General features: G+C 42.2%; 40 protein-coding genes (2 of these 40 only partly in view). 15 read left to right on the top strand and 25 right to left on the bottom strand.

Annotated features, from left to right (window positions below):
* Positions 1-47: the 3' portion of a lysine N(6)-hydroxylase/L-ornithine N(5)-oxygenase family protein gene (locus Vgang_RS13465; protein ID WP_105901364.1), read on the top strand. 1,273 nt of this gene lie to the left of the window's left edge; only the last 47 of its 1,320 coding nucleotides appear in the window; its start codon lies beyond the left edge, outside the window; the stop codon is at positions 45-47.
* Positions 48-116: 69 nt separating this feature from the next.
* On the opposite strand, the gene Vgang_RS13460 is transcribed toward Vgang_RS13465, so the two are convergent.
* Complete coding sequence (locus Vgang_RS13460; RefSeq protein ID WP_105901363.1) at positions 117-1,295, bottom strand: benzoate/H(+) symporter BenE family transporter; 1,179 nt, start codon at positions 1,293-1,295, stop codon at positions 117-119.
* 217 nt (positions 1,296-1,512) lie between these two features.
* Between Vgang_RS13460 and Vgang_RS13455 the strand changes: the two genes are divergently transcribed.
* Positions 1,513-1,965: a PACE efflux transporter gene (locus tag Vgang_RS13455; RefSeq protein ID WP_105901362.1), complete on the top strand. Its 453-nt coding sequence runs from the start codon at positions 1,513-1,515 to the stop codon at positions 1,963-1,965.
* Positions 1,966-1,993: 28 nt separating this feature from the next.
* Here the strand turns inward: Vgang_RS13455 and Vgang_RS13450 are convergent, their stop codons facing one another.
* Together Vgang_RS13450 and ppsR are read right to left on the bottom strand one after the other, a co-directional pair.
* Entirely contained in the window at positions 1,994-2,755 is a 762-nt protein-coding gene (locus tag Vgang_RS13450) for a sulfite exporter TauE/SafE family protein (RefSeq protein ID WP_105901361.1), read from the bottom strand.
* A 227-nt stretch (positions 2,756-2,982) separates the two neighbouring features.
* Entirely contained in the window at positions 2,983-3,816 is an 834-nt protein-coding gene (gene ppsR, locus Vgang_RS13445; protein WP_105901360.1) for a posphoenolpyruvate synthetase regulatory kinase/phosphorylase PpsR, read from the bottom strand.
* Positions 3,817-4,045: 229 nt separating this feature from the next.
* Here ppsR and ppsA point away from each other — a divergent pair, with 229 nt between their 5' ends.
* The gene (gene ppsA / locus Vgang_RS13440) at positions 4,046-6,439 is read left to right on the top strand and encodes a phosphoenolpyruvate synthase (RefSeq protein ID WP_105901359.1); all 2,394 of its coding nucleotides are present in this window, start codon (positions 4,046-4,048) and stop codon (positions 6,437-6,439) included.
* Positions 6,440-6,557: 118 nt separating this feature from the next.
* On the opposite strand, the gene Vgang_RS13435 is transcribed toward ppsA, so the two are convergent.
* The 7 genes from Vgang_RS13435 to Vgang_RS13405 form a co-directional block, all read right to left on the bottom strand.
* Positions 6,558-7,955, bottom strand: a complete 1,398-nt coding sequence (locus Vgang_RS13435) for a class II fumarate hydratase (protein WP_105901358.1) — start codon at positions 7,953-7,955, stop codon at positions 6,558-6,560.
* A gap of 120 nt (positions 7,956-8,075) precedes the next feature.
* The gene (locus Vgang_RS13430) at positions 8,076-8,495 is read right to left on the bottom strand and encodes a GFA family protein (protein ID WP_105901357.1); all 420 of its coding nucleotides are present in this window, start codon (positions 8,493-8,495) and stop codon (positions 8,076-8,078) included.
* 31 nt (positions 8,496-8,526) lie between these two features.
* A complete protein-coding gene (locus Vgang_RS13425) occupies positions 8,527-9,366 on the bottom strand; it encodes a sulfurtransferase (protein WP_170066817.1) in 840 nt (279 codons plus the stop codon).
* 104 nt (positions 9,367-9,470) lie between these two features.
* Entirely contained in the window at positions 9,471-10,022 is a 552-nt protein-coding gene (locus Vgang_RS13420; RefSeq protein ID WP_157945997.1) for a GNAT family N-acetyltransferase, read from the bottom strand.
* 148 nt (positions 10,023-10,170) lie between these two features.
* A complete protein-coding gene (locus Vgang_RS13415; protein WP_105901354.1) occupies positions 10,171-10,455 on the bottom strand; it encodes a DUF1294 domain-containing protein in 285 nt (94 codons plus the stop codon).
* Between the two features lie 27 nt (positions 10,456-10,482).
* The gene (locus tag Vgang_RS13410) at positions 10,483-10,893 is read right to left on the bottom strand and encodes a GNAT family N-acetyltransferase (RefSeq protein ID WP_105901353.1); all 411 of its coding nucleotides are present in this window, start codon (positions 10,891-10,893) and stop codon (positions 10,483-10,485) included.
* 123 nt (positions 10,894-11,016) lie between these two features.
* Positions 11,017-12,222 carry a multidrug effflux MFS transporter gene (locus Vgang_RS13405; RefSeq protein ID WP_105901352.1) on the bottom strand — a complete coding sequence of 402 codons (1,206 nt, stop codon included), beginning with the start codon at positions 12,220-12,222 and terminating at the stop codon, positions 11,017-11,019.
* Positions 12,223-12,340: 118 nt separating this feature from the next.
* Here Vgang_RS13405 and Vgang_RS13400 point away from each other — a divergent pair, with 118 nt between their 5' ends.
* Positions 12,341-13,318: a LysR family transcriptional regulator gene (locus tag Vgang_RS13400; protein ID WP_105901351.1), complete on the top strand. Its 978-nt coding sequence runs from the start codon at positions 12,341-12,343 to the stop codon at positions 13,316-13,318.
* 93 nt (positions 13,319-13,411) lie between these two features.
* Complete coding sequence (locus Vgang_RS13395; protein ID WP_105901350.1) at positions 13,412-13,966, top strand: YgjV family protein; 555 nt, start codon at positions 13,412-13,414, stop codon at positions 13,964-13,966.
* 115 nt (positions 13,967-14,081) lie between these two features.
* Here the strand turns inward: Vgang_RS13395 and uxuA are convergent, their stop codons facing one another.
* The 6 genes from uxuA to Vgang_RS13365 form a co-directional block, all read right to left on the bottom strand.
* Positions 14,082-15,140: a mannonate dehydratase gene (gene uxuA, locus Vgang_RS13390; protein ID WP_105901349.1), complete on the bottom strand. Its 1,059-nt coding sequence runs from the start codon at positions 15,138-15,140 to the stop codon at positions 14,082-14,084.
* A 16-nt stretch (positions 15,141-15,156) separates the two neighbouring features.
* Positions 15,157-16,674, bottom strand: a complete 1,518-nt coding sequence (locus Vgang_RS13385) for a mannitol dehydrogenase family protein (RefSeq protein ID WP_105901348.1) — start codon at positions 16,672-16,674, stop codon at positions 15,157-15,159.
* Between the two features lie 113 nt (positions 16,675-16,787).
* Complete coding sequence (locus Vgang_RS13380) at positions 16,788-17,753, bottom strand: TRAP transporter substrate-binding protein (RefSeq protein WP_105901347.1); 966 nt, start codon at positions 17,751-17,753, stop codon at positions 16,788-16,790.
* 48 nt (positions 17,754-17,801) lie between these two features.
* Positions 17,802-19,115 (bottom strand): TRAP transporter large permease, encoded by a 1,314-nt coding sequence (locus Vgang_RS13375; protein ID WP_211293991.1) that lies wholly within the window; start codon positions 19,113-19,115, stop codon positions 17,802-17,804.
* A 54-nt stretch (positions 19,116-19,169) separates the two neighbouring features.
* Entirely contained in the window at positions 19,170-19,685 is a 516-nt protein-coding gene (locus Vgang_RS13370; RefSeq protein WP_105901345.1) for a TRAP transporter small permease, read from the bottom strand.
* Between the two features lie 316 nt (positions 19,686-20,001).
* Positions 20,002-20,772 carry a GntR family transcriptional regulator gene (locus Vgang_RS13365; protein ID WP_105901344.1) on the bottom strand — a complete coding sequence of 257 codons (771 nt, stop codon included), beginning with the start codon at positions 20,770-20,772 and terminating at the stop codon, positions 20,002-20,004.
* A 237-nt stretch (positions 20,773-21,009) separates the two neighbouring features.
* On the opposite strand from Vgang_RS13365, the gene uxaC reads away from it, so the two are divergent.
* From uxaC to Vgang_RS13350, 3 genes are all read left to right on the top strand, one after another.
* Positions 21,010-22,425: a glucuronate isomerase gene (uxaC, locus tag Vgang_RS13360; RefSeq protein WP_105901343.1), complete on the top strand. Its 1,416-nt coding sequence runs from the start codon at positions 21,010-21,012 to the stop codon at positions 22,423-22,425.
* Between the two features lie 47 nt (positions 22,426-22,472).
* Complete coding sequence (locus tag Vgang_RS13355) at positions 22,473-23,966, top strand: UxaA family hydrolase (RefSeq protein ID WP_105901342.1); 1,494 nt, start codon at positions 22,473-22,475, stop codon at positions 23,964-23,966.
* A gap of 120 nt (positions 23,967-24,086) precedes the next feature.
* The gene (locus Vgang_RS13350) at positions 24,087-24,242 is read left to right on the top strand and encodes a hypothetical protein (RefSeq protein WP_157945996.1); all 156 of its coding nucleotides are present in this window, start codon (positions 24,087-24,089) and stop codon (positions 24,240-24,242) included.
* 100 nt (positions 24,243-24,342) lie between these two features.
* Here the strand turns inward: Vgang_RS13350 and Vgang_RS13345 are convergent, their stop codons facing one another.
* The 8 genes from Vgang_RS13345 to Vgang_RS13310 all read right to left on the bottom strand — a co-directional run bounded on the left by Vgang_RS13345 (position 24,343) and on the right by Vgang_RS13310 (position 45,881).
* Positions 24,343-25,866: an EAL domain-containing protein gene (locus Vgang_RS13345; RefSeq protein ID WP_105901341.1), complete on the bottom strand. Its 1,524-nt coding sequence runs from the start codon at positions 25,864-25,866 to the stop codon at positions 24,343-24,345.
* A 275-nt stretch (positions 25,867-26,141) separates the two neighbouring features.
* The gene (gene fecE / locus Vgang_RS13340; protein WP_105901340.1) at positions 26,142-26,909 is read right to left on the bottom strand and encodes a Fe(3+) dicitrate ABC transporter ATP-binding protein FecE; all 768 of its coding nucleotides are present in this window, start codon (positions 26,907-26,909) and stop codon (positions 26,142-26,144) included.
* 3 nt (positions 26,910-26,912) lie between these two features.
* Positions 26,913-27,875 (bottom strand): Fe(3+) dicitrate ABC transporter permease subunit FecD, encoded by a 963-nt coding sequence (gene fecD, locus Vgang_RS13335; protein ID WP_105901339.1) that lies wholly within the window; start codon positions 27,873-27,875, stop codon positions 26,913-26,915.
* Complete coding sequence (locus tag Vgang_RS13330) at positions 27,872-28,870, bottom strand: iron chelate uptake ABC transporter family permease subunit (RefSeq protein WP_105901338.1); 999 nt, start codon at positions 28,868-28,870, stop codon at positions 27,872-27,874. The genes fecD and Vgang_RS13330 overlap by 4 nt, the downstream gene beginning before the upstream one ends.
* Positions 28,870-29,769, bottom strand: coding sequence for a Fe(3+) dicitrate ABC transporter substrate-binding protein (locus tag Vgang_RS13325; protein ID WP_105901337.1), 900 nt, complete (start codon positions 29,767-29,769; stop codon positions 28,870-28,872). Before Vgang_RS13325 ends, Vgang_RS13330 begins: the two co-directional genes overlap by 1 nt.
* A gap of 80 nt (positions 29,770-29,849) precedes the next feature.
* Positions 29,850-31,937 (bottom strand): TonB-dependent siderophore receptor, encoded by a 2,088-nt coding sequence (locus Vgang_RS13320; RefSeq protein WP_105901336.1) that lies wholly within the window; start codon positions 31,935-31,937, stop codon positions 29,850-29,852.
* A gap of 228 nt (positions 31,938-32,165) precedes the next feature.
* Positions 32,166-33,080, bottom strand: coding sequence for an aldo/keto reductase (locus Vgang_RS13315; protein WP_105901335.1), 915 nt, complete (start codon positions 33,078-33,080; stop codon positions 32,166-32,168).
* 297 nt (positions 33,081-33,377) lie between these two features.
* The gene (locus Vgang_RS13310; protein WP_264923631.1) at positions 33,378-45,881 is read right to left on the bottom strand and encodes a retention module-containing protein; all 12,504 of its coding nucleotides are present in this window, start codon (positions 45,879-45,881) and stop codon (positions 33,378-33,380) included.
* 507 nt (positions 45,882-46,388) lie between these two features.
* Here Vgang_RS13310 and Vgang_RS13305 point away from each other — a divergent pair.
* The 7 genes from Vgang_RS13305 (at position 46,389) to Vgang_RS13275 (ending at position 56,926) form a co-directional block, all read left to right on the top strand.
* Positions 46,389-47,786 (top strand): HlyD family type I secretion periplasmic adaptor subunit, encoded by a 1,398-nt coding sequence (locus Vgang_RS13305; protein ID WP_105901333.1) that lies wholly within the window; start codon positions 46,389-46,391, stop codon positions 47,784-47,786.
* Positions 47,787-47,894: 108 nt separating this feature from the next.
* Positions 47,895-49,835, top strand: coding sequence for a bifunctional diguanylate cyclase/phosphodiesterase (locus Vgang_RS13300; protein ID WP_105901332.1), 1,941 nt, complete (start codon positions 47,895-47,897; stop codon positions 49,833-49,835).
* 8 nt (positions 49,836-49,843) lie between these two features.
* On the top strand, positions 49,844-52,180 hold the full coding sequence (locus Vgang_RS13295) for a type I secretion system permease/ATPase (RefSeq protein ID WP_105901794.1): 2,337 nt from the start codon (positions 49,844-49,846) through the stop codon (positions 52,178-52,180).
* 207 nt (positions 52,181-52,387) lie between these two features.
* Positions 52,388-53,701 (top strand): TolC family outer membrane protein, encoded by a 1,314-nt coding sequence (locus tag Vgang_RS13290; protein WP_105901331.1) that lies wholly within the window; start codon positions 52,388-52,390, stop codon positions 53,699-53,701.
* Between the two features lie 9 nt (positions 53,702-53,710).
* Positions 53,711-54,310, top strand: a complete 600-nt coding sequence (locus Vgang_RS13285) for an OmpA family protein (protein WP_245879873.1) — start codon at positions 53,711-53,713, stop codon at positions 54,308-54,310.
* A complete protein-coding gene (locus Vgang_RS13280) occupies positions 54,291-55,004 on the top strand; it encodes a transglutaminase-like cysteine peptidase (RefSeq protein WP_105901330.1) in 714 nt (237 codons plus the stop codon). Before Vgang_RS13285 ends, Vgang_RS13280 begins: the two co-directional genes overlap by 20 nt.
* A 5-nt stretch (positions 55,005-55,009) precedes the next feature.
* Positions 55,010-56,926, top strand: coding sequence for a bifunctional diguanylate cyclase/phosphodiesterase (locus Vgang_RS13275; protein WP_170066816.1), 1,917 nt, complete (start codon positions 55,010-55,012; stop codon positions 56,924-56,926).
* A gap of 118 nt (positions 56,927-57,044) precedes the next feature.
* On the opposite strand, the gene Vgang_RS13270 is transcribed toward Vgang_RS13275, so the two are convergent.
* Positions 57,045-57,671 carry the 3' portion of a hypothetical protein gene (locus tag Vgang_RS13270; RefSeq protein ID WP_105901328.1) on the bottom strand. 42 nt of this gene lie beyond the right edge of the window, so only the last 627 of its 669 coding nucleotides appear in the window; its start codon lies off the right edge, out of view — the gene reads right to left on this strand; its stop codon occupies positions 57,045-57,047.

Genomic DNA, 57,671 nt, shown 5'->3' with positions numbered 1-57,671 from the left:
TGGATATTGAACCCCAACATCGATTTGCAAATGTAAGCTCGATGTAATTGAAATAAATAAAGATCTAGTTTAAAGCTAGATCTTTATTTTAAATAATTCGCATCGACCCTTTTGCTTTACTTCCTCATCAGCTTTTTATGTACAAGCCCAGCAATCAAGCCCCACAGTGTTGAGCCAATCCCGAACAAGGTGATACCCGACAAAGTCACCAAAAACGTATATAAAGAGGACTCACGTAAGCTTTCGTCGGAAAAGGCACTTTGCATGCACATCAACAAAGTTCCTAGCAGTGCTAATCCTGCCAGAATATTGGAAACCTCTTTTGGTAACGCAAGGAAAATCGTTACAACCGCTGTCGCCCATAATCCCGCGATGATAAAAAACACCCCAGCCCACATTGCCGAGCGATAACGTTTTGAATGGTCGGGATCTACATCTTCATTCATGCAAATTGCCGCTGAAATCGCCGCAAGATTCAAACTAAAACCACCAAAAGGGGCAGCCAGCATGTTAATAACACCAGAGCCAATAAATACCGGTTTGGCAGACAGTTGGTAATCATAACTACGTAACATGGCAAAACCCGGTAAATTCTGCGATAGCATAGTAATTATATATAAAGGCAAACTCAGGTTGATAATGGCAGACCAGTCAAACACTGGCATAACCCATAATGGCGTGGCTACGCTCAGTGAAATTACTTGACCAGTGAACGAACCTGACACCACAGCCGCGCCAATCCCAGCAATGAGCAATAACATCATGGCGTAACGTGGTAAGTAACGCTTAGAGATAAAAAATACCGCGATCATGAGCACGAAAAGCTCAGGTTCAGTGGTCACTGGGGTGAACGCTTTAATGCAAAAAGGAATCAAAATGGCACCAAGCATTGCCGTTGCTAATTGAGTAGGAATTTTCTCTAACAAACGACTTAACGGAGAAATAAGTCCCGTTAGAAAAATCAATAAGCCAGAAATAATAAATGCGCCAATCACTTGAGGTAGATGATATTGCCCAACCGCTGCCACCAACATCGCGGCACCAGGCGTAGACCAAGACATCAAGACTGGAATTTTATAGTGCCATGAATAAACGATTGAAGTCATGCCGACCGTCAGCCCGAGTACCAATAACCAACTGGCAATATGAAGTGGACTCGCTCCTGCCGCAGTAGCTGCTTGAATGATAATGACAACGGAACTGGTGTAGCCGACTAAAACGGCAGTGAAGCCAGATGAGATATGGCTAATATTCAGCCAAGGCGATTTGGTCTCAGACAATACTTTCTCGCTCATTCCCTTGAGCTCCTTTTCCATTTGTTCATTAAAGCATCATAAAGAAACCAAACTTTAAACGCCATGACATTGTAATGAGAATGTTAAATCCAATTTAAAAACAAATGCTTATATAGCTATTTAAGTTACTTGGGTATAGCTTATTTTGCATTCCATCCGCTCTTCCCTTATCCTGCGCCTAGTTTAAAAACCCGCCATAGAGACAAATGAGGAAATCATGCGCACGACCTTTGACCGATTAAGACATACCATTTGCTTTGAGCTGATTGGTTTATTGATCTTAACCCTCGGCGTTGGAAAGCTCATTCACATGGATATGACAAAAATTACCGTTTTGGCCGTGGCTTTTTCGGTAATTGCCACAATATGGAATTACTTCTACAACATCGGATTTGATAAAGCGATGTTAAAGTACACTGGGCAGCTAAATAAAAGTTTGAAAATACGAGTTTTTCACGCCAGCTTATTTGAATTCGGATTGGTGCTGATCACTTTACCAATCATGGCGTGGTATCTGAAAATCAGCTTAAAAGAAGCGTTTCTTTTGGATATTGGAATGGTGGTGTTCTACTTAGTTTATGCCTTCATTTACAACATAATCTATGACCGAATTTTTCCGATTCCTGCCACCCAAACTGAAGGCAATATTCAATCAGAAGCTCGCGAATGAATGAATGAATGAATGAATGAATGAAACATTAGCTCGCAGTAAAGAAGCCCCAAATCAGATTCAACGAAATAAAAGTCAGCGCAATTTTCAGCACAACATGGAAGTGCTGATTAGAAACTCTATCCAGCACACGTTTACCAATAAATGTGCCGACAAAACCCACTAGAATCATCAAACCAATCACACCAAGCCATTCTTGATATGCAAAACCTAACATGGCAAAAATGACCGCTTTAATCACATGTTGAATAGACATAAAGCATGCCATCGTCGCCCCTAGCTCACGGCGATCTGGCAAGATATTTTTTACTGTCGCAATCAAAAATGGCCCAGTTGCGCCAACAAACATGGTCAAGAATGCGGTAAAGACACCAATACCCACCAGACCATTTCGTCCCCGGAAGCTAAGGTTTATTGGCACCCAACTACTGATCAAAATGAACACCGCAAGTATCAATTCGAGATATTTGGTCGGTAAGTTTAACGCTAAGTTACCGCCAATCAGTGCCCCTACGACACTACCAACAAAAAACCAACCTAAGAATTGCTTTTGCACATAACGGCGCATTAATACGGCACGCCCTGCATTTGAACCTAGTTGAACAATCGCATGAACGGAGATCACCGCAGCCGCAGGCATAATGGTGATCATAAAGGCAATTAATGTTGCGCCTCCTCCCACGCCAATGATGACATTCAGCATGGAAGTCATGCCACTTAACCCAATGAGAAAAAAGAATTGTGCGGTGGTGAGCACTTCAGGCTTTAGATGTAGGAAGAAATCAATCATGGCCACTTGTACTTTATATTGAGACTTAACATGGATACGAACAGTTGTGCAAAAGACACATTGAAAAACAGGAGGAAGTATAAACGAAATGGCTCCCCTTTAGGGAGTTGAAGTTCCCTTTCCCAAAATAAGCGGCCAATTGTTGTTTTAGATCATATTGATGACCACTTACTTTCGATCATAAATTAAGTTTTAACCATTTAGCCCATATAAAATGATCGCAAAAACTACCACATGCTGCGCTTCAAACCACTCAGTTCCAGTAGCCGAGTGGAGATTTCTTCAACCGATAATGTCGTCGTATTCAAATACGGTATTGCCTCACGACGAAATAAAGATTCCACTCGATTGAGCTCTTTTTCACACTGTACTTGGCTCGCATAATCACTGTTTGCGTATCGTTCATGACGAATCGCCATTAAGCGTTCTGTATCGATTGTGAGGCCAAATGTCTTGAAACGGTATGGTTCTATCTCCTTTGGCAATTTTAGCTTCGCCATATCATCTTCTATAAAAGGATAGTTCACAGCACGAATACCAAATTGCATAGCCAGATATAAACTGGTGGGTGTTTTGCCGCAACGAGACACGCCAAGTAAAATAATGTCAGCTTGATCTAGGTTAGCCAGCGAAACCCCATCATCATGAGCTAGAGTGTATTCCACTGCAGCAATTCGATTTTGATAGCTAGCGGCATCCTTTTCTATGCTATGCGAGCGGTGCAATCTCGGGCTAGGTTCTAACCCGAGATCCTGTTTCAACGGTTCCACCAAGCAGTTAAGTACATCGTATAAATGCGCTGAAGATTGTTCTATCACCGCCTTCACTTCTGGAACCACAATAGAAAAGAACACCAAAGGCTCAACACCAGTTGCTTCATAACGTTGATTAATCAGGCTTTTTACATATTGAGCACGGTCTACGGTTTCGACAAAAGGCAGCGTCGTTTGAGTGATTTCAATGGGAAATTGTCCGAGTACCGCATGTCCTAATGTCTCAGAAGTGATCGCTGTTCCATCAGAAACGTAAAACACATCACGAAAATTTTTTTTGCTCTGCATAAGAAGTTGAATCCTTTAATCGCTGCTGTAGCTTAAAAGCTGTAAATATTTACAACTATAATTTCACACAATATTTACAACGTTTGTGTTTAACCTGTTTAAATTGTGAATCAGGCAGACAAATATTGCTGTCAACTTGGTCACGATTGGGATCTTAACCACAGACAACATTCAAAAATATTAGGTACAACTTAATCCAGAACAAAACAAAACGTCTAGGAGACACGCCGTGGATCAAAATGTGGTTTGGTATGATGCTTTATCAATGCACGATGTCGATAAAGTCGGGGGCAAAAATGCATCTCTCGGAGAGATGGTTGCCAATCTATCTAACGCTGGAGTGAAGGTGCCGAACGGCTACGCCACAACAGCTTTTGCATTTAATCAATTTTTAGAACACAACCAACTCAATGACCGCATTTATCATCTTCTTGATGAACTGGATGTGGATGACGTCAACGCACTAAAAAAAGCAGGCGAAATCATTCGTCAGTGGGTCTTTGATGCCCCCTTCCCTGCCGATTTAGAACAAGGTATCCGTGACTACTACCAACAACTCGGTAATGGTGATGAATTCCTATCGGTCGCGGTACGTTCGTCGGCAACGGCAGAAGATTTGCCCGATGCCTCTTTTGCTGGCCAACAAGAAACCTTCCTAAACGTTCGCGGCATCGATGCGGTACTTGAAGCCACCAAACATGTTTTTGCTTCTTTATTCAATGACCGCGCTATTTCATACCGAGTGCACCAAGGTTTTGACCACAAAGGGGTGGCATTGTCGGCGGGTATTCAACGCATGGTACGTTCTGATAAAGCGGCTTCTGGTGTGATGTTCACGCTAGATACTGAATCTGGTTTTGACCAAGTCGTCTTCATCACTTCCTCTTGGGGATTAGGCGAAATGGTGGTTCAAGGCGCCGTTAACCCTGATGAATTCTACGTCCATAAACCAACGCTACAAGCGGGCAATCCTGCGGTTGTGCGCCGTACAATCGGTTCTAAATTAATCAAAATGGTGTACGGAGAAGAACAAGGTCCCGGTGCTATAGTTAAACTCGGCACTCAAGTTGAAATTATCGATACTAATGAACAAGAACGCAGTCAATATTCACTCACCGATGATGAAATTCAAGAATTGGCCAAACAAGCGCTAATCATCGAAAAACACTACGGTCGCCCAATGGATATTGAGTGGGCAAAAGATGGTATTACTGGTGAACTGCTCATTGTTCAAGCTCGCCCTGAAACTGTACGCTCACGAGACGATCAACAAGTCATGGAGCGCTTCCAACTCAACAGCCAAAGCCAGAGCTTGATTGAAGGCCGCGCCATTGGTCAGCGCATTGGAGCCGGTGTGGTTCGTGTAGTGAAAAGTCTAGATGAAATGGATCAAGTCCAAACCGGTGATGTTCTTGTCGCTGACATGACCGATCCCGATTGGGAACCGGTTATGAAGAAAGCCTCTGCTATTGTCACCAATCGTGGAGGACGTACCTGTCATGCTGCAATCATTGCTCGTGAATTGGGCATTCCTGCGGTAGTGGGTTGTGGTGACGCCACCAGCCAACTAAAAGATGGACAAACCGTGACCGTCTCTTGCGCCCAAGGTGAAACTGGCTATGTATTCGAAGGGGAACTTGATTTCGAAATCAAACGCTCTTCAGTCAATGACTTACCGGACTTGCCACTCAAAGTCATGATGAACGTTGGCAACCCAGATCGCGCTTTCGATTTTGCCTGCATACCAAACGAAGGTGTTGGCCTTGCTCGTTTAGAATTCATCATTAATAAAATGATCGGGATTCACCCAAAAGCACTGCTCAATTACGATGAGCAACCGGCGGAATTAAAAGCAGAGATTGATAAACGTATTATCGGTTATCGCAGCCCGGTTGAGTTTTATATTGAGAAATTGACAGAAGGCATTTCCACCCTTGCGGCGGCATTCTGGCCAAAACGTGTGATTGTGCGTATGTCCGATTTCAAATCCAACGAGTATCGCAACCTAGTTGGTGGATTGCACTTTGAACCCACAGAAGAAAACCCTATGCTCGGTTTCCGTGGTGCGTCACGTTACATTTCACCGCAATTCCAAGATTGTTTTGCTTTGGAATGTGAAGCAATAAAACGCGTACGCAATAAAATGGGTCTAAAAAACGTAGAAATCATGATCCCATTTGTTCGCACCACCACCGAAGCTGCTTCGGTTATCGACTTGCTCGCGAAATTTGAACTACGCCGTGGCGAAAATGGCCTCAAAGTGATCATGATGTGCGAATTACCTTCGAACGCCATCTTAGCCGATGACTTCTTGAAATACTTTGACGGTTTCTCAATTGGTTCAAACGACATGACGCAATTAACCCTTGGGCTAGACCGAGATTCTGGTGAAATCGCTCACATGTTTGATGAACGTAATGCAGCCGTAAAAGCCATGCTGTCGATGGCCATTAAAGCCGCTAATAAAGCCGGTAAGTATGTGGGAATTTGTGGTCAAGGTCCGTCCGATCATGACGACCTAGCTCAATGGTTGATGGAACAAGGCATCGATTCCGTATCACTCAACCCTGATACGGTATTAGAAACCTGGCTGCATTTGGGCTCGAAAGTGCCAAATCACTAATCTTACTTTGCGAAAATAACGCTAAAACGAGATCATCTGGATCTCGTTTTTTTTATCCTTAACAAGCTATAATCCGTGCCCTGTCTGTTCCCGAACCCTATATACCCAAGTAACCTGCTCACACTAATTTTTTCGGATCGAGCAGCGTCTCAAGCTCTTCTCTCGTGAGATCTGTATTTTCTAGCGCCACATCAATAATAGGTCGATTTTCTTGATACGCCTGCTTGGCAATTCGAGCGGCTTGGTTATAGCCAATAATGGGATTAAGTGCCGTAACTAAAATGGGGTTCCTATTCAACGCTTTTTGTACATTCTCTGCTCTAACCGTAAAACCAGCTATGGCTTTCTCAGCCAAACTGAGCGAAGCATTGGTTAATAATTCAATACTTTGTAGTAGATTGTAAGCAATGACTGGTAGCATGACATTTAATTGAAAATTACCACTTTGACCTGCAATCGTAATGGTGGCGTCATTCCCTACCACCTGCGCACTGGCCATCGCCACCGCTTCAGGGATCACCGGATTAACTTTACCAGGCATAATTGATGACCCTGGTTGCAATGCGGTAAGCTCAATATCCCCAATACCAGCGAGAGGCCCAGAGTTCATCCAACGTAAGTCATTGGAAATTTTGAGTAAAGCAGTCGCATAAACTTTCAACTCACCAGATATTGCCACACTGGTATCTTGACTACTCAAACTATAAAAGTAATTTTCACTAGGTTTAAATTGCTTACCGGTGATTTGATTTAGTGCGCTGACAAAAGCGTTGATAAATTTATCATCGGCGTTAATCCCCGTTCCTACCGCGGTGCCACCTTGAGCTAATTGAGCCAATTCTGGCAGTAATTGTGAGATTCGCATTTGCGCTTTATCGACTTGCGCTTGCCACCCTGACAGCTCCTGTTCAAAAGTGACCGGCATGGCGTCCATTAAATGCGTTCTTCCCGTTTTCACCACATCAGATAAAGAATGTGACTTCTTTTTTATCACTGAGCTTAATTGTTTCATAGCTGGCAAAAGGCGATCGGACAATTCTAAATAAGCACTGAGTTGGATCGCCGTTGGGATCACATCATTACTACTCTGACTCATATTGACATGATCATTAGGGTGGACTTTTTGCTTTTCTCCTTCTTCCAACAAAATTTGATTGGCTAATGTGGCAATCACTTCATTTGCATTCATATTGGTACTGGTGCCCGAGCCTGTTTGAAATACATCAATAGGAAAATGCTCGAGATATTCGCCATCGATGATTGTCTGACAACTGGCTTGAATGGCTTTAGATAAGGTCGGGTCTAGCTGCTGTAAATGCTCATTAGATTGCGCTGCGGCAAGCTTGATCATGGCAATTGACTGTATGAAACGATGAGGAAGTGTTAATGAGCTAATGGTGAAATTATTTATGGCTCGTTGCGTTTGCGCCTGATACAAGGCCTCTTGAGGGACCTTCACCTCTCCCATACTGTCTTGTTCGGTGCGGTAAATACTGCTAGATAAAAAAGAAGCCATAACATCATCCTTTCGTTGATAAGTATGGCTTCAGTGTTGATCTGAATCGATGAATTCGCAAGTGACAGCGAGACTCACTTATTCCAGCAATTACAGTTATTCCAAATAACCAGCTTAGCCTTAGCGTTGCTTTTCAAACTGCTGAACACCATCAGGGATCACCACCCATGATTGTTTCTCACTAGTCCAAACATGAGTGGTGGGTACTAACATCGAAGTATCGTCTAAGCAGCCGCCCGCTTTAAACTTAATCATTTCAGGCGCAGCAGGGTTAACTTGGTAAATACGGTTGCCACAATTGGGGCAAAACTTACCAAGATTCACATTACCGCTATCGGCGACACGACGGGTTTCTTTCAATTCACCTTGAATTTCAATGTTTTCTGTCGGCACGATACAAGTAATACTAAAAGCGCTGGTTGAGAGTTTTTGACACTTTTTACAATGGCAAGCGATGACCATTTTCGGTACCGCTTTTAAGACAAAGGAAACACTGCCACATTGGCATTGGCCTTTCACAGGATAAGATGTTGTGCTCATATATTTTTCCTTAAAGTCTGAGGCCTTAATGTTATGCAATCGGTAAGTTCGAGTTCGCGCCCCATTCACTCCAAGAGCCGTCATAAACCGAAATATCTGTGTAGCCACAAGCATAGGCTGCCAAAATCACAATACAAGCGGTCATGCCTGAACCGCAGGAAAAGATCCATTTTTTGCTCGGGTCCATACCTACTTGATCAAACAAAGTACGGATTTCTTCCACTGATTTATATCGATGCCCTAATAATATTTGACCAAATGGCAGGTTCAAAGAAGTGGGAATATGCCCAGCACGCATCCCTTCTCTTGGTTCAGTAACTTGCCCTAAGAATCGCTCTGTTGAACGCACATCAATGATTTGAATTTCAGGCTTATCCATCGCGGCTAACACATCATCTGCAGAACACACTTTACTCGCATCAAAGTACGCGGTGATATTTCCACTCGGACGCTCAATAGGTGAATATTGATCCACCAGCGGGTAACCCATAGATTGCCAAGTAGCGACGCCACCATCTAATACATAAACATGTTCAAAGCCCATGGTTTTAAATACCCACCAAGCTCGAGGGGCGGAATACAAACCACGCGCATCATAAAGCACCACCACACTCTCATCATTGATACCCAGTTGTCGCGCTTGAGCGGTAAAATGCTCCACCGTTGGCATCGTGTTCGGTAATGGATTGGATTTATCTAAGAACACATTTTCAAGATCGAACGCTTGAGAGTTCGGTAAATATTGACGTGGTAATTGCAATGCCTCACCGGCTGCCGCATGCGCTGTCGTTGCATCGAGAACAACTAAATTGTCATCATCAAAATGATCAAATAACCAGGTAGGAGAAACGAGTGGATAACTGGAATTCATAGCATCTGTCCTTGTATAAAGCCTAATGGGTTTGAAAGGCTTACTCATCGATTACAGAGAATCGGTTTCGATGCTATGAAATGAGAATACTGAAGAGGTAGCGTCTAGAGTTGGTTCACCATAAATTGTGCATCGTCACCGTAACTGTCAGTACTGTTTGACTTCATTGATTTAAAACCATATTTCGACCAAAATCCAGCCATACCTTGTACTGCAACTAAAGAAACCGTATCAATATTGAATGCTTGTGCTTGATCTAGCAAATTTTCAATTAACGCCTGTGCCACGCCAACACCACGAGCTTTAGGGCTAATGGCTAAATCATGAATATATAAGGTCGAGGCGTCTTCTGGGCTCACCACTTCTTCGCTATCAGAAATATCTTGATTAATGCAGGGTGGCTGATCACTTTCCCAAGGGTGAGCCAAAACATAACCTAAAACTTGCTGCTCTTCATCCATACAAACAAAGCACGTTTCAGGAGAAACATCGGCTTTAATTTTCAAAATATCAATATCTTCCGCTAACCCATCACGGTAAGCGACGTCTTGAATTTGTTCGATTTGAGGCCAAGCCTGCTCGGGAATTTCGACAATTTGAGCGTCTTCAACAAGCTCAATAGCAGGATTATGATTTTGAGAGGGTTTGATCGACATGAATACACCTAGGTTGTAGTCCGTCATCCTTAACTGTAGTTAATTAATATGATTGAAATTGAAAGCCGAGTGAATGACTCGATGAATTGTGTGGATGATATCAAACTTATTCACAAAAGTATAAATAATAGCCAGCAAGTAAAGAAAACTACATATAAAAGTCCGGATTCTGAATAAGCACGGTTCCAATGCAGTTGAGAATAACCAGTAACCAAAACACAAATTGAAATTTGAACTTACTGATTTTATGACGAAAAACACGTTGGGCAATGAGTGCACCTGGCCACCCACCTAAAAATGCCAATAAATGCAGTGTTTTTTCAGGTGTTCTCCAACTTCCTTTGATCGATGCACGTTTGTCTTTCCAATACACAAAGAAAGTAATCATGCTGATGAGCAAGCAATAAATTAGGCCTGTTTGTAAGGTGATCATGTCACTAATTTTCCAAGTTAAAATGAGTTATTGAAGCTGACTAAGATCCGATAAAATCCATGCGCTATGGTGAGGTTCAAAACCGATATGGGGATAATACTCGACAGCCAAAGGCGCGGCTAATAGATTTAGCTTACAACCGGGTTTTAACTGCTTAAATGTTTCAATAATGAGCTGTTTTCCTACTCCTTTGGCTTGTATTTGCTCTGAAACCGCTAAATCAGATAAATAGCAGCAATAATGAAAATCCGTCACAGAACGCGCTACCCCCACCAATGTGTTTCCTTGCCACGCCGTTACCAGTAAATCGCAATGTTCCAGCATGCCTTCAATAGTCACTTCATCATGGATTGGACGACGTTCACCTAAGCTGGTTTGTTTTAATAAATCAATAAACTGCTGAGTTGAAATCGATTGATTAACTTTGTATTCGATCATGGGCAATCCTTGCTAATAGTCCGATGAAATAACAGCATAAATCCGCATAATAAAAAAGCCAGCAAAACGCTGACTTTCATTAATAATTTATATGAGTAATTTATAAAGAGAAGGCGTGGCACATCAATCGTGAGCCATTCGTTCAACATGCCACGCATTCATTCTTTTCATCTTCATCACTGCAAGTAATACGGTTGCTCCACCTGCCATTACGACCATTGCGGCATAAGGTGCACTTAGTGGTGTTTGTTGAATTAACGCGGCCAACAATGAAGCACCACTCATTTGGATAAATCCAAGCATCGCAGCAGCCGTACCCGCTCGCTCACCAAAGCCAGATAATGCCATGCTGGTTGCAGGGCCCAGTAAAAAGGCAAAACCAATACACAACAAAGCCATAGGCAGCATAAAGCCAATACCTGCTAATAGAGGTGAACTGATTGCCGCCATTTGCACGGCCAACTGTAATAGCGCCGACAAGATAAACAATGATAATGCCCAAATGACCGTGGTTCGGTTACCGAGCTTTTTAATCACCCACGGAGCACCAAAACACGCAGCAATATTAATCAATGCGTTGACCCCAAATAACCCACTAAACGACAGCTCAGATAAACCAAGATGGCCAATCAGCCAAACTGGCGCATAAGAGACATAGGTTAGAATCGCGCCCATTCCCGTCATACAACAAATGGCATAAAACAAGAAATGACGATCCATCAATACGGGTTTATAACGAGCCCAACGATATAAAGCGCCATCGCTAACCGTGTTCTCTGGGCGTGTTTCTGGAAAACGAAATGCGACCATAAATAAAATCAACACCGCATACGCTGTCATAAAGAAGAAGGTTGAACGCCAACCGAAATGCAGTGCCAAAACACCACCTAATGTTGGAGCTAAAGCAGGGATCACACAAATAGCGCCATTAAGATAGCTGTAGATTTTCGCGCCATCTTTTACGCTATAACAATCTCGTACCGCACTAAACACCACGATTGACGTTGAGCACGCTGCCAAACCTTGCAGTACACGCGCTAACTGTAAGACTTCGAACTGCTGCGCCATTGCTGCAAGTAAACTGCTTAATCCATAAAGCACAATGCCAAATAGCGCCACTGGACGACGGCCAAATCGGTCGGCTAATGGCCCAATAATGATTTGCCCAACCCCCATAGCAAATAAGAACAGAATCAACGTCGATTGCACGTCACTGTTGGACACAGAAAATTCATTGGCCATGGTAGGCAAAGAAGGCAAAAAGATATCAATGGCCAGCGGGCTTAATAGCACCATGGTCATTAACATGGGTAAAAGATTACGTTGCATGAGTTCTCTCTAATCTAACGGCGAAATAGGATTGTTTTCTGGGGCGCAAGTCTAGCGTCTAGATGTTATGAATTGAAATGGTATAATTTCGAAAGACAATTTCCATTAAGGAATAACAGTGAATTTAGATAAACTCGCCCGCATTGACTTAAACTTACTTGTTATCTTGCAAGTTCTAATTGAAGAACAAAGTGTCACCCGTGCCGCTTACCGCCTGAATCTCAGTCAATCAGCACTGAGCAAAAGCTTGAATCGCTTGCGTGATACGTTAGAAGACCCATTATTTCAACGCACATCGCACGGTTTAAAGCCAACCGCGCACGCGTTAACCTTAGCAAAACTCCTGCCAGATGTGTTGCAAGATCTCTATCAACTGACCCAGCCCCCCTCTTTCGATCCTGCCACCAGCCACCGAAAATTCAGTTTTTCTATGGTGGAAAGTGCTTACGAAACGTTAATTCCCTCCTTTATTGGTTCCTTGCTGAGCCAAGCACCAGACATACAACTCGATTCCTATTTGTGGACAGGTCAATCATTTCACGATTTACAGCAAGGTCAGATCGATTTTGGTATTGCAGGACGTGACCTTAGCCCCCAATCGGGCTTTAATATTGATCGTCTTCCTGAAGGTATAGAGCACCAGACTTTATTTCGCGATCGTCAGGTTTGCCTGGTTCGACATCACCACCCTATCTTAGATAAACTGAAAGAGACTGATTGGTCACTAGAACAATACTTAGGCTTGTCGCACGTTCAAGTTCGTTGCGAAGGAAAAGAATGGTGGGCACTCGATTATTTTCTTGCCGATAGAGGACATCACCGCAAAATCAACACCACGGTTCCTGATTTTTATGGTGCAGCCAGTGTGTGTGCGCATACCGATTTAATCTTCACTTTACCTTCGAGCTTTGCCAGTCATGCACTCAAACTCTACCCACTAACACAATTAGCATTACCGTTTGAATTTATGCCGATGGCCTACGTACTGTTGTGGCATGAAAGAAATAACCAAGATAAAGGGCATCAATGGATCAGAGAAAGTATTTGCCAATCTATTCAAAATGACATTGCATCCGATCATTACTCTGAATCTTGAAATTAAAATAATGAAACTGCTTTTTATTTCAAATTACCATTGAGCATGTTAGTCTAATTGGTATAACAACTTTTCATAAGTAAAGGTAATAACATGGATTATTTGTTGAACCTTCCCTTTGCACAATGGTTAGGCTTTCTTAGTTTTGCGCTCGGTATTTCCACCTTTTATCAAAAAGATGATCGCAAACTTAAAATTGTGATGCTGATTTTTCAGTTTAATAATATCGTGCATTTCTACCTTCTAGGTTCAACAATTTCAGCGCTAAGCACCCTGCTGTCGTTTATCCGTACCGGCATGGCAATCAAAACTTCATCTAAGTTGGTTGCGACGATATTTGTCCTCATCAGCCTGTCACTGGGGCTGTATTTTATGAAAAGCCCGTTAGATCTTCTTCCGATTGCCGGCTCAGTACTTGGCACTATTGCGGTATTTGTATTAAAAGGCATTCAAATGCGGATTGCGTTTATTGTCGGCGCGATGTGTTGGCTCGCCAATAATATTATCGTCGGTTCGATTGGCGGCACCTTATTGGAAGCAACACTATTAACGGTCAATTTGTTTACTATCCTGCGCCTATATCGCTACAACAAAAAGTTAGAATCTTCTTCTCTTGATGAACCTGGCTTAGCCCCAAAAAGCAAATAGAGACAACAAATAGGCTCAAACGGACAGCCATTAAATATTCACTCAAGTAACAAAAAAGGCTACCTAAATATTTCTCTTAGATAGCCTTTCATGTATTCATATCGTCGTAATCTAATTAGTGATTCAACGAGTCCCAAATGCCATTAATGTACATAATACCGAGGGCGCGGTCATATAAGCCATAACCCGGCCTTGCCCACTTTTCTTCCCCCCAAATATGACGACCATGATCAGGGCGAACGTAACCTTGATATTGATACTTGTGCAAGGTTTTGACCACTTCCACAATATCGACCGAACCATCACAGGCACGGTGTGAGCTTTCGATGAAGTCGCCATTTTCGAAACGTTTTACATTGCGAATATGCATAAAGTGAATACGCTCATGGTAGGCATCAATGATGGCAGGAATGTCATTATCAATAGAACCAAGCGAACCGGTGCATACCGTTAAGCCATTGTGCGGTTTATCCACCAGTTTTAAAAATCGACCAATGTTTTCTTTGTTAATAATGATGCGCGGCAAACCAAAAATGGGAAATGCAGGATCATCAGGGTGAATCGCCATTTTAATGTCGCACTCTTCCGCCACAGGAATAATTTGCTCTAAGAAATACTGCAAATTTTTCCACAAATCTTCCGCAGTAAAGCCTTCATATTGTTTGAACGTCTGTTTCAGGTTCGCCAAACGTTCTGGCTCCCATCCTGGCATAGTCACATCGGTATTTTTTGAAATGGTATCAATCAATTCAATCGGATCAATTTCATTGATTTTGCTCTTTTCGAAAAACAATGCATTCGAGCCATCTGGCAACTTTTTATATAAATTGGTACGAGTCCAGTCAAACACTGGCATGAAGTTATAACAAACGACTTTCACGCCAAACTTAGACAACACTCGTAATGTATCTTTGTAGTTTTCGATGTATTGGTCACGAGTCGGCAAGCCAAGTTTAATGTCTTCATGCACATTGACGCTTTCCACCACATCGATATTAAAATCAAATTGTTTGATCTGTTTTTCTACTTCAGCAACACGCTCTGCTGACCATTTTGCGCCAGCAGGCATATCATGTAATGACCAAACAATCCCTTCGACACCAGGGATCTGCTTAATTTGATCAAGCGAAATTTTGTCGTTGCCTTCGCCATACCAACGAAACGTCATTTTCATCATTATTTCCTGTGTATCACTTGATTTGAATAGAATGGGTTTGCATGAAGCGCTGTAATGTCTGCTTCACCCCCAACTGAGTTAGCTGGTCTAAATATTCAACCAACTGCTGCTTAAACACTTCATTTGATGCAAGTTGTGCGCTAAAAATCGTATCGAGTTTTAAGAAGGCAGACACCACCTCATCGAGTGACTCTGCATGAGTCTGCCAAATATGAAAGAAGTTGGATGCCATAGGATCGCGCACATCAATCGCGGCACCACGTTCATCCACCCCACTGACGTACTTCATCCAAGCCGCAACAGCAAGCGCGAGGCCAGGAGTAGAAACATTATGCTCAACACCATATTGAATCGTTTGTAAGAAACGCTGTGGCAGTTTTTGCGAACCATCCATCGCAATTTGCCATGTGCGATGTTGCAACGCCGTGTTTTGATAACGTTCGATTAATTGATCTTTATAGGCTTCTAAATCAATACCTTGCACATGTACTGATGGACTGATTTCCTTATCCATTAAATAACGAATAAAAGTTTTAAAATCAGGATCGGCTATCGTGTTAGCTACGGTTTGATATCCAGCCAAATAACCTAAATAAGCAATCGAGGAATGCGTGCCGTTAAGCAAGCGTAACTTCATGTTTTCAAATGGAATCACATCATCCGTCAGCAAAATATTACTGATAGAGGTTTGCTCCCATAATGGCCGTTCGTTATTAAATTTATCTTCAATCACCCATTGCAAAAAAGGCTCTGTCGAAACACAACATTGATCGTCAGCGCCCAGTTGCTTCGAAATGGCGGCAATATCTTGCTCTGTAGTTTGAGGAACAATTCGATCCACCATGCTGCATGGGAATTGCACGTTGTCTCTTATCCAAGTGGCTAGTTCAGGTTCAAGCTGCTCGGCAAAATCCAGCACGACTTGTTTTAGTACGTGGCCATTTTCCGGCAAGTTATCGCAAGTTAACGGCGTAAATGGCGTAATGCCCTGCTCTTTACGAATTTTAAGTGCAGCGACTAAAAAGCCTATCGCACTATGTGGTTCATCAATATTTGCTAAATCGTGCACAACCAGTGGATGATTCACATCCAGTCGACCTGAAGAAGGATGATGACAGTAGCCTTTTTCGGTAATCGTTAGAGAGACAATTTTGACCGATTCACTGGTCATGTAAGCCAAGATTTTCTCGACTTGGTTACTAAACAGCACTTCTTCTACAGCACCAATCACCTCAAGTGAAACCGACTCATTTTCCCCTACCGCTACGGTGTACAAATTATCTTGCTGGGCAAACTCTTGTTCTGTGCCCGTTTCCGGTATCGGTTTACCGGCTGCACGCCAATTATTCACGCCCACGATTTTCCAATCACCACCCAGCTCCTTCATCGTAACATCCGTAATTAATGCTTGATGGGCTCGATGAAATGCACCAAAACCTAAGTGAACAATGCCGACTTGCGCATTTAAATTACGTTGGTTAGGAATAGAGGCAGCGATAATTTTATCTAAATTCGAACGATTCAACTTCATTTTACTTCGCCTAATGAGTGACTATTTTTTAAATCCTCCGCATGACTCACAACGAGCGATAAGACTTAAAAAATAGGTTCAGGTGAAGAACCACTCCACCTGAACGATCATCATTATTTTGTGTTTTGAATGTCGTTTAACATATCCACCAGATCTGGGTTTTCTTTCTTAAATTTCTCATACACAGGCTTCACCGACGCTTGGAATGATGCAGTATCACTATCAACAAACGTAATGCCTTTTGACTTTAAATCTGCTGTCGCATGATCAACGTATTTCTTCCAGTTAACTTCTTGTTGCTTCGCAGTTTCTTTTGCTACTGCGCGAATTTTGTCTTGTTGTTCTGGTGTTAGCTCATCCCAAACGCTCGTTGATACAACCAATACATCCGGCACCATGGTGTGTTTGTCGTAAGAGAACACCTTCTTCACTTCAAAGTGACGCGAGGAATAATAAGAAGGAATGTTATTTTCAGCCCCATCAACCACACCTTGTTGTAGTGCAGAATACAATTCACCATAAGGCAGTGGCACTGGCGTTGCGCCTAATGATTTAATGATATCGATCGCTAATGGAGAGTTTTGCACACGGATCTTCATACCCTTAAGGTCTTCAGGCTTTTCAATTGGCTTGTCGGTATAAAAACTACGTGCGCCGGCATCTAAGAAAGCTAAACCAACAAAGCCGTCTTTACGTGATGAAGCTAGGATTTTGTCGCCAATAGGACCATTGAGGACATCACGATATTGCTGCTCGCTACTGTATAAATATGGAAGAGAAAGGATTTTGTAATCTTTTGAGAATGACTCTAATGGCGCAGCACTGACTTTCGTGAAAGCAACGGTACCGTTTTGCACCATTTGCAATAGACTGGTTTCATTCCCTAGCGTGCCGTTGGCATACACTTTAACGCGAATGTTGGTTTCCTCTTTCACATGGTTTGCGAACCAATCTAAAGACTGATGCACTGGATGCTCTGTCGGCAACGCATGCGCTAGTTTCAAGGTTTGCGCATAAACGCTGGTAGTGAAGGTAGAACTGGCAAGCAATCCAGCAAGCACGATTTTGTTCAATTTCATATTGTTATTCCCTTTGTTGCACGTTATTAAATTATTATTAGAGCGTGTTTAAGATTGATAGCCCGCTAATTGTGGTAACCACATGGTCAAGGACGGAATCATAATGATGAGCCCTAGCGTTAAGACCATAATCACGAATAACGGAATGAGCTTAGGAACCACTTCTCCTAATTTATTGCCGGAAACACTGCAACCGACGAATAGCGCTGTACCCACAGGTGGCGTACAAATACCAATACATAAGTTGAATACCATGATGATGCCGAATTGAATGGGATCGACACCAAGCTCGACCGCAATCGGTAAGAAAATCGGAGTGAAAATTAATACCGCCGGAGACATATCCATAAACGTCCCCACCACTAACAAAATTAAATTCATTAGCAGCATGATGACGATTGGATTGGTTGAGTAATTGAGAACAAACTCGGCAATTGCCCCTGGAATATCAGCATTCGCCATTGACCATGACATCGCAGAAGACGTCGCAATCATCAGCAATACAATCGATGTGGTGATCACGCTATCGAGCAAGATAGGCATTAAGTCTTTAAATTTTAATTCACGGTAAGCAAAGCCAAGAATTAAGCTGTACACCACCGCAATCGCAGACGCCTCTGTTGCAGTGAATGCGCCACCTAAGATACCGCCCATAATAATGAGGATGAGAAATAAACTCGGTACGGCATCCCAAATCACCTTTAAGGTTTTCTCTTGTTGAACGATTTTTTGTTGTGGGATCTTGTACTTTTTACCCAATAGCAAGACACCAATCATGATCCCAAGGCCCATTAAAATGCCCGGAATGTAGCCTGCAATGAATAAATATTGCACTGAGGTGCTGCTGACTAAAGCGTATAAAATCAGAATATTAGAAGGTGGGATTAATAAACCTGTCGGACAAGACGCCACATTCACCGCAGTAGAAAAGGCTTTCGGGTATTTATGCTGTTCTTGCAACGGTTTCATGATCCCGCCCACCGCTGCTGCAGCAGCTGCGGCCGAACCAGATAAAGAGCCAAACATCATATTAGCGATGATGTTGACATGAGAGAGCGAACCAGGCAGCTTGCCGCCAAGTAACATGGCAAAGTTGATTAATCGGTTAGCCAAACCACCGCGGTTCATCAAATTGCCTGCAACAATAAAGAACGGTAGTGCCAATAAACCAAAACTGTTTAATCCGTTGGTTAACTGTTGTGACACTAAAATAGAGGCTTTATCTATTGGAAAATCAATAAATATGGTCAACAAGGCGGCGCCACCAATGGCAAAAGCTATCGGTAAACCAATCAATAGAAAAATCGCTAATGAACCAAATAGCACTACGATAGGCAATAAGTCATACACAATATCTGGCATTGAGTTGATGTATTCTTGGGTAAAAATCAAATCTACTAAAGTCATAATCTTTCCTTAACTCGCCGTCTTAACGCACAAAATTTCATAGATGGATTTAGTCACATCAATGAATGCGTAATAGCAAATGATGACACCAGATAAAGGGGCTACGGCGTAGACATAGCCAATCGGTAAGTGGTTACCTGCTATCGCAAGACCGGGAGACATTTGATTATGATGAAGAGTCGACATCATGAAGTTCCAGCCGCCATACACCAAAGCAACGGCTGAAAAGAGAAAAACGAGGCAATTTATAACAATATTGAGGACATGTTGATTACGTGCATTGAGACGAGTAACCAGTAATTCTAACGCTAAGTGACGTTTAACGGAGAAAGTGTAAGTCCCCCCTAAAATACCAATCCAAATCAATAAGTAACGAGAAAGCTCATCGGTAAATACGGAAGGATCATTCAAGATAAAACGGGTGAATACCTGCCATACAACAGAGAACACCATCATGGCCATAAAGAATATCAATATATATTCTAATAAGCGGCTCAAACCTCTATTAAAAACGTCTACATTCATTTTTCACTCTCGTTCACAGCAGAGCATGCTCTTGGCATTGCTTCTTTATTTTTATAATCAACGCAAGGATCGCTTAATAAAACGTCAGTGCTTCATGACTATAATCACGAGGTGAAAGATTTTGAACCATGGTTTCAGATCTTTGATTCAAAAATGCTAGCAGACCTATACTTTTAAGTTGTTATACCAATTTATTTATATTTTTGTGATAAAGATGTGTGCAAATAGCATTCATATAGTCTATGGAAATGAAAAATGCATTCTGAAACTAGACAGTTGCTACTCATATAAAATAAACATAACCCATTGTTTATCTTTAAATATCAACCGGTTTGGTTTCAAATAAGTATTTATCATACGGCGTATCTTCTGATGAAGAAGCGTCATAGAGGAATTTTTTCGTGCTTTCCAAGTGTTGCCACATTTCGGCTTTGACCTTCTGAGAGTTCTTTATTTGCAATGCTTTCACAATCTCGCCATGTTCATCTGCCCAGCGATTAATGTTGGATGGATCGATATGTTCATGTAATTTCATCCACAATGGATTTTGCTTACGCGTGAACCAAATCAACTCAATAATCAGTGACAACACCGAATTTTTTGTAATTTTACCCAGTTGAATATGAAATTCTTCATCCCAGACAGAATCGGTATCGTGAGCATTTAAGTAACTTTGTTTTTGAATTTTATTAAGAATATCAATATCCTGCTTCGTTACCTGACTCGCAGCAAATGAAGCGATGGTACATTCAACCACTTGCCTAGCTTGTAATAACTCAAATGGCCCAGCCTTTTTCATTTCTTCCACTAGGTATCGAGCAAACGCTTCTTCACTTTCGTTTAAACCGGAAGTTTGTTCTGGGGCTTTCGAGATAACATGAATGCCAGAGCCTTTTCGGACTTCAACCAATCCTTCTAGTTCCAGCATGATCATCGCCTCACGTACCACGGTTCGGCTTATCCCTAGCTCTTCGGCGATCACACGTTCTGGCGGCATTTTTGTACCGACCGGATAGTGCCCTGCCAAAATTTTCTCTTTTAACTGCTCGCCAATAACTTGATATAAGCGTTTGTTTTCAAATGACATAATGAACCTAATTACTTTTTAATTATATGTATAACTTATCATATTAATTATGTGTATAACTTATCATACCGCTTTATCTCAAACCGATTTATCGTAGTTAAAAGCGACGGAATTTGACCAAACCGACAAATCATCGACAAATTTCAGCCAAGTTTAAAATTGTGATCTATAAACTTGTTATACCAATTTTGAGTCGTATTATACCAAACACATTTCATTTTATTTAGGTAGCCCGTTATGTCAAAGTTTCTTACCGAAGATTTTCTTCTTACCACCGATATCGCTAAAGAGCTTTACCACAATGTCGCGGTTCACCAGCCAATTATTGATTACCACTGTCACCTTCCTCCAGAGCAAGTGTCTGAAGATTATCGTTTTAAAAACTTAACCGACATCTGGCTTCGTGGTGACCATTACAAATGGCGAGCCATGCGTACCAACGGTGTTGAAGAACGCTTTTGTACCGGTGATGCTTCGGATAAAGAAAAATTTATCGCATGGGCAAAAACCGTCCCTCAAACCATTGGCAACCCCCTATTCCATTGGACGCATTTGGAGTTACGTCGCCCGTTTGGCATTACTGGGCAAATTTTAAATGAATCAAGCGCGGAGTCGATTTGGGCACAATGTAATGAAATGCTCTCCAGCCCAAAATTCTCAGCTCGCAACATCATGAAAACCATGAACGTTCGCATGGTTGGTACAACTGATGACCCGATTGATGATCTCGCACCTCACAAAAAAGTCATGAACGACAATAATTTTGATGTTCAGATGCGCCCTAGCTGGCGACCTGATAAAGCCTTTAATGCCAATGCTGATGGGTATGTAGACTACTTAACGACTTTGGGCCAATTAACGGATATGCATATCACTCGCTTCCATCAACTGTGTGATGCGCTAAACAAACGTCTTGATCATTTTGAAGCACACGGATGCTGCATCTCTGATCATGCCTTGGATACCGTGGTCTTTGAAACAGCAACAGAGCAAGAGCTTGACGGCATTTTAGCCAAACGGTTAGGCGGTGAATTGGTAACAGATAAAGAAGCGGCACAATTAAAAACAGCGGTGCTTATTTACCTTGGAAAACAGTATTCAAAACGCGGCTGGGTTCAGCAATACCACATAGGCGCACTGCGTAATAACAACCAGCGTATGTTCAATATTCTTGGTGCTGATGTGGGTTTTGACTCTATTCATGATCAATTGATTGCTGAACCGTTATCTAAACTTTTAAATGCATTGGATATCGAAGATGCCCTACCAAAAACCATTTTGTATTGCTTAAACCCACGAGATAACGAAGTCATTGCCACCATGTGTGGAAATTTCCAGGGTGGCGGTGTCGCTGGCAAAATTCAATTTGGGTCAGGCTGGTGGTTCAACGATCAAAAAGATGGCATGTTGCGTCAAATGGAGCAGCTTTCTCAACTTGGTTTGTTAAGCCGTTTTGTAGGCATGTTAACCGATAGCCGAAGTTTCTTATCCTATACCCGTCACGAGTATTTCCGACGCTTATTATGTCGCGTTCTTGGCCAATGGGTTGCTGATGGTGAAGCACCGCATGACATGGCTTTACTCTCCAAAATGGTAAAAGACATTTGCTTTAACAATGCTAACCAATACTTCAACCTCAATATCGAAAAGTAATTCGTCTTTACCGCAGTGTTAGTAACATTGCATGAATGGAGAGCAATATGAAAACATGGATCCGTATCCACCCTAAAGATAACGTTATCATCGCGTTAGTGGATTTAGCCCAGGGCGATAACATTGAGGTCGATACGGATTGTATTATCGAGCTGAATGAGCCTATTACTAAGGGCCATAAAATTGCACTGACTGATCTCAATTCAGGCGATTTACTGTGGAAATATGGCGAATCATTTGGTCATGCGACCGAAACCATTCAAGCAGGAAGCTGGGTTCATAGCCACAATAGTAAGACCAACTTGTCCGATAAGCTGGAGTATCGCTATCAACCGGAATTAGTCGAGAGTCTAACGGCTCAGAATGAGATTGATGTTGAAATATACAGACGCAAAAATGGTGATGTGGGTATACGTAATGAACTGTGGATTATTCCAACCGTTGGATGTGTGAACGGTATCGCCCAAACCATGGCAAATCAGTTTCTTGCAGAACATCCACAATTAGATATTGATGGTGTGCATGTCTTCCCACACCAATTTGGTTGCTCTCAATTAGGCGATGACCATATCACCACACGTAACTTATTACAGAGTATTGCCAAACACCCCAACGCGGGCGGTGTACTCGTTTTAGGTTTGGGCTGTGAAAACAACCAAGTCCCCGCATTTATGCAAGGTTTAGGCGATTACGATCCAAGCCGAATTCAATATTTGATTTCACAAACCGTCGAAAATGAGATCGAAGCCGGAAAGACGATTCTCAATTCACTTTATGAAACCATGCGCCATGATAAACGCACGCCGGGCAAATTATCGGAAATTCATTTCGGTTTAGAATGTGGCGGTAGCGATGGTTTATCTGGTATTACGGCCAACCCCCTACTCGGCCAGTTTTCCGATTTCGTCATTGCCCAAGGCGGTACAACGGTTTTAACTGAAGTCCCAGAGATGTTTGGCGCCGAAACGCTATTGATGAAACGCGCCGCCAATCAACAAGTGTTCGAAAAAATCGTCAACATGATTAACGGCTTTAAAGATTATTACACTCAACACAACTTACCGATTTATGAAAACCCATCTCCGGGTAACAAAGCTGGCGGCATCACGACACTGGAAGATAAATCTTTAGGCTGCACACAAAAATCAGGCACAAGCCCTGTGATGGACGTATTGGATTACAGCCAAAAGCTCTCGACGCCAGGGCTTAACCTGCTCAATGCGCCGGGAAATGATGCGATAGCCACCAGTGCATTAGCCGCATCGGGCTGCCACATGGTGTTATTTTCAACCGGCCGAGGCACGCCTTATGGGGGATTTGTTCCCACCGTGAAAATTGCAACCAATACGGAATTGGCAGAGAAGAAAAAACACTGGATTGATTTTAATGCTGGAACACTCGTTTCTAATGACATACCGATGGAACAGCTACTCACAGAGTTTGTCGAAAAAATAGTCGCTATCGTGAATGGTGATAAAACCAGAAATGAAATCAATCAAATACGAGAAATCGCCATTTGGAAAAGTGGCGTCACACTTTAAAGACAAATAATAGGAATGCAAAAATAGTTTAGAAAAATAAAAAAGTGTTTTAAATAATCTTGATCTTGCTCAAATTAACTGGTCTAATTGTGACCAACATCACATTGAGTGGAGATCAAAATGAACGCAATTACTGCTGATCAAGCAAATACTCAAACTATTGCTCGTAACAACAAATTCAAGAATGCAATCTCAACCACACTAAACTTTGCTTTAGTGTATGGTGCAGCATTTGCATTTATTGGCTTAACTGCTTTTGCATGGATTAAGCTTTAAACAACTAAACGATTGAAATTAAAAAATAATAAAAGGAGCCGAATGTTGGCTCCTTTATTTTTATTGGTTTATGGATGCATTGTTTTGCATACGCATGGGTTTACAAGTTTTGATATTCGTTTTTCAGCAATACCTTGAGATCTTTAATAGGCAATGATTTATAAAAGTACCATCCTTGAACATAAGCGTTGGGGTTGATTTCTAAAATCATATCCAACTCCTCTTTAACTTCAACGCCTTCAAAAACAACTTCTTTTTGTAAATCATTAATGAGTCCAAGAATAGGTAGAACCATCTTATTTTTAAAATCATTCGTGAGTGCTTGAGTGAACACTCTGTCGACTTTGATGACATCGAAGTCTATCTCTGTCAACCAAACTAAATTTGCAACACCAGTACCAAAATCATCCAAAACCACTACAAATCCCATTCGTTTAGCTTCTTTTGAAAAACGAGAGAGATCTTCAAGACTCACATCAATTTTCTCCGTAATTTCAATTTTTATCTGGGATGGAGTAATACTATGCTTAGTAGCAAGATTACTCAGATGCATTAAAAACGAGTGATGTTGTATCTCATAAGACGTTACATTAAGTGTCACACCTAAATCAGGGTAGCGCTGTAAAACCGGCCCTATGTCTTTCATCACTTTTTCAACTATTTGGTGAGCCACTTTAGGATAAAGTGAAAGCGTTTCGGCCATACCAAGAAATAACTCTGGTGAAACTTTTCCATAGACGTCATCACACCAACGCACTAGGCTCTCAAAGTTTATGATCTTACCACTCTTAGCTTCGACAACTGGCTGATATTCCATAGTCAGCCTTTTTCCAGCAATCGCTTTTTTGAATCGTAACTCCATTGATCTTTTTTTATCTTGAATTGATTTATACGCGTATGCTAAAAGCACACTGGAAATAAATGCGAGTAATAAAATACTCATCCATACGGCAGGTTTGTAATAAAATAAACCTGCTCGCTGATTTAATGTATGAATACAGTAAGTATATTTTTCACTACATAACACAGTACTCTGATGAAAAATGCTAAGGTTTAAAGGTTTACGATCTTGTGGAGTGTATGAGTAATAAGTGAGTCCAGTATTTTGGGTTTCGATACGAAAAGAAAACCCTAGCATCCTAGTGGAGAATACTTTAAACAGCATAGGGCTACTAAAAACAACATAATGATCTTTTCGAGCTGTATTCAAGATAAAATCAACCGGTAGAACATGCATCACTTGACTTTGTAATAATACCCCTGCTGGAGTCACATAATGTTCTTCAGGCAGTGAAGGAGGTTCTAATAAAGTTCCCCAGTTAGCAGAACATGCAACTTTATTATTGAGAAGTATGCCAAGGTCATAGACGTATTCATAATGACTCACAATAGCCCTTAAATTGTCCATGCTCGCTTTATCACATGACTCAATAGACATTGTTTGTGCGTCATCTAAAGCTTGAACAACTTGGCCTGAAATGGTTTCTGCTTGCAATAATAGCTCGGTAGCTAAACTCTCTTGCTGCTCTTTCTGTATGCTAGATACCAAAAAATTTAGAAGGAGAAATAGCGTGAAGAACACTAAAAGCGTAATAGCGCAACAGCGTAGAAACAGCGAGTTCATAAAGAAGTTCTCATATTCAGTATCAATAAGATTAGTATGGTCGTTCTAAAGCAGAAACCGATACTAAATACTAAGATTACACGCCTTTATCTTCTGTAAGTTATATTTTTGTCAATAAGTGATCTGTACAAAGAGTTCACGTAGAATAAATATAAAAAGTATCTTATCAATCCAATACAGATCATATTTTATACCCATAACACGAATTAGCTGGTCAAACATTACCGCAGCATTCTATGAATGATCCACGAATAAGATTATAACTAAACGCTGATCTAGCAAACAACACACATTGGCGTGCCTGCTATGGGATCTGAATAAATTTTAGCGTCTAGACCAAATACATTATTCAGTAAAGTTGAAGTCATCACATCAGCTGGAGCACCTTCACACACAACTTTACCCGCCTGCATCACAATAAGATGATCACAGTATCGACAAGCTTGATTAATATCATGTAAAACAGTCACAATTGTTTTGCCTAAATGATTCAAACTCCGCATCAATTTCATCAGCTCAACCTGATGATTAATATCTAAATATGTTGTCGGTTCGTCGAGCAGTATATAGTCCGTATCTTGAGCTAAAGTTAGTGCGAGCCAAACACGCTGACACTGCCCACCAGATAAATCAGATAATAACCTCTCAGAAAAATCTTCAACACCAGTACTTCTCATTGCTTGAACGATATGTTGTTTATCGTTTGGAGATAACTGTCCCCAAAACCCAGTATACGGGCTACGACCATAAGCAACGGCTTCTCTCACTGTAATTCCCTCTGGAACGACTTGAGATTGTGGCAATAAAGAGAGTTGCTGTGCCAATATTTTGGGTGATATATCGGCTATGGATTGCCCATTCCAAAGCACTTGGCCGGATCGTGGCTCAAGAAGACGTGATAATGTTTTTAGTAATGTTGATTTACCACAACCATTAGGTCCTAATAACGCTGTAATTTTACCTTTAGGGATACTGGTCGTTACGGTTTTAACTATCGGTTCTTGTCCATAACCAACGGTTAAATCATCTGTCGCGAGTTGCATGAATTATCTCACTCTCATTAAAAGAAACAAAAAGTAAGGTGCGCCAATAATTGCAGTCATAATTCCAGCTGGTAGTTCTAACGGTGGATGTATAACTCGAGCTAGCAAATCAGAGATCAGTAATAAAATCGCACCAACGAGCATGGCGGTAGAAAATAGTTGTAAATGACGCCCGCCAATTAATTGTCGAGCTAGGTGAGGAGCGACCAAACCGAGAAAACTCAAGGGCCCACATACAGACACTACTGCTGACGTCAAAAGTACGGCAACCAATAAAGCCGTCAAACGTAACCATATAACTGACACACCTAAACTCACTGCCTTTTCATCACCAAGAGCAATTAGATTCAACTGTTTACTTAACAAAAAGACAATAGGAAGAAGTACACACCAAGGTAAAAGCATGGCAAGTTGTATCCATCCCCTCCCCCATAAACTACCGGTTAACCAAAGTAGAGCATTATTAATTTCCAGAGGCTGGGTAAGAAGCAAAAAATCAATTGCACTAGCGAATAAAGCGGAAAGTGCTACCCCTGTAATTGCTAACTTAACAGGAGCCGTGTTCAAACCACACACTATCGCCAAGAGAAGTGCTGAGCTCACACCACCAAACAATGTAACCCAAGGCAACCACTGTATAGAAATAGCAGGCCATAAGGTCATCACTACAACGGCCGCCAACCCAGCCCCATGGCTAACGCCTAAAATATCTGGTGAAGCTAAAGGATTTCTAATAACACCTTGGATCAATACACCAGCAGTCGCCAACATTGCACCGACTAATACAGCAATCAAAATCCGTGGCAATCGATATTCATGAACAGTGAAATAATGTTCACTTCCGGAAAATAACCCTTGCCAAATATCCGACAAGGATAAGGTAACAGCACCAAAGCTTAACCCCAAAATAGACACAAAAATAAGGACAACAATCAACGTTAACTGTACTTTAATACTCTGATTCAACGTTTCTTCCTAACTAAATAGAGAAAAAAAGGCGCACCAATTAAAGCAAGAACAGCACCCGCTGGTGTCTCAGTAGGAAAAATAATCGCTCGACATAAAACATCAGCAATAACTGTTAAAGTCGCACCGAGTAACATAACGGACGGCAATAAGATACGGTGGTCATAACCGACTAAATAGCGGCCAAGATGCGGCACAATCAAGCCTAAAAACGCAATCGAACCGACAGCACTGACACTCACTCCAACTAGAATAAGTACAATAGAAGAAACGAACAGCCTTAACAGCATTAAATTAATGCCAAAGCTTTTTACCCTTTCATCTCCCATTGTGAGGAGATTTAATTTTGGTGATATATATACACTACATAACAACGCCATCACCAATGGTAACCAACTGACTTTCCATGTATTCCAATCGACATGAGCAAATGAACCTGCTAGCCAAGACATTATGCTCGCAGCCTGATCTTCTGATAAAATGACACAGGCTCTAGTTAACGCGCTACACAAAGCAGAAATAGCGATTCCAGCAAGAATAAGCTGCCCACGTTCAGATCCCTCTTTCCAGGCACCGCCGAGTAACATGACTAGAAACCAAGATAGACTACCTCCGATAATAGCTGCGCTGGTTATACTTAAAATTGAACTAGTCGAAAATAGTGTTGTTACTATCGCCATGCCCATAGCTGCGCCAGAATTAATACCAAACACACTCGGAGAGGCTAAAGGGTTTCGAGTCAGCCCTTGCATTAATGTACCAGCGGCCGCTATGCTCGCCCCAATAAGCATGGCTTCTAAAGTGCGAGGTAACCGTATATCTCGAACAATAATATGAGCAATTACATTATGATCAGGCTGCCATAACGCTATAAAAGATTGTACAGGAGTGATTGGAACTGCTGAGTAAGCAAACAAAGCGCACCAAGCACTTAATACTAATCCAATAACTAGTATCGAAAAAAATATGACAAAATTGCCTCTCACCATTGGCATTATGGAGATACCAACTTGACTAAATCAGCAGCCATGTACTCTGCAGCTAGAATTCCCCGACAACGAGCCCACATGTTTCCATCGACATGAACTACATGCTCACTTTTTACTGCGGTTAGTACTTTCCACAAAGGCTCCTTCTGCCAACGAGTCACAATATTTACTTTTGTATAATCACCTATCACTAAATAATTAGGATTAAGTGCAATTAGCTGTTCTAGGTTAATTTGACGAGAAGCACTGTCGTCTTTTAGTTGTGCGGGAGTGTTCAATCCCAACTCATGAATAACGCCACCGGCATAAGAATCTCCAGCGTGTGCAAAAAAACCATTTTCACGAGCAACACCAAATTGCACCGTTTGCCCTTTTAAAACTTGTAGCTCTTCTGCATATTTCTGCATAAGTTGTCGATGCTGACTTAAACGCTGCTTCATTTCAGCCTCTTTGCCGATCGCTTTACCGATGATTTCAGCCGATTTAAGATTATCAGCATAAGTTTCACGGCGTGATGGCAATAATAAAGTCGGTGCAATTTTAGCCAAATCCTCATAAACAGCAGAATGGCGATCAACATCGGCAATAATTAAGTCTGGCTTTAAAGAAGCTAACACTTCTAAACTCGGCTGAGATCGTGTACCAACCGAACGCCAATGATGAAGCTTTTGACTCACAGCAGGTATTATTCGACTCGAATCATTGTCATCAGCAATACCAACAGGACTAACGCCTACCGCCGCTAAAGCATCCACAAACGAAAATTCTAATGCGACTATTCTCTTTGGTTGATAATTAATGGAAAACTCACCTCGACTATCTTTTACTGTGACGGCAAAACTCATAAAGCTAACACACCAGAACATCAAGACCACGATGGAACGACACCATGTTAAATTATTCATTACTCCCCCCCTAAATAGAAACGGTGGGAACATGGCTCGTTCCCGACATTCAATTCATGTTAAATAAATGTAAAATCCAATTAAAAGTCGTAGCTAGCGGTTAAATAAATCCGCCTTCTTTCTCCAGGGAATGAACCCGTACGCTCAAGGAAACCACTCACTGCGTATTCTTTATCGAATAAATTCTTCACATTGACCTGAAACAACCACTGCTGCCAATGAGTTTGCCAAGAAGCATCAAAAACCGTAAAGGCCTTCACTATTTGCCCATCTTGATTGTATTGTTTACTTACGTAATCAGAGCCGAAGCCGATGGAAGAGTTAATCTGCTGAAAATCGTAGCGAGTCCAAAGCCCAAGTTGGTGATGAGGGGCATTTGCAAAACGTGATCCGACACTGCCACTAATGCCATCGTAAGCTTCCTTCACCTTGGTATCGTTGTAGGCATAACTAAGGTTTGCCGTCCAGTTATCTGTTATATCAGCCAATAAATCGACTTCCACACCTTGACTACGGACTTCCCCATAAGCAACAGAGCGGCTATCATCATTAGGATCAGTTTGAAGGATATTCTGCTTAGTGATGTGATAAAGCGCCACATTCATATTGATTGAATTGTTGAGCCAGTATGAACGTACACCAGCCTCGTACATTAGGCTTTCTTCGGGGGGAAATGGCCCACCATTAGACGTTGCTTGATCTGAAGCATCTTGCGGTACAAAGCCTGTTGCCACAACAAGATAAGGGTGAAGCTGCTGGTTAATACGATAAGTAGAGCCTAACCGATAGGATAAGCCGGAGCCGGTGTATTCAGTCTCATCTCCTGCTTTTAGATCTCTAATGTGATCTTTGTAACCATCAATTCGAATTCCAGAAAGCAGATTCCAAGAATCGGTAATGTCCCACTGATCTTGCAAATAAGCACCATAACGTTCAGAGCGTGAATCTGTTTGCTTCGCGAGTGACATTGAGTATGCAGATGTATCGGCTCCATAGTTGGGTTCAATTAAACTGATCCCATCAACATTTGAGCGATAGTAAACATAATCCTCATCGACTCGATAATAGTCACCACCCAGCAATAAAGTATGATTACCAAGTTCCGCGACTAAATTTACACTTGCAGTACCAGCTTTACTGTGACGAGTTTGATCTCGAAACTGTCTTTCGCTCCAGTCCACGATACCATCGCCATCAGTATCAACTAATCCATTCGGTTCATGATATTTTTGCGTTTCCGTATTTTGATAATAACGGAGGCTGACATCGCCACTCAGCCAGTCATTAAAGTAATGCTCTACACGTGCCTGATACACTTGAGCTTCAAGATCTTGATAATCAGATACTTCGTTTGAATTCCAATCAATATCCCCTAAAAAATTACCATCATCATCGGTTGGTACACCTCTTAATCTTGCGCCACCGTAGTGCTGAATAATATCGGTAAATTGAGTCGTAACCGTTGTATCAGAACCTAAATCCCAAGCGTAGCCAAGATCGATAATTCTATTTCGAACATCGGTGTTGTTGCGAGAAGGATTCTCATGATCTTGATAAATCGCCATGCGATAACGTTGACTTTTATCCTCTGTAACTGGCCCGGATAAATCCAAACTCCCACTGATGAAGTCTTGATTACCGCCCGTGATTGAAATTGTACGCTGAGGTTTATAGGTCGGCTTTTTAGTGACATAGTTAATTACACCACCTGGTTCACCGCTACCCATGACTGCAGAAGATGGGCCTTTTAATACTTCGACTTGCTCAATATTGAATAGTTGAGGAATTGCAAATCCGTTAAATGGGTCTCCTCTTAGCCCATTATAAAGTATCTGATCTTGGCGAAAGCCTCGGAAAGTTACCCCAGAATACGAATACTGACTCACACCACTAATTGAACGATATAAATCTGTAACTTGCCGAGCTCCTTGGTCTTCAATCAGTTGTTGAGGTAACACTTGGATAGATTGAGGGGTCTTATCGATTTCCGTCGGTGTTTTTGTTGCTAGTGAAGTAGCTTGTGAGCGGTACATAGAAAGCGCACGCCCATAAACCGTAATCGAATCTGAATCAGTTGTTTCTGATATTGAATTTGCCGCAACAGAAACCTCTTGCATAGAGATTAAAACAGTAGCAAAAATGAGATAATTCCTAGATTTAGCCTTCATTTATTTTACATATATAGGTCAATCAAAAATATTGCGTCGAAATGTAAATGAGTTTTACTCTCATTACAACCCATAGACAGCATGGATATTACATTTATTACATTCATATTTGTGATGAATATGAGATGGTAAAATAAAAAAACTCCATTTAAATGGAGGTTCATAGATATCTAAATGAAGAATAAGCTTAATCAGCAATGGTCACTAATGGTTCTTATTTAACCAAAACTACGGCACACCGTGACCTTTAGAGGCAATCCACACTCTAAACCATTGCTCGCGTGTCAGTTCGATACTGAGTGCATCAATCGCAGCTTGTACACGCTCAATCTTACCTGAACCAATGATAGGCATCGGCTTTGACGGTAAGCGACGTACCCAAGCATAAATCACTTGATCAATACTTTGCGCCCCCACTTCTTGGCGAATGCTTTCAAGTTCTTCACGCACACGAACATGTTGCTCTTCTTGACCATTGAAAATCGATCCACCAGCTAAGCAAGACCATGCCATAGGCTTAACACGTAATTGTTGCAACAAATCCAACATGCCGTCATGTACAACATCAAAGTTAATTGGGTTGATTTCGACTTGGTTTGTCACCAATGGAGAATCTAGGCGAGATTGTAATAATTCAAATTGGCGCGGCGTAAAGTTTGATACACCAAAGTGCTTCACTTTGCCGGCTTGTTTCAATTCACCAAAGGCTTCAGCGACTTCGTCAGCGTCCATCAAAGCGTCTGGGCGGTGAATCAAAAGTACGTCAATATCATCCACACCAAGACGAGTTAAAGAGTTATTCACCGAGTTAACAATGTGCTCTTTACTGGTGTTGTAATGGTTCACTTTCCAATCTGGGTTTTTATCGCCGCACAATTTGATATCGCACTTAGTCACGATTTCAATCTGGTCGCGCATGCTTTTGTCTAGTGCTAACCCTTCACCAAACAACTGTTCACATTCGTAATAACCGTAGATGTCGGCGTGATCAACGGTCGTAATACCTAGTTCAACATGCTGCTTCAAAAACGTTAAACGCTCTTGTGCCGTCATCTCCCAGTCACCTAAGCGCCAATAACCTTGCACCAACTCCGAAAACTCAGGGCCATTAGGTGCGATTTGCTGTTTTTTCACTGCAACCATTTCTCTTTTCCTATTTCCTTTACTCAGTGAGCACACTACGTCACCTTGTTATGCTGCACACATCCTAGGTCTTTTCACTTGCTAGCACAATGCAAATTCCGGATTCAAATCCAGCCAAACATAGAGATGCCTGAGGGGTTGACCTAGGTAACATTTTTGAAATTTAAATGATGAATCTTTGTTTTCATATTCACTCATTGAAGGACATTTTAGCAGTAACGAAAAAATAGCCTCACTTCCAAAGAAATGAGGCTATCGACTTAATCTTCACTAACCATATTTAGCAGAATGGCATCATTAGCCATCATGAGTTTTGATCGTGTTTGGATCAAACAAATCATTGAGAATATGACCGGCTGAGCTTGTGTCATATAAGCCAGATAAATCCATTCCCATGCCCGATATATCCGCTTGATCAAGATGTTGTGTTGACGATAAGTCATCAGCGCTTGCTTCTGTGGCTTTACCAACATCTGCAGCAGACGATGGCGCTGCTTCACCGAGCAGTTTATCCATGTCTAAATGACCATTTTCTTGATCCAGCAATTCAGACATATCAAAGTCGGCATCATGCATTGCAAACCCACCATCACTCGACTCCATACCGAGCGCATCAGTATCACTGCCCTCATCGAAGCCATGGGTTGCTAAATGATCCCAATCTAATCCATCGTCATCATACGCCTCACCGAATAAGTCACTATTATCATGACCGGCATCGCTTGCATAAAGCGAATCATCACTGTCATCTGTTGCAAAGACACTGGCTTCTGTTGATTGGCTGTCACCAATGTCATCAGCATTTGATGCAATATCTGTGTGCCAATCATCATCCGCGAATGGGTTTGAATCATCCATGTCAAAATCAGAATCTTCGTTAGCATGAACATCACTTAATTCAGCAGATGTTGCTTCAGTTTGGTCTTTATGAGCCAAATCATCATGCAGGTCCTGCTGTAGGTTTGATGCTTTATCCAACAGTTCATCACTTGCTGCCAATTCCTGACCAACCAGTATTGGCTCTACATGGCTGTCGTCGGCTAACGTAGACACTTCATCAACAATCGCGTGCAAATCATCCGTTAGCGATTCGGCATGTTGCGCGGCAAACTCTGCCACTTCCGGATTCGCAGCTAAAATCTCCGCTGCATCATGACCTTGCAGACCGTTGTCAGCATCACCCATCGCAGCAATTTGCACAGGTTCAGCATTAGTATGACTTGCTAGTGTTTGATGATTGACATCACCTTGCTGAACAAGCCCTGCTGTTTGCAATGCTTCAATCGCAACAGGATGCTCACGAGTTTCTGTTGTCTCAGCCGAATGAGTTACCACAGTGAAATTTTTGCTGACTGCTTCCACATTCTGCACATAAGCCATGGCGATTTGATCAGGTGTTAGAGTGACCGTACCATCTTCTGCAACATCACCGAGTGGTTGATTATCAGCATCGACTACTTGCGCCTCACCCAAGTGAGTCAATTGCAGCGTATCCCCCTCATTGGCAGCAACTGCAGCAGCAAGCAACAGAGTCGTCATAGGAACGACTGAAGCCGCATTCACTTGAGCTACTGTCGAGGTTACTTGACTACGTAAACTCTGAATTGGGCTCACCGATGCTGAGTTGGTCGATAGACTCGCACTTTGCACACTAGTACTTTGCGTGTTGTCATCACTTGGCTCAGCACTCACTACATCGGTAATCGTAATGGTATCAACGGTGGTTTGACGATCGTTTCCATCGGCATCACCATTATCCGTTGTTGTCATAGTAATGCTGTCGTCACCACTAAAACTTTCATCAGGGGTATAAATGATACCCGCATCAAATAATGCATTGATATCATCAATCGACCCTTCAAGGGTGTAGTTGCCGTTATCATCACTGCTGATCGTAACACCAGAAGTCTCTGTACCTTCAGGTAAAGAGAGACTGCCATTATCAACATGAAGTTGAACGGTGAAATCACCTTTGCCTTCCGCTGCATCGACATCACTAATATGTAAACCCGTGATCATCGTTGAACCATCTTGTGATGCTTCCACCGTTTCAGGTACGGTGTTTAAGGCTGCATCGTTTTGCGCATTCACATCAACATGAATGGTTTCGTTCACGACTGGGCCTGACGTATCTCCCTGATCATTACCTTGGATGGCAACCTCTAAATTACCATCCCAGTTATCTGAGTTAGCATCGCCTGGATAGAAAATAATGCTATCTAGGTCTGACCCGCTGGAGATAATCGTAACGGTTCCATCATCATTGTATGTGATGGTGCCGTCTTCCCCTTCAGGGAAAGCAAATGTTGCGCCTTCAGGCACATTTGAAATCGTTACCTGAACTTGCTCAGGGCCATCTTCATGTACGTTATCAGAAGGCGCGACACTTGCACTATCATCCACATCATGTGCATTAAAGTGCAACACAATACCATCAGGATCATTTTCATCACCTGAGGCTTCGGTCACAACATTGGTATTGACTGCATCCGCTTGTCCATCGATATGGATATGGATCGGAATGTCTTTTTCTACTGGATCAGACAGTGAATCTTCTTGTGTGTATACACGCAAGGTTAACTCAATATCACCGCTGAAATAATCCGATGGAATAATGGTAAAACCAGACAAATCAAGCGTGGTATCCGAGTCTACCGCACCAGGAAGCGCCCAAACACCATCACCAATATTTTCACCACCTTCAATAACGAAGTCATCAGGTAGACCTGTGATACTGACCGATACAATGTGTTCAGAACCATCGAGGTCGGTTAATGAACCTGTAACATCCGTTAATGGTATACCACTGTCTTCAGATGCTTGGATATCGTCAATACCTGACATATCGACATCATCATTAACAGCGACAACATCAAAGCTTAAGTCAGTATCAAAACTACCTGAATCCGTAACTTCTTGACCATCCACAATAGCAGTATCTGTAGTATCACCAGAAACATGGATATTCACAGGGCCGCTGTAATCCGGTGCTGGTTGGAAATAGATCGGATCATTAATATCATCAATGGTCAATGTATCGCCAATTGGATTACCGTCCGCATCAACAAATTGCCCTTGAGATGGATCAACCGTCAGAGTGATATTATCGATGGTTTCTAAGCCACCATTATTAACACCACCATTATTACCATCACCAACCATTGCGTTTAGACTCAATTCAATGATGCCATCTTCATATCCGGTACCATCAATCGAGCCACTGCCATCTTCGGTCGGCTGCATGGTATCTGGGTCTAGTCCAGTCGTACCATTAACCTCTATTGAAATGTCAGGTGTATCCGCAACCGGATTGACATCAACATTGACATTCATAGTGCTTTCGTTGGTATCACCTGAGGTGTTATCGGTTTCGATCACTTTAACAGGAATATCAATCGTACCGGCATAGTCTGGCGGTAGATCCATAGTAATGTCACTCAGATCGATATTCCCATCTGCATCCGGCGTTACCGAATAAACATATTCACCCGTCGATTCGTTATAGACCATGCCATTGATCGTGGCACCTGGAGGCAAATCTTCTTCGTTTATGACAATCGAAACGGTATCGTTACTTTGATCACCAAGACCATCGCCATCATTATCAGCCGTACTGATATGAACACCTTCAGAGATCGCATCACCTAGATTAATCGACGTATCTTCATCCGCTGTCACGGTTGTATCATCGGTCGTTAGATCACCAGCTTTAGGTTCAACATAGTTACCATTTCCACCATCATGATCGTCGGTAAAATGAAGTGTGAGATCAACATCGTTGGTGACGGTTTCACTCACATCCCCTTCAGTGCCATCACCTTGGTCTTGAACTTCAACGGTCACTTTGATGTCAACACTGCCATCAAATCCACGTGGTGCTTGTATCGTGATGTTATCCATCTGATCTGCAGTAATAGTAAATGTGCCATCACCGTTATTAATTGCACCAGGAATAATGAACCCTGAGATATCCATATCAATTGGATTCCCATCCGCATCAGTAATGCTATCCGGGTCAAAAGTGATAATGACTTTGGTGATCACTTCATCACTGGATTGGTCATCATTAATCCAGTTAATGCTATCAGCACCATTCAATTCACCATTAGTGGTTAATTGGATTTGGTTTGACCATGAGTCATTCGGATCTTGGCTTTCATACAGATCGCTATCACCGTCACCGTCGGTATCCGTAATTTTATTACCATCTGCATCATCGATTTCAACGTGACCATCTTCTTCTACGACAGAAGTGACGTCGACATCTAAGTCACCATGAATAACCGCCGTAGCCGCTTCTGGATCATCAGCTTCTTGGTCCGCAATGGTTACGTCCGTGGTTAGATGAATATCAGTATCCACATCCTCTGGCATTTGGAGATAGATACCATCCGCTTGTGCCGCTGCAAGTTGCTCATCCGTTAGTGTGATCGACCCATTTTCATCGGGTTCAATAACTTCACCATCAATCACAATGGAGTAGCCTGGCTCAAAACCATTAATGGTTAAGCCCACAACTTTCTCACTATCATCTACCAATTGTGACGTTGGATCCCAATTCAGCTTGATTAAACCATCTTCAAGACCACTTGAATCCATGTGATAGCCAGCAAGATCGCCATTTTCATCAACACCAATTCCATCCACTTCTGGGTTAACATTGACATGAATAGTGTAATCAAATGATTTCGAGCTACCGTCATCCTCGGTCACAACAATACGAACAGGGAAATCAAAGTCGGTAGAACTGTTATCTGCCGTATGAATTTGTAACCCTGTTAAGTTGTCTAATTTTAGTTGGTAAACGTCTGGATTTGTCGATACCAATGTTGGTTCGAGTGGATTTCCATCTGCATCGGTGAACGTCACACCTTCCGGTAAATCGCCAGCGGCAAAACTAATGCGCTCGGAATGGTCACTATCAGGTGAAACGGCGCCATCGACGTTGTTTTCTGAGTATTCCCCAGAAACAAAGCTGAAATCTATGGTAGCGGTACCGTCCTCATTGACAGTCGTGGTAATGGTTTTTCCATCTTCCGACACTTCCCAATCATCACTGTCATTAACGATAGTAGGGTCATCAGCAACACCTTTCATATCGACATTGATGGTTGTACTGCCAAAAATATCGCTATCTTCGACTGGGATTGGATTGCCATTTTCATCGGTAATGGAAGCATCATCCACCACCATGCCATCGACAGTGAAGGTAAAGTCCACATTACTTTGTGGTGGCGGCATGATGTCAGTATTGTCCAAATCTTCTAGTGGAATAACATAGAAGCCATTTTCATCTGGAGAGATCACTTCGCCATTGACAATGACTTCTGCCCCTTCAGGTAAATCAGAAATACGTACAAAGTAAGTTTCAGAGCCATCTTGGTCGACAGATTCATTAACCTTCACAATATCAGCCAAATGAATCGCAGTATCTTCATCCACTTTAATGTTGTTTGATGTATTTAGATCTACTGAGTCGGCATCGGGTATCACGTTGATGACTATCTCTTGGTGTTCAGAATCCGCCGTTTCATGTCCTGCAACCACATCACCATTTTCTTCACTGGTGGCGTAAACATCGAGTTTGATATCACCAGAGTAGTTATCTGCAGGATCAACCGCCAGCTGATCGATACTGTCAGCAGGAATGGTGTAATAACCATTTTCATCTGGGCCCGTCATGCCATCGATATGAACAAGCTCGCCTTCACCTTCCGTAATTTTAACGTGGTACACCAAACTTTCAGAACCATCGGTATCGTTCAAATCGACATCCACTTTGATCGCTACGTTGTCTGAGTCTTCATCAACGGTGTAATGCGTCTGCGTGTTATCCATGTTCCACGTTGGTGTATCTGCAATACCTTCTACCGTTATGTTGAAAGAGCCAGTGGCAACTTCTTCACGCGCATCCTCATCTATGGCTTCGGCTTTAACATCGAATGTTAAATCACCATCCACTGTCGAGAAGTCTTCATCTGGTACAAAAGTGACGCCAGTTAATTCATAACTTAATGTTCCATCACCGTTATCTACTGACACAAATGCTTCATTCGGAATGGTAATCGAGCCATCTTCATTGGGTGTAATCGGTTCACCATTAAATTCAAACACACCATGAGCATCACCTTGCGGGGTAATGGTCACCTCACCCATTCTTTCATGTTCATCAATATCACCGACATTGATGGCCATGTTAATTTCAATACCTTCTCGAGTATTATCATCAATATTGTCGTTTGGATCGGTGGAGTGACGACCATCTTCTTCTTGACCAGTACCACCACTGACTTCCATGGTTGGCCCTTGGTCTGTTACCACTATGTTCACATTAGCGGTGTCAGTATCCCCATCACTATCCGTTACAATAAACTGGATGCCTTCTTTCAAGTCACTGCCACTATGAACAAGTTCAGGTGTTGGCTCGAAATACACATCACCGTTTTCAGACACATACAAGGTACCAAGATCTTGATTACCATCGTCTTCGTCTTGTATTTCGTAAACATGATATTCATTACCATCCGGACCTGTCGCGGTAGGTAAAGAATCCAGGTCAATGACTTCACCATTGATCACAATCGCGGTGACGGTCGCACCATCGGCACCTTCACCAGCATCGCTTAACACATCACCAAGGTAGGTCAGCCCTGCATCTTCTGCTACGGCCTCATTAAGATCGGTAGCGGTAGGAACATCATCTTTAATCGTGACTTCTGCATTAATGGTGTTACTGACATCACCATCATCATCAATACCGTAAATGGGAATGGTCACCGTAATATATTCACCATTGTTCACGTCCAATGGATCATCCAATGCACCCGTTACACTGAAGGTATAAGTACCATCTTCAGAAAAAGTGATATTAAATACTTCATTGCCAGATTCGGTCATTCCAGAGAAAGTACCATCACCATTATCAATTAACGTGACCTCTTCACCTTGTGAAGTTATGTGGTTTTGTTCATTGAATGCGTCCACATCAACCACAAAGTACGTAAAGCCATCACTACCTGAATCCGTGCTAATAGAACCCGTCGCGGTTTGTCCATCACCCGCGGCATTAGAACCTTGATGATTATTATCATTACCATCAATTTGGCTTTCATCCACGGTAATCGCATCGGCGCTAATGATTTCTGGATTCTCACCATCATGGATGACGGCATTAAAATCGATGGACTCATCAAGATAATCCCCATCGGTATCTTGAATTTGAATCGGAACTTGAATAGTAATTGAGTCGCCTTGTGATTGAACAAAGCCATCCGTATCACCATCGACATGGTCAATAGGTTGGTATTGCGTCATATCAACAGAAATATCAACGCCACCATCGGCGGTGGGTTCAGCGATTAAACTGATATCCAATACTGGATTGCCATCAGCATCAACCCCCTGCAATACACCAGTGTCTTGGTTGAAATCAAACGTAACGGGTGCGCCACCTGCCGTGGTAATTTCATTGTTTAATTCAGCAATCAAATCGTCCATCACTTTAGGATCAACTTGTACTGTCGATGGGTCTAGATCATCAACACCTGGCTCCACATGAACTTTATCGCTCGAATGAGTTTGCCCGTATTCATCGTTATCACCTGCATCTGGCGTTAAATCACCTTCCGTAAAATCAACGCTGATGTCACCACCACCGGTCGCGTTATCACCATCCGTAGCGTGGATCGTGATTTGACCTTCGCCAATATCACCATCTGCATCTTCGACATCAACGTTAAGTTTGATATCCGAAATGTCTTGTTCTTCATCAATTTGATCAATTGGCTGTGATTGAACCACATCATAGTGACCATTTTCATCTATGGTCACTTCCATCACAGGATTGTTGTCACTATCAACGATCGTTAAAGTATGACCATCTTCGCTGATCACCATACTGGTTTCTTGACCATTAGACGTAATACCATCGAATTGAGATTGGTCTTGTGAGAAACGAACATCAACGACTTCATCACTACCGGTATCGACATGAATATCACCCGATGCGGTATCAACACCATCATCCCCTTCAGTTAAGGTTGCACCTGTATCTGTACCAAAGGATGGGTTTTGACCATCTTCAATGTTAACTGTGATATCGATATGGCTTTCTGTACCATCGTTATCTTCCATCACCAGTGGCACATCAATACTGATTTGATCGCCATTAACGGTAATGTAATCGCTAGAGCTGTCTAAATGATCAAGAGGACCGTTTTGAGTCACTTCTGTTGTAACAGAGACATTACCGTCAGCATCTAAGGTAGGCGTCATGGTCATGGTCAAAATGTTGTCACCATCGGCCAAGTTACCTGTGATTTCGATAGAACCGTCGGGGTTTTGAACGATTTCAAAATCAATTGCTTGGCCATTACTGGTTAAGCTATCGAGATCAGACTCAAGCCCAGCTAAAGCCGCAGGATCAACATGTAACGTTTCTGGTTTTAAATCATCACTTGAAGAATCGACTAATACACTGTCAGTGCCGCTTACTGGGTAGCCAGAACCGTCTTCTAAGTCACCCTCGGTAATATCGACGATATCAGAGGTATCATTGGCTTCAGCATCTTCTATGTTGATATGAATCGTACCGTTAGCGGTGTCGCCATCGGCATCCGTGCCCGATACGTTCAGTTCGATGTTAGTTGTGCCGCTCTCGTCTTGATCGATTGGCTGGTATTGATTCACCACGTAGTTGCCGTCGGCATCGATGGTGACGTCCATGACCGGCTCTCCTGCTGAATCAACCAACACTAGCTTGCTTGGATCTGCCGCCAATGAATCTAAATCGATGTGCGTTGCTTCACCATTGGTCGTAATACCTTCAAGCGATGGTTGGTTTGAATCGAACACGATTTGATCTACCGCATCACTGCCATTATCAAAATCGATAGAGCCAGTTGCCGTCTCAGTGCCATCACTTTCAGTGAGCGTAGCACCAGTATCATCACCAAAACTTGGATCTTGGCCATCTTCGAAGTTCACGGTGATATTGACGCTAGAGGTGTCACCATCGGTGTCATCAATCAAAAGCGGCAATTCAACGGAAATGACATCGCCATTGTTGGTGATTAAGCCGTTGCTATCGCCTTCACCATTGATGTCGTCCAATGGCTGATATTGGTTCACGTCCGTCACAACGGTGACATCACCGTTTTCATTCATGGTTGGGGTCATGGTGATGTCGAGCACCGGTTTACCATTATCGTCAACCCCCGTGATGGTGACTACACCCTTGTCATCCACACTGTATGCAAATTCAACCGGCTCGCCATTATGGGTGGTGATGTCGGACATCTCAGTCAGCAGCTGCGCTTTGCCTTCATCACTCAAACGCAAAGTACTTGGGTCAATGTTGTCATCCGGAGAAGCAACCGTGACTGAACTTGAGCCGTGCACAGGGTAGCCATTGCCTTCGGCTGGGTTTTCTAAATCGCCTTCGGTGATGGTCACGTCATCCGTTACATCCGCGGCGTTTTCACCATCGGTGATGTTGATGTGGATCGTACCGTTGGCGGTGTCGCCATCGGCATCCGTACCCGAGACATTCAGTTCAATATTGGTGACATCGCCATCATTTTGATCGATTGGCTGGTATTGCGTCACTTCATAGTTACCATCCGCATCGATGGTCACATCCATCACAGGATCACCGTCAGCGTCCACCATACTTAACGTATTGCCGTCCACGCTGTAACTGGTCGCCTCACCATTAGTGGTGATGCCATCGAGTGATGGCTGGCTAGCATCAAACACAATTTGGTCTACCGCATCACTGCCCTGATCAAAATCGATAGAGCCTGTCGCGGTTTGAGTGTCGTCGCTTTCCGTGATGTTAACGCCGGTATCATCACCAAAACTTGGATCTTGGCCGTCTTCGAAGTTCACGGTGATATTGACGCTAGAGGTGTCACCATCGGTGTCATCAATCAAAAGCGGCAATTCAACGGAAATGACATCGCCATTGTTGGTGATTAAGCCGTTGCTATCGCCTTCACCATTGATGTCGTCCAATGGCTGATATTGGTTCACGTCCGTCACAACGGTGACATCACCGTTTTCATTCATGGTTGGGGTCATGGTGATGTCGAGCACCGGTTTACCATTACCGTCAACACCGGTGATCTTTACAACACCATCTTCACCCGGAACCATACTAAAAGTAACGGGTTCCCCATTGTGCGTGGTGATTTCGGACATCTCAGTCAGTAGCTGCGCTTTGCCCTCATCACTCAAACGCAAAGTACTTGGGTCAATGTTGTCATCCGGAGAAGCAACCGTGACTGAACTTGAGCCGTGCACAGGGTAGCCATTGCCTTCGGCTGGGTTTTCTAAATCGCCTTCGGTGATGGTCACGTCATCCGTTACATCCGCGGCGTTTTCACCATCGGTGATGTTGATGTGGATCGTACCGTTGGCGGTGTCGCCATCGGCATCCGTACCCGAGACATTCAGTTCAATATTGGTGACATCGCCATCATTTTGATCGATTGGCTGGTATTGCGTCACTTCATAGTTGCCATCCGCATCGATGGTCACATCCATCACAGGATCACCGTCAGCGTCCACCATACTTAACGTATTGCCGTCCACGCTGTAGCTGGTCGCCTCACCATTACTGGTGATGCCATCGAGTGATGGCTGGCTAGCATCAAACACAATTTGGTCTACCGCATCACTGCCCTGATCAAAATCGATAGAGCCTGTCGCGGTTTGAGTGTCGTCGCTTTCCGTGATGTTAACGCCGGTATCATCACCAAAACTTGGATCTTGGCCATCTTCGAAATTCACGGTGATATTGACGCTAGAGGTGTCACCATCGGTGTCATCAATCAAAAGCGGCAATTCAACGGAAATGACATCGCCATTGTTGGTGATTAAGCCGTTGCTATCGCCTTCACCATTGATGTCATCCAATGGCTGGTATTGGTTCACGTCCGTCACAACGGTGACATCACCGTTTTCATTCATGGTTGGGGTCATGGTGATGTCGAGCACCGGTTGACCATTACCGTCAACCCCCGTGATGGTGACTACACCGTTGTCATCCACACTGTATGCAAATTCAACCGGCTCACCATTGTGCGTGGTGATGTCGGACATCTCAGTCAGTAGCTGCGCTTTGCCCTCATCACTCAAACGCAAAGTCGTTGGGTCAATGTTGTCATCCGGAGAGGCAACTGTGACTGAACTTGAGCCGTGCACAGGGTAGCCATTACCTTCGGCTGGGTTTTCTAAATCACCCTCGGTGATAGTGACAGCGTCACTCACATCATCGGCATTAGTACCATCTTCAATATTGATAATAATGCTACCGCTCGCTTGGTCACCATCATCATCTGTCGCGGTAATACCTAAATCTAGGTTAGTAATATCATAGGCGTCTTGATCAAGCGGACCTGTTACTTCAACGGTATAAGAACCATCAGTTTGTACAATGACCGTTAAAACTGGCTCTCCATTTACATCAGTTACCGTTAATGTGTTTCCATCGACGGTATAATCCGTTGGCTCACCATTGCTGGTCAGTCCATCTAAACTTGGCTGATTGGGATCAAAAACAATGGTGGCAATTTCATCACTACCTAAATCGAGTGGAACTTGCCCATCCACAACCGTATCTAGGTCATCGCTTTCATTAACAGTAACACCTGGATCCGTGCCAAATTCTTCATTAGCACCATCATGAATATCCACACCAATATCAATCGGCTCTTTAATTTCATTACCACCAATATCAGATCCAGATATAGGGAAATCGATATGAATGTCATCCCCCATATCGGTAACCATGCCACTATTGTCACCAGAAATATGATCGACGGGTTGATTAATGGTTGTCGTCACCGTAACTGTCATATCGCCATTAGGAAGCGCGGTAAAGTCCACATCAATCGACATGACTTGTTCACCATCTTGCATCCCAACAAACGTATTCGTTTCAGGGTCATAACTAAATTGGACAGGTTCGCCACCTGAGGTGATTTCTGAATTTAACTCGTCTAATAAGGGATCGACACTGTCTTGTGGAATATAAAAAGAATCAGGATCCAGTGCATAAGTACCTTTTGCTACCACAACAGAAGAAGTACTTTGTGTTGGGTAACCCACTCCGCTGTCTAAGTCACCTTCCGTCACATCGACATTTAATGATTCGCCACCCTTTGCTAGCACTAATGCACGTTCATCATCTTCATGGTGATAATCACGTTCAAAGCCATAAGTTGTGAATCCTGCTTCCGTTAAGACAGCATCATGATCATATTCCACCGTGACAAAAGAATTATTCGCGGTTGGACCTGCCGTCTCACCCGCGGCTGGCGCTTCGGTCACTTTACTCGGATCTTGTCCGGCTAAAATGCTGTGTTGAATTGTGGCAATGTCACTATGTTGACCAGATTGAGTGTCATCAGAAACTGGATGCCCAGGGTTGGCAATATCGAGCGTAGGATCTTGTTGATTAACAACAGAGCGTTGAATATCCGCGATATCGGACTCAGAAAAATTCGCATTGGCGGCATTGACTGGATTGATTTGAACTTCTGGCCCAATCACTGTCGCTATCGGCCCAGTGACATTAGGTACGATTGAAACCGTTGATTGAGTATCCTGAATATGGAGTTGTTGACCCTGGCCCGAAACCGTCGCATTAGCGCCAGGCGTCACTAAAAGAACTTCATCGGGTTTAAGCTGATAATTCCCAGTAATTAAAACAGCGCCTTGACCCGCTTTAATGACAAAAACTGAACCACTTTCCACGCTTACGTGAGTAGTATTTGAAGAAGGAATATTATTTTCCATAGGTAACTCAATCTTTTAGTAAATAGTTAATTCAAAATTTTGTTAATTGAAATTTAAGAATTAACATTTTTATAATTATTAAACTCAAACAAAGCTGTAGGTTTCTTAGCCAACCCAATTAATTAAAATGTTAAAGAAATGATAGCAATTCTGTCACAAGAAAAATTAAATGGATTTAAAATAATACCACTCGAAAATAAAACGTTCAATTAATATCCCACCAACATAGCTCCATTGAATATCTAGATGTGCATTAATAAAAATAAGAAATAAATTACATAATAAGTAAGAAAAGGTTTAAAAGGATATACAACCATCATCTGATTACATGAAATTTATTTATGTAACCACAAAAGATTATATTATATAATCCGCATCACTTATTGATAATAAATATGCAACATAAATGGTTAAATAAAAACCATAATACAGACCGATTAATTGCTTAATTATTTTTACTTATTTTATATAAATAGCTAACAACTCATGTTCGCTCTTGGTAGACCCATGAAAAATAAACTCACCTCTGAACAACTTGATTTTGTCGATGACAAATCATCAGCATTGATGCTCAATACCACCTACACAACACGGATCATGTTGTGGGCAATCGTGGCATTTTTCATTATTGCTATAATTTGGGCATCGCTGACTGAACTCGATAAAGTCACCAGTGGTTCAGGTACAGTTATCCCTTCTTCACAAATGCAAGTGGTTCAAAACCTTGAAGGTGGTATCGTTAAACAAGTACTTGTCCGTGAGGGTCAGCCCGTTAAGAAAGGCCAAAAACTTCTTTTAATCGATGACACTCAAGCTCGTTCTGACTATCAAGGAAAAGCATCTGATATTGCTAATATGCAAGCCGCTCAACTTCGTTTAAGAACGCAGCTTGATACAGTGAACATTGATAAGTCTAAAGCTAAACGATCTACAGATTGGGAAAATAGTGTTGTTATCAATGAAGCTCTACAACCTGAATTTGATGAGAAGTTTAAACAAGAAAAACCTCGTCTTGTTGCTCGTCAATTAAACGAATATCACGGAAACATTTCAAATTTAGAAAACCAATTATTAGTGGCTAAACAGCAGGTCACTCAAAAGCAACGTGAGTTAGACGAGAATCGTTCTCGTTATAGTAATTTACAAAGTAGCTATAATGTCGCGAATCACGAATATCAAATGACAGCACCACTAGCGAAAGACGGCGTGGTGCCGGAAATCGAAATTCTTAAACTTCGTCGTCAATTAATTGATACACGAAGAGACTTAACGTCAACCAAAATGCAAATTCCGGTTGCCGAAGCGGCTGTCGATGAAGCTATCTTTAAATATTTAGATATTGCATTGAAATACCGCAGCGATAATCAAAATGAGTTAAATAAAATAAGCGCTCAATTATCTAGCCAAAGTGAATCTCAAATTGGTTTACAAGATAAAGTTAACCGCACGGTAGTGACTTCCCCAGTGAACGGCACGATTCAAAAAATCTACATCAATACCATTGGCGGGGTTATTCAACCAGGCATGGATCTGATTGAAATCGTCCCGACTGAAGATACGTTACTGGTTGAAGCTAAGATTGCCCCACAAGACATCGGCTTTTTACATCCAGGGTTACCTGCTCTGATCAAATTTACAGCCTATAACTTCTCATCCTATGGCGGACTCGAAGGCACAGTGGAAACCATCAGTGCCGATACGATCCAAGATGACGAAGGTAATAGCTTCTATCAAGTCAAAATACGTACCGATGAAAGCCACCTGAAAGGGCCTGATGGCACTTTGCTGCCGATTATTCCGGGAATGACGGCGTCAGCAGACATCATCACAGGTAAGCGAACGGTAATGAGCTATCTATTAAAGCCGGTACTAAAAGCCACGAATTCGGCACTTAGAGAACAATAAACGCGAATATTTTAAGGTTGAACAGAGGTTAACAGAGATAGATGCCCTAGGCCCCTCCCCTTGCTTTCAGCCAGACAACAAGAATATTGAGATATAACGAGAATCGATATGACATTGTATAAACAGCTATTAACTTGGAGTATGGGGATTTTTATCGCCATCTCTATAGTTTTATTTGCTATAGAATTCCATACAAACCGCATTGACCTAATTGAGCAACAAACCGTAGAGTTTAATAGCTCTGTCGATGCGGCAACTTACGCACTAAAGCCTTATCTAAAAGAGGGCGACATCAAAGGTGCGCAGTCACTGATTAAAGATTTGTTTGGCAAGAATAAATTCACGAGTGCTCGACTCACATCAATTTTAAGCAGTGAGAGCATTGAAATTAGTTTCGATAATAGCCCAACGCTTGCCCCAACATGGTTTATTGCACTTGCGAATATAGAGTCCGCACAGAAAACGGTTCAAATCAGTTCAAATTGGCAACCATTAGCTAACTTAAAAGTCGTGAACTACCCAAGCTATGCTAACGAAAAGCTATGGCAAAGCACGAGATCTATTGCATTATCTTTGTTGTTCTGTGGTGTCCTACTTATTGCTGCTCTTTCTCTCATTTTCCGTAAAATACTTCACCCTTTAGAGTTAGTACGCAAAAGCGCTCAAAACTTAGCGAATAACCAGTTCGATGAAGTGCTTGAAATTCCTAAATATCAAGAGATAACAGACGTGGTCTTGGCATTTAACCAAATGACAACTCAGCTACGCGCTCACTTCGAACAGCAATCGGAAGAAGCAAACAAACTGCGTGTACGTGCATATCAAGATCCAATATCCGGTCTTGCAAACCGCAATTACATCATGACTCAGCTAAAACCTTGGATTAACGGTTCTTCGTCCGGGGGTATTGCGTTACTGCATGTGGATTTACTGGAAGATGTGTATGAAAAGCAAGGTTATGAAGAAGGCGACGAATTAACTCGTTCATTTGCAACTATGTTAATGGAAATCTCATCAGATGAATTTAACATTGCGCGCCTTAATCGCTCTGAGTTTATGCTTCTTGCTCCTAATACTTCCGACGAAGATATGATGGAAATTGGACGTTCAATGCTCACAATAGCAACAACGTTACAAAACGATCCATTAGGCATCGCCCCACTACAAGCCGCTGTCGCTCTAGTCATGAAACAAGAAAACGACAGTATTTCTGCCCTTCTAACTCGTGCCGACAATGGTTTAGTTCAAGCTCTTGCCAACCGTACGGAGACTATGTACTTTGTCCCTGCACAAGGTAATGAAGGCCAGCCAAGTTTTGGTAAGCAGCAATGGAAAACGGTAGTCGATGAAGCCATTGCGAATAGACAATTTACCTTCAGCTATCAAAAAGCTATCGATCGCAATAACCAAATGATGCACCAAGAAGTGTTTGCTGCCATTCAAAAAGGTGACACTCGTTACTCTGCTGGCAAATTCTTGAATGCACTAGAAAGCCTAGATAAAGGGCAAAAATTCGATATGCACATTATTGAGCAAGTATTTGAGCAAATCAAAAAATACAATCCCCAATACCCTATCGCGGTTAACTTAACTCAAAGCAGCGTCAATGATACTGGCTTTATGCGTTGGCTAGGTCAACAAATGGAGACTCATCCAGAGTGCGCAAGCAAAATATTGTTTGAAATCCCAGAGATCTGTTTCATTAAACAACCCGATAACACAAAACTGTTATGCAACATTATCTCTGCACAAAATTACCAATTTGGTATTGATAACTTTGGTCATAACTTCGGTTCTATTGGCTATCTCAATGCTTACCGCCCAGCTTATGTTAAGTTGGATTTTGCGTACACCTCGCAAATTGACGAAAACGAAAAGGCCGATGTGGTTTTTTCAATTGCCCGAACGGCAGCCAACTTAAATATCACCACGATTGCGACACGTGTCGAAACCATGGAACAAAAGAATAAACTGATCGAGCTCGAACTTGGCGGCTTCCAAGGCTTTGTTACTGAGCAAATTAATAATGTCAATGAAGGTCAGGCATAATGAATACGATTAAAGATCCACTACTAAATTCGCTTGCTTACATTAGTCGTTATTATGGGCAATCAAACTCTCCGGGCGCTTTAACGGCGGGGTTACCACTTAAAGATGGTTTATTGACACCGCACCTATTTCCCCGCGCCTCGGCAACAGCAGGTTTGAATGCCAAACTAGAAGCATTACCATTAAAAGACTTGCCGCCACTACTATTGCCTGTGGTGGCTTTACTGAAAAACAATGATACTTGCGTAATTTTGTCTGTTGACTATGACAAAAATGAAGCGGAAGTCATTTTATCTCAGAATGAAGATAGTACACCGGAATGGATTCATCTAGATGAGCTGAACAAGCAATACACAGGCCAAATGTTCTTGGTCAAAAAGAGCTTCCGTTACGATGAACGCTCTCCTGAAATGCTTAAAAATCGTGATGGTCACTGGTTCTGGAGTACGATGTGGCAATCGCGTAAAATTTATCGCGACGTGTTTATCGCATCAATTCTGATCAATATTTTTGCTATCGGTGCCCCGCTCTTCTCGCGCTTGGTCTACGATAAAATTGTTCCCAACCTCGCTTATGACTCACTATGGGTTTTAGCCGTAGGTGTGTTTATCATCTTTATTTTCGACTTTATTTTGAAGATGATGCGTAGCTATTTCCTTGATGTTGCTGGCAAAAAATCGGACATTTTGATTTCATCGAAAATCTTCAGCCATGTGATGGGCATTCGTTTAGAATCTAAGCCACCTTCGGTTGGTGCATTTGCCAAACACATGCAAGAGTTTGAATCAATTCGTGATTTTTTCACATCCGCCAGTATCACGACGATCATTGATTTGCCTTTTGCCTTATTATTTTTGCTGGTTATTTTCATCATCGCAGGTCCACTTGCGATCGTACCTTTAATCGGTGTTCTGATCTTAATTGGTTACAGCTTCATGGTACAAAAGCCCCTTCGTCGTACCATTGAAGAAGGCTCACGTTTAGCATCACAGAAGAACTCAAACTTAGTCGAAAGCCTAGCCGGCCTTGAAACTCTGAAAATGTTCGGTGCTGAAAGCCAATATCAATATCGTTGGGAAGAAGCCGTCGCACACATGGCAAACTGGAGCCTCAAGTCACGCCGTTTAACCGATTCTCTTCAAAATGCGGCTGGTTTTGTTCAGCAATTCCTTAATGTTGCCATGATTGTCGTCGGTGTTTACCTTATCGGCAATGGCGATTTAACTATGGGTGGCTTAATTGCAGCCACCATGTTAAGTGGTCGTGCTGTTGGTCCTATGATCCAAGTTGCAATGCTGTCTACCCGCTACAACCAAGCAAAATCGGCCATGGGCATCATTGAAAAATTGATGGCAATGCCAACTGAACAAGAAGAAGGTAAACGTTATATCCACCGCCCTATCATCAAAGGTAAGATCCAATTTGATAACGTGAGTTTCACTTATCCAAATGCATCAACTCCGTCTTTAAAAAATATTAATTTGACCATTAATCCGGGTGAACGCGTCGGTATTATTGGGCGTATTGGTTCAGGTAAAACCACATTAGAGCGTATCCTCATGGGCCTTTACCAACCTACATCGGGTACGGTTCTTATTGATGACACCGATATCAAACAGCTTCACCAAATTGATATTCGTCGAAACTTAGGCTGTGTGCCTCAAGACATCACTTTGTTCTACGGTTCGATTCGTGACAATATCGCATTGGGCCGCCCTCTTGCGAGTGATAAAGACATCATGTTGGCAGCTGAACGCGCTGGCGTGACTAGCTTTACTCAAAAAGATCCAGCAGGACTTGAAAAGCAAGTCGGTGAAGGTGGTAGTGCCTTATCGGGGGGCCAGCGCCAAGCGATTGCCATAGCGCGCGCTTTATTAGGTAAACCGCCAGTAATGATCATGGATGAGCCTACCAGCAGCATGGACAATCGAACTGAAATGTTTATTAAACGTCAGTTACGTAACTTTAGTAACGATGAGACCTTAATTCTTATTACTCATAAGACTGGCATGCTTGATCTGGTTGACCGCTTAATCGTGATGGAGCAAGGTCAAATCATTGCTGATGGTCCTAGAGATAAGGTATTACAAGCGCTACGCTCTGGTAAGAATCAAAAAAAGGTAACCAATAAAAAGCCTCAACAAATTGAAGAAAATTCAGCTGAACCAGGAATCAAAGCAGTTCAAATTTCAACGCTGTCAAGTAAAGACGGAAAGGATACAAACCCAGTGCAATCGGACGTATCTAAGGCAGACTTGGTAAAAACAGCACCAGAGACACAAAAACTGTCACAAAATGCTGAATCTTCACATCAAAAAGTAGCGATTCAAACAAAACCAATTTAAAATAAATACAATAAATTCATTCGCATGGCTTCAGATCTGCTGTTAGGATAAGAACATGCTGTGCGTTTAAATTTTGGCACTAGTTTTATATAAGGCATGCATAAGTTGCTGGACCATACTTGTCTCTTTTAAGTAGTTTCTCCTTGCAATTCAGCCTCATGTATCTCACTTTCCTTATCGCTTGCGGGTAGCATTTAGAGGATGACAATGATAAAAGCTCCTAAGATCAATAAATTAGCCGTACTTATTGGCTGCCAACTGATAGCACTGCCAGCTTATGCTCAATCGCTAGAACAAGCGATTGCCACCGCTTTAGCCACCAACCCTAACATTCAGTCCACATACAACGAATTCATGAGCCAGAAAGAGACCAGCCGAGCCTCTTCTGGTAAATATTTACCTTCTGTCGATTTAGAAGCGGGCGTGGGATACGAAAATTACGATAACAGTGAAGGTACTCAAGGGGAATTTAACCCTCGATATGCACAAATCAGTATTCGCCAGTTATTGTGGGATGGTTCAAGCACCTACAACGATATGCAACGGACCAAATCAGAAGCAGAGTCTGAGCGTTATCAACTTCTTGCAGATGCTCAAGATATGGCGTTATCAACCGTTGAAGCCTACATCGATGTCATTCAAGCTCAAGAAGTGGTGACACTGTCTCAAGCAAACCATGATGTTCATATGCGCATATACAGAGACATTAAAAAGCGCACGGATTCGGGTTTAAGTTCCACGGCTGATCTTATCCAAGTTGAAGGTCGTGTCGCACAAGCTAACACTAACCTACTCTCGGCTCAGAGTAACTTAAACGATAAGGTCACCGCATTTGTCAAAATTGTCGGTGCTTATCCTAAAGATTTGAAAAAACCGAAAGTCGATAAAACCTACATCGCCACTTCACTCAATGATGCGCTCGAGAAAGCCAAAGCGAACAACCCAACGATGTATTTGGCCTACCATGACGTACAAGCCGCACAATATCAATATGAACAAACGAAAGGTACGTTACTTCCTACCTTTACCATTGAAGGCTCACAAAAATACGGTGACGAACTTGATGGCTCCGAAGGTGATACTGACGAGTTATCTGTCATGTTAAAAATGAACTACAACCTCTATAACGGTGGTAGTGATGCTGCAAAATCCCGCTCGGCTGCACACCAAGTGAATAAGGCCAAAAATGTACGGGATAATGCTTATCGACTGTTAGAAGAAAGCACTCGTTTGTCTTGGAGCGCCAAACAACTGGCTGATTCGCAAGAGAAGTTCTTAGAGCAACACGTTGATGCTTCAGCCAAAACCATTATTGCTTATGAAAAACAATACAAAATTGGCAAACGAACTTTGCTTGACTTGCTTAACACCGAAAATGAATTATTCGAATCACGTAAAGCTTATTTAGCTGCGCATTATTCAGGTTTAATCGCAGAATATCGCTTACTCAACTCCACGGGCCTTTTACTCAATGAATTACGTGTTGCCATTCCAGATGAATGGGCTAAGTCGTCTAAATAAGGGAATTTTATGAAATTGAAAGCGCTAGTATTTTCTTTTTTGGCATTAGGCCTGGCAGCATGTTCTAATTTGGAAGCGGAACAACCACCAACAGCTTATCATTCAAGAGACTTAAGTGATTCCGATGGTGATGGCGTTATTAATGCTCGTGATTTATGTGCGAACACACGCAAGAATGCCGTTATCGATAATGATGGCTGTCCAAGTGTGATTTATTCGGAAGAAGAAAATAAACTTCATATTCTGTTCGCTAATGATTCCACTGAGATTCCAGCGGCTTATGATAAACACATCAAGAATATGAGCAGCTTTTTGGAGAAATATCCCCAAACTCACATCGTGCTAAATGGTTACGCAAGTCCCGTTGGCCCAGCTGAGCATAACAAATACCTTTCTATCCACCGTGCTGATAATGTTTATAAAGCCCTAGTTGCTGCGGGCGTAAGCCCAGATCGCATTGAAACAATTGGTTATGGCGACAGTGACCCGGTAGAAGCGGATAGTAAAGAAGAAATGATGACGCTCAGCCGTCGTGTGACCGCCTCTGTTGTTGGAATGGATAGCAGTGTATTAGAGAGCTGGACTATCTATGACCAAAGAAAAGACTAAGGGACTTTCACGCTTACTCTTTTCGTTCACCGGTTTCCTACTTTTTGTTGTCTTTATGGCGTCAGTGAGGGCTTCTACTCTCACTGACGATGAACAAAAAACCGTTTCTTTTAGTCAAAGCAACTTTGGTCAACAGGCAAGTTTACGCGTGAAAGCCTGGCTAGAGTTGACTCATTCCCTGCAACAGCAGCCGCTTTCTTCTCAATTAAACAACGTCAATAATTTCTTTAATCAGCTCGTTTTTATCGATGATATAAAACTTTGGGGACTAAAAGATTATTGGGCATCGCCTTTAGAGTTTTTGAATGTGGGAGGAGGTGATTGTGAAGATTTCAGTATCGCAAAATATACCTCACTGAGAAAACTTGGCATTAATGATCAAAAACTGCGATTAATCTACGTCAAATCATTAAGGCTTAATCAGTTTCACATGGTTGTCGCCTACTATGAGACACCAAGCTCCATGCCATTAATTTTAGACAACATCGAAAGTGAAATAAAACCGGCTAATCAAAGATCTGACCTCGTTCCCGTCTATAGTTTTAACGCGACCAACTTATGGGTGATACAAGATAAATCTGCGGGTGGCCAGACCGTACTGGCAGGCAACTCATCCAAACTGAGCTTATGGCAAAACTTGCGCCAACGAAGAAAACAAGATTTGCGTCACCCTATTATCAACCTGGATCAATAACGATTATGAGCTTACATAAAAAATTACAACTGTGGCTATCTACAACGTTTTTAGTGATCATAGCTTCTGTATTTGGCTTGGTACTTCATTACAGCCACCTTTACTTGGCATCTCAACAAAAAATCGAGCTCACCAACACCATCAGTGCGCTTAATATTGCCCTTACACCCTACATAGATAAAAAGGATAAAGTTGGTATTGAATCTGTCATAAATGCCGCATTCGACAGTGGATTTTATGGCTCTATATCACTCACTATGTACGACAATACCCTGCAGATTAATAAGCAAGATGCCATCGAAACATCCCCTGCTCCCGCATGGTTCAGAGCACTTGCACCATTTGAAACACTGAGCGAGTCTCGTATATTGCAAAATGGATGGCTTCAAGTTGCCGAACTCAAAGTAACCAGTAATTCTCATTCGGCTTATACTCAATTATGGGCAATGAGCACTAGGCTGTTTACTGCTTTTGTCATTTTGCTATTGATCGCAGCCGCTTCACTACACTTTGTACTCAATCTATTACTTGCACCGCTTAAAAGTATTCAAAAGAGAGCGAATGAAATCAGTCTTAACCAATTTGGAGACCCTATCCCATCTGTTAATACACGGGAATTATCCGATGTTGTTGAAGCCATTAACTGTATGGCTAAGCATGTCGAAGCGTATTACGTTCAATCTGTTAATGAATTAAAACAACTTCATATGCGTGCTTTTCGCGACCCTGTTTCAAATCTTTATAATCGTAATTTTTTCGTTACCCAGCTTGAACCATGGATAAATAACCAAAATGGCAACCACTGTGGACTTTGCCTATTACAAGTGGATGTGATTGAAGCAGCCTACCAAAACAAAGAATTCCAGAAAGCCGATGAAATGGCCAACACCATAGCTAGACAGTTAGAAAAATTGATTGATGCGAAAGATACACTTGCCAGATTCAGCCTTTCTGAATTTATTATCTTAATTCCTCATAGTCGAATAGATAATATGCATCATGTGTCTCAGCAAGCGCTTTCCGTTGTAAATGAGGTTTTTGAGCAAGTTTCAGAAATCGAGTATGGGGCTGTCGGTATGCTAGTGGTTAGCAACCAACCCGATATCACAACCGTTTTTACGCAATTAGACAATGCATTAAGTCAAGCTCGTCAATCTAACGAGAAGATTTTCTTATTTAATCAAGAAGCTATTCTTCCTCAATACATCAAAGGACGAATGGAATGGCAAAACCTTGTGAAACACGCCATTGAATCGGATTTAATTAAACTTGAACTCCAACCGGCCATCAATCAAGACAACCAAGTGATCCACTATGAAGTGTTTCCATATTTTGAAGTTAATCATGTCGTTTACACGGTAAACCGCTTCATTACTGCATTAAACGACAGTGACATTGCCACACTTTTTGACATTCACGTATTGAAATTGGTGAAGGAACATATTCGTCAAAATCCAGCTCAAACGCCATTAGCCGTGAATATCACTCGTTATAGTGTCCGAAATGAACAATTCAATAATTACCTTGAACAAGTCACCATCACCCACAAAAAACTGAATCAGTTGGTGTTACTTGAACTACAAGAAGTGAGTTTTATTAAAAATATTGATGATGTTAGTAAGGTAATACACGTGATTGAACGCTGTGGCTTCCGTTATGGCATCGACAATTTTGGTCATAGTTTCCATTCGGTAGATTTTTTACATCAATTGCAGCCTGCATACATAAAATTGGATTTTGCATATACGAGCCAATTAAATCATCCACAAAAACAAGGCTTTGTTTCATCCATTACGCGCGCAGCGAATAACTTCAATATAGCCACCATTGCGACACACGTAGACTCACTTTCTCAATTGGAAGCACTATCTAAACTTGAAGTGACTGGATTCCAAGGCAAGATCACGCATAAGTGGGTTTGAGTTTAAAGCCCTGCCTCTACCAATCGGCTGATAGTGGACCAATATACGGCATTTACGTAAATACCAACAAAAAACCCACGAAACTAATTCGTGGGTTTTCACTTAATTGAATGTATTATCAGTCATCCAGAGTCAGATAAATATCATCTAAAAAGACTTCGGTTTGGAGTCCAATATCATTGTTACTGTCAAGATTATCTGTATTGGCAAGGTGCGTCAGTGCGTACACTTCTAATGTCGTGTTACTTCCTGAGTTAAATGCCATGGTCACTTTACGGAAGCCATTCGTATCATCACCATCTGAATCAATGTCTTCATTGGTAAATTCTTTTACTCGAATCACATTACCATTTAGCGAGCCGACACCCATATCTTTCACGCCCAGTTCTAATATGTTTGGTGATTCTTCACCCTTTTCATCACGGTAATAAACCGTTAAAACATAATCGGCATCTGGTTCAATATTTGGAATGATTTGGCTAACACCTGGACCCATCATCGGTAGGACAGAGCTAGGACCAACTGAAGGGTAATACAAACGAATCGCACCTGCATCGCCAGAAGCTGTCAGAGTAGTGGCTTCAACCTTACCTTGACCAAGCTCGGCATTTTCATGAACAATCCAAGCACCGCTCGTGTTGTTGTTTAATGCAAAACGCGTGAATGCACCATCAGCCACTTTTCCCATCGCAGGAACCGGCGTGGTATTAACCGGAGCTTGATCATCATTTGAAGAACATCCAGC

It is taken from the genome of Vibrio gangliei (genome assembly GCF_026001925.1).
GTDB lineage: Bacteria > Pseudomonadota > Gammaproteobacteria > Enterobacterales > Vibrionaceae > Vibrio > Vibrio gangliei.
The sequence above is the reverse complement of the archived record's forward strand: the minus strand, read 5'-3'. Positions and strand labels throughout refer to the sequence as shown.

Excerpts from the sequence above, each read along its gene's own strand:
- Vgang_RS13320 (WP_105901336.1), bottom strand. The coding sequence starts at position 31,937 with ATGAAGGCTAAATCTAGGAATTATCTCATTTTTGCTACTGTTTTAATC.
- Vgang_RS13285 (WP_245879873.1), top strand. The coding sequence starts at position 53,711 with ATGAAATTGAAAGCGCTAGTATTTTCTTTTTTGGCATTAGGCCTGGCA.
- fecE (WP_105901340.1), bottom strand. The coding sequence starts at position 26,909 with ATGCAACTCGCGACAGATGATTTAACCGTTGGTTATGGACAAGAACCG.
- Vgang_RS13350 (WP_157945996.1), top strand. The coding sequence starts at position 24,087 with ATGAACGCAATTACTGCTGATCAAGCAAATACTCAAACTATTGCTCGT.
- Vgang_RS13315 (WP_105901335.1), bottom strand. The coding sequence starts at position 33,080 with ATGGTTGCAGTGAAAAAACAGCAAATCGCACCTAATGGCCCTGAGTTT.
- Vgang_RS13395 (WP_105901350.1), top strand. The coding sequence starts at position 13,412 with ATGGATTATTTGTTGAACCTTCCCTTTGCACAATGGTTAGGCTTTCTT.
- Vgang_RS13365 (WP_105901344.1), bottom strand. The coding sequence starts at position 20,772 with ATGTCATTTGAAAACAAACGCTTATATCAAGTTATTGGCGAGCAGTTA.
- Vgang_RS13300 (WP_105901332.1), top strand. The coding sequence starts at position 47,895 with ATGACATTGTATAAACAGCTATTAACTTGGAGTATGGGGATTTTTATC.
- uxaC (WP_105901343.1), top strand. The coding sequence starts at position 21,010 with ATGTCAAAGTTTCTTACCGAAGATTTTCTTCTTACCACCGATATCGCT.
- Vgang_RS13275 (WP_170066816.1), top strand. The coding sequence starts at position 55,010 with ATGAGCTTACATAAAAAATTACAACTGTGGCTATCTACAACGTTTTTA.
- Vgang_RS13420 (WP_157945997.1), bottom strand. The coding sequence starts at position 10,022 with ATGTCGATCAAACCCTCTCAAAATCATAATCCTGCTATTGAGCTTGTT.
- Vgang_RS13425 (WP_170066817.1), bottom strand. The coding sequence starts at position 9,366 with ATGAATTCCAGTTATCCACTCGTTTCTCCTACCTGGTTATTTGATCAT.
- Vgang_RS13355 (WP_105901342.1), top strand. The coding sequence starts at position 22,473 with ATGAAAACATGGATCCGTATCCACCCTAAAGATAACGTTATCATCGCG.
- Vgang_RS13415 (WP_105901354.1), bottom strand. The coding sequence starts at position 10,455 with ATGATCACCTTACAAACAGGCCTAATTTATTGCTTGCTCATCAGCATG.
- Vgang_RS13435 (WP_105901358.1), bottom strand. The coding sequence starts at position 7,955 with ATGGCTTCTTTTTTATCTAGCAGTATTTACCGCACCGAACAAGACAGT.
- Vgang_RS13290 (WP_105901331.1), top strand. The coding sequence starts at position 52,388 with ATGATAAAAGCTCCTAAGATCAATAAATTAGCCGTACTTATTGGCTGC.
- Vgang_RS13460 (WP_105901363.1), bottom strand. The coding sequence starts at position 1,295 with ATGAGCGAGAAAGTATTGTCTGAGACCAAATCGCCTTGGCTGAATATT.
- Vgang_RS13305 (WP_105901333.1), top strand. The coding sequence starts at position 46,389 with ATGAAAAATAAACTCACCTCTGAACAACTTGATTTTGTCGATGACAAA.
- ppsR (WP_105901360.1), bottom strand. The coding sequence starts at position 3,816 with ATGCAGAGCAAAAAAAATTTTCGTGATGTGTTTTACGTTTCTGATGGA.
- Vgang_RS13450 (WP_105901361.1), bottom strand. The coding sequence starts at position 2,755 with ATGATTGATTTCTTCCTACATCTAAAGCCTGAAGTGCTCACCACCGCA.
- Vgang_RS13310 (WP_264923631.1), bottom strand. The coding sequence starts at position 45,881 with ATGGAAAATAATATTCCTTCTTCAAATACTACTCACGTAAGCGTGGAA.
- Vgang_RS13385 (WP_105901348.1), bottom strand. The coding sequence starts at position 16,674 with ATGAAGTTGAATCGTTCGAATTTAGATAAAATTATCGCTGCCTCTATT.
- Vgang_RS13370 (WP_105901345.1), bottom strand. The coding sequence starts at position 19,685 with ATGAATGTAGACGTTTTTAATAGAGGTTTGAGCCGCTTATTAGAATAT.
- Vgang_RS13405 (WP_105901352.1), bottom strand. The coding sequence starts at position 12,222 with ATGCAACGTAATCTTTTACCCATGTTAATGACCATGGTGCTATTAAGC.
- Vgang_RS13430 (WP_105901357.1), bottom strand. The coding sequence starts at position 8,495 with ATGAGCACAACATCTTATCCTGTGAAAGGCCAATGCCAATGTGGCAGT.
- Vgang_RS13345 (WP_105901341.1), bottom strand. The coding sequence starts at position 25,866 with ATGAACTCGCTGTTTCTACGCTGTTGCGCTATTACGCTTTTAGTGTTC.
- Vgang_RS13410 (WP_105901353.1), bottom strand. The coding sequence starts at position 10,893 with ATGATCGAATACAAAGTTAATCAATCGATTTCAACTCAGCAGTTTATT.
- Vgang_RS13455 (WP_105901362.1), top strand. The coding sequence starts at position 1,513 with ATGCGCACGACCTTTGACCGATTAAGACATACCATTTGCTTTGAGCTG.
- Vgang_RS13330 (WP_105901338.1), bottom strand. The coding sequence starts at position 28,870 with ATGCCAATGGTGAGAGGCAATTTTGTCATATTTTTTTCGATACTAGTT.
- Vgang_RS13375 (WP_211293991.1), bottom strand. The coding sequence starts at position 19,115 with ATGCCAGATATTGTGTATGACTTATTGCCTATCGTAGTGCTATTTGGT.
- Vgang_RS13325 (WP_105901337.1), bottom strand. The coding sequence starts at position 29,769 with ATGAATAATTTAACATGGTGTCGTTCCATCGTGGTCTTGATGTTCTGG.
- Vgang_RS13280 (WP_105901330.1), top strand. The coding sequence starts at position 54,291 with ATGACCAAAGAAAAGACTAAGGGACTTTCACGCTTACTCTTTTCGTTC.
- Vgang_RS13380 (WP_105901347.1), bottom strand. The coding sequence starts at position 17,753 with ATGAAATTGAACAAAATCGTGCTTGCTGGATTGCTTGCCAGTTCTACC.
- uxuA (WP_105901349.1), bottom strand. The coding sequence starts at position 15,140 with ATGAAAATGACGTTTCGTTGGTATGGCGAAGGCAACGACAAAATTTCG.